Origin of the sequence: Lutibacter agarilyticus, from assembly GCF_900188235.1 — a bacterium.
GTDB lineage: Bacteria > Bacteroidota > Bacteroidia > Flavobacteriales > Flavobacteriaceae > Lutibacter > Lutibacter agarilyticus.
This window is the reverse complement of record NZ_FZNT01000009.1, coordinates 173,015-225,924: the sequence shown is the minus strand read 5'-3', so window position 1 is coordinate 225,924 and position 52,910 is coordinate 173,015. Positions and strand designations below refer to the sequence as shown.

General features: G+C 32.9%; 29 protein-coding genes (1 of these 29 cut by a window edge). All 29 read right to left on the bottom strand.

Annotated features, from left to right (window positions below):
• Positions 1-425, bottom strand: a 425-nt coding sequence (locus CHB67_RS14790; protein ID WP_141119729.1) for a (Fe-S)-binding protein, incomplete at its 3' end; no start/stop codon positions are given.
• A gap of 718 nt (positions 426-1,143) precedes the next feature.
• Positions 1,144-2,559 (bottom strand): sulfatase, encoded by a 1,416-nt coding sequence (locus CHB67_RS14785; RefSeq protein ID WP_089382569.1) that lies wholly within the window; start codon positions 2,557-2,559, stop codon positions 1,144-1,146.
• Positions 2,560-2,582: 23 nt separating this feature from the next.
• Complete coding sequence (locus CHB67_RS14780; protein WP_089382568.1) at positions 2,583-4,031, bottom strand: sulfatase family protein; 1,449 nt, start codon at positions 4,029-4,031, stop codon at positions 2,583-2,585.
• Between the two features lie 15 nt (positions 4,032-4,046).
• A complete protein-coding gene (locus CHB67_RS14775) occupies positions 4,047-5,648 on the bottom strand; it encodes a sulfatase (RefSeq protein ID WP_262494289.1) in 1,602 nt (533 codons plus the stop codon).
• Positions 5,649-5,783: 135 nt separating this feature from the next.
• Entirely contained in the window at positions 5,784-7,175 is a 1,392-nt protein-coding gene (locus CHB67_RS14770) for a sulfatase (protein WP_245813565.1), read from the bottom strand.
• A gap of 34 nt (positions 7,176-7,209) precedes the next feature.
• Positions 7,210-8,652, bottom strand: a complete 1,443-nt coding sequence (locus CHB67_RS14765; protein ID WP_089382565.1) for a serpin family protein — start codon at positions 8,650-8,652, stop codon at positions 7,210-7,212.
• 19 nt (positions 8,653-8,671) lie between these two features.
• Entirely contained in the window at positions 8,672-11,137 is a 2,466-nt protein-coding gene (locus tag CHB67_RS14760) for a hypothetical protein (RefSeq protein WP_089382564.1), read from the bottom strand.
• A gap of 21 nt (positions 11,138-11,158) precedes the next feature.
• Entirely contained in the window at positions 11,159-12,682 is a 1,524-nt protein-coding gene (locus CHB67_RS14755; RefSeq protein WP_089382563.1) for a sulfatase, read from the bottom strand.
• A gap of 29 nt (positions 12,683-12,711) precedes the next feature.
• The gene (locus CHB67_RS14750; protein ID WP_089382562.1) at positions 12,712-16,194 is read right to left on the bottom strand and encodes a glycosyl hydrolase; all 3,483 of its coding nucleotides are present in this window, start codon (positions 16,192-16,194) and stop codon (positions 12,712-12,714) included.
• A 10-nt stretch (positions 16,195-16,204) separates the two neighbouring features.
• Positions 16,205-19,249 (bottom strand): sugar-binding domain-containing protein, encoded by a 3,045-nt coding sequence (locus tag CHB67_RS14745; protein ID WP_245813563.1) that lies wholly within the window; start codon positions 19,247-19,249, stop codon positions 16,205-16,207.
• A gap of 201 nt (positions 19,250-19,450) precedes the next feature.
• The gene (locus CHB67_RS14740; protein ID WP_089382561.1) at positions 19,451-22,936 is read right to left on the bottom strand and encodes a T9SS type A sorting domain-containing protein; all 3,486 of its coding nucleotides are present in this window, start codon (positions 22,934-22,936) and stop codon (positions 19,451-19,453) included.
• Between the two features lie 81 nt (positions 22,937-23,017).
• The gene (locus CHB67_RS14735) at positions 23,018-25,711 is read right to left on the bottom strand and encodes a glycoside hydrolase family 2 TIM barrel-domain containing protein (protein ID WP_089382560.1); all 2,694 of its coding nucleotides are present in this window, start codon (positions 25,709-25,711) and stop codon (positions 23,018-23,020) included.
• A gap of 149 nt (positions 25,712-25,860) precedes the next feature.
• Positions 25,861-27,408, bottom strand: a complete 1,548-nt coding sequence (locus CHB67_RS14730; protein ID WP_245813562.1) for a sulfatase — start codon at positions 27,406-27,408, stop codon at positions 25,861-25,863.
• A gap of 136 nt (positions 27,409-27,544) precedes the next feature.
• Complete coding sequence (locus CHB67_RS14725) at positions 27,545-29,026, bottom strand: sulfatase family protein (protein WP_089382558.1); 1,482 nt, start codon at positions 29,024-29,026, stop codon at positions 27,545-27,547.
• A gap of 16 nt (positions 29,027-29,042) precedes the next feature.
• On the bottom strand, positions 29,043-30,017 hold the full coding sequence (locus CHB67_RS14720; protein WP_089382557.1) for a family 43 glycosylhydrolase: 975 nt from the start codon (positions 30,015-30,017) through the stop codon (positions 29,043-29,045).
• Positions 30,018-30,019: 2 nt separating this feature from the next.
• On the bottom strand, positions 30,020-32,782 hold the full coding sequence (locus tag CHB67_RS14715) for a family 78 glycoside hydrolase catalytic domain (RefSeq protein WP_089382556.1): 2,763 nt from the start codon (positions 32,780-32,782) through the stop codon (positions 30,020-30,022).
• Complete coding sequence (locus CHB67_RS14710) at positions 32,782-35,592, bottom strand: alpha-L-rhamnosidase (protein ID WP_089382555.1); 2,811 nt, start codon at positions 35,590-35,592, stop codon at positions 32,782-32,784. The genes CHB67_RS14715 and CHB67_RS14710 overlap by 1 nt, the downstream gene beginning before the upstream one ends.
• Before the next feature lie 21 nt (positions 35,593-35,613).
• The gene (locus CHB67_RS14705; RefSeq protein ID WP_089382554.1) at positions 35,614-37,524 is read right to left on the bottom strand and encodes a glycoside hydrolase family protein; all 1,911 of its coding nucleotides are present in this window, start codon (positions 37,522-37,524) and stop codon (positions 35,614-35,616) included.
• Between the two features lie 128 nt (positions 37,525-37,652).
• On the bottom strand, positions 37,653-38,606 hold the full coding sequence (locus tag CHB67_RS14700) for an alpha/beta hydrolase (protein ID WP_089382553.1): 954 nt from the start codon (positions 38,604-38,606) through the stop codon (positions 37,653-37,655).
• Positions 38,607-38,731: 125 nt separating this feature from the next.
• On the bottom strand, positions 38,732-39,046 hold the full coding sequence (rhaM, locus tag CHB67_RS14695) for an L-rhamnose mutarotase (protein WP_089382552.1): 315 nt from the start codon (positions 39,044-39,046) through the stop codon (positions 38,732-38,734).
• Between the two features lie 103 nt (positions 39,047-39,149).
• Complete coding sequence (locus CHB67_RS14690; RefSeq protein WP_089382551.1) at positions 39,150-40,370, bottom strand: alginate lyase family protein; 1,221 nt, start codon at positions 40,368-40,370, stop codon at positions 39,150-39,152.
• Positions 40,371-40,572: 202 nt separating this feature from the next.
• Entirely contained in the window at positions 40,573-42,015 is a 1,443-nt protein-coding gene (locus CHB67_RS14685) for a sulfatase (RefSeq protein WP_089382550.1), read from the bottom strand.
• Positions 42,016-42,097: 82 nt separating this feature from the next.
• Positions 42,098-42,946: a hypothetical protein gene (locus CHB67_RS14680; RefSeq protein ID WP_089382549.1), complete on the bottom strand. Its 849-nt coding sequence runs from the start codon at positions 42,944-42,946 to the stop codon at positions 42,098-42,100.
• Between the two features lie 173 nt (positions 42,947-43,119).
• The gene (locus CHB67_RS17250; protein ID WP_217900275.1) at positions 43,120-44,358 is read right to left on the bottom strand and encodes a hypothetical protein; all 1,239 of its coding nucleotides are present in this window, start codon (positions 44,356-44,358) and stop codon (positions 43,120-43,122) included.
• 89 nt (positions 44,359-44,447) lie between these two features.
• Positions 44,448-46,199, bottom strand: a complete 1,752-nt coding sequence (locus CHB67_RS14670; RefSeq protein WP_089382548.1) for a sulfatase family protein — start codon at positions 46,197-46,199, stop codon at positions 44,448-44,450.
• 34 nt (positions 46,200-46,233) lie between these two features.
• Complete coding sequence (locus CHB67_RS14665) at positions 46,234-47,634, bottom strand: cellulase family glycosylhydrolase (RefSeq protein WP_089382547.1); 1,401 nt, start codon at positions 47,632-47,634, stop codon at positions 46,234-46,236.
• A 354-nt stretch (positions 47,635-47,988) separates the two neighbouring features.
• Complete coding sequence (locus CHB67_RS14660; RefSeq protein WP_089382546.1) at positions 47,989-49,038, bottom strand: DUF5627 domain-containing protein; 1,050 nt, start codon at positions 49,036-49,038, stop codon at positions 47,989-47,991.
• A 38-nt stretch (positions 49,039-49,076) separates the two neighbouring features.
• Complete coding sequence (locus tag CHB67_RS14655; protein WP_089382545.1) at positions 49,077-50,786, bottom strand: RagB/SusD family nutrient uptake outer membrane protein; 1,710 nt, start codon at positions 50,784-50,786, stop codon at positions 49,077-49,079.
• A gap of 25 nt (positions 50,787-50,811) precedes the next feature.
• Positions 50,812-52,910, bottom strand: partial view of a SusC/RagA family TonB-linked outer membrane protein gene (locus CHB67_RS14650; protein ID WP_089382544.1) — the 3' portion only. The gene runs 934 nt beyond the window's last position; only the last 2,099 of its 3,033 coding nucleotides appear in the window; its start codon lies beyond the right edge, outside the window; its stop codon occupies positions 50,812-50,814.

The following is a 52,910-nucleotide window of genomic DNA, read 5'->3' as shown; positions in this document are numbered from 1 at the left end:
CCCAATTTTAAGCCACGCAACCCATGACAACTTTTATGTAAACCTACTTTATGCGGAAATGAAGCGCCAATATCAGTTTTACCCAATACTTTCACTATAAATTCACATAACTCATAGGCATTGTTACGTACTTTTATTACTTCCGGTGTTTGTTCTAAAATATCAAAATGATGTTTTACGTGGTAAATACAACTTCCTGAAGGTCCAACTATATAATCGTATTCTTTAAAATTTTCTACAAAAACCTGGCAAGCACCTTTTGAATCTTCCTCGTATCCTGAATTTCCTAGAGGTTGCCCGCAACACGTTTGACCTGTTGGATAATAAACATCAACTCCTAGCTTTTCCAATAGTTCCAACGTTGCAATTGCCACTTGAGGATACAATTGATTGATGTAACACGGTATAAATAATCCTACTTTCATTTGTTGTTAATTAATTTTTATTGTAAAATATTTCCATTTAAAATAGAAATTCTAATTACTACTCTAATATTTTTATTCTTTTACAGGCTTTAAATTTTAATCAGAAACAAATTTAGCCCCTTCATCCCCAAAAACCGTCCTGTACTATCCTTTCATATTGAAAATAAAAGTTTGATTTTACATAAAAAAACACCTAATATTATAACTAAATTTAATATTATTCATATAATTAACATTGTATAAAAACAATCTACATTACTAATAAAAAAAAAAAGGAATCCTTTCAGATTCCTTTTTTTAACCAAATCATTAATAAAATAATTATTATTTTATTAAAAAAACATTTTTAAGAATCTCTCCTTAAAACCTTAACTTTAAAAATTTCTCATTTTTATTATTTCGGATAAATTTTGAAAAACTGAAATAATAACTCAAAAAAACATTCATTACAGATGTTTCTTTAATAATGAACTCAAATAAATTATTTTATAAAATTATTGATAATTCCTGAATTTAAAGTCCTAAATAGGTTATACAATTGTCCATTTTTTACTTTAGAACAGTAAAAATTATTTTCTTCCTTTGAAAATTAAAAAGACGTTACTTCACACTCTAAAAAACATAGAAGTATTTATAAACAGCTTATTTAATCGAAAAGCTATATAAAAAAACTTTGCTTGAAGTATCTTATTTCGTATTAAATTATAACCGCTGTTGTTTATTTATAACTAACTGCTTGTTGTTGTTTTATTTTAAGCGCATTTCTCATTTGTTCAATTACCTTTTTGTAGCTAGCATCAGCAGCAACATTCTTATTTTCTTCAGGATCTAATTTACGGTTGTACAACATCTCCTCTCCGTTTTCATACAACGAATACGTAAAATCTTCAGTAACTATGGCATCTGCCACTTTAAAACGTGCATAAGCGTTTTCTCTAAAAGACTGTTCAGGATCATCTAGAATTGATTTAAAACTCTCACCCATAATATAATCAGGTGTAGGCACATTGGCTAAATCACAAAGTGTAGGGTAAATATCAACGCTTTCAATCAAAGCTTCTGTATGTTTACCTGTTGCTTTCCCTGGTACTTTTACAATTAAAGGAACTTGCAAGGCATTATGCAGGGTATTGTGCTTACCCCAAAACTCATGTTCTCCCAAATGCCAACCATGGTCTCCCCAAATAACAACAATAGTATTCTCTGCTAAGCCAAGGTTTTCAAGTTCAGTAATTACCTCGCCAACTAACTGATCTACATAGCTAACACAAGCATAATATCCATGGCGCATCATTTTATGAAATTCATCGGTATTAGGTGTATATTCTCCAAAACTATAAGATTTAAACTCGCCACTACCGCGTAATGCACTAGGAGCATTTTCAGGAAGATAACGGTTCTCAGCTATTTCAATAGAATCTCTATTATATAAATCCCAGTATTTCTTAGGTGCATAAAAAGGCATGTGAGGACGAAAAAATCCACAAGCCATAAAGAAAGGTTCTCCTGATTCTTTGAAACCACGTAAATCACTTATGGTTTTTTGTGCAATTTTATAATCAGGATAAACACTGTCTGCCACTTCTGGAGCTTCGTATACGCGACCATTACCCGATTTCATAAGTACTTCTTTAGTTGCAGGGTCATAACTTACAGCATGTCCTCCTGTTGGCATCCAAGGTTTTTGACTCCAACTAGCATCCTGAACATCTTTATTATAGTGAAAAATCTTTCCGTTAGAGATAGTGGTATAACCTGCTTCTTTAAAGACACCAGGCAATGTTTTAGCATTTGGAACATCTTCTTCTGCCTTAGCTCTATAATCTATAAAACGTGTTTTTGTAGGCAGAATACTTGTAAGCAAACTAGCTCTCGAAGCTCCACATACAGGAACATTGCAATAGGCGCGGTTAAAAACAAGAGCATTTTGGGCCAATTGATCTATGTTTGGCGACTTTACTTGTGGTGCTCCATAACACCCCAATTCAGTTCTTAAATCATCAATGGCAATAAATAAAACATTGGGTTTCTTTTTTAAAGCCTCTGCTTTTTCTGATTTTTGTTTCGTTGTGCACGAAAAACTAATTAAAATTGTTGTTACAATTAAAATGTATTTATTTTTAAAATTCATCATATGTATTTTTATGAAATAATTTATTACCAATGTTTAATAATTAAATAATTTTCTTCTTTCAAGGTATTCTTTATAGAATCAGGTATTTTTCGTCTAGGAGTGTCTTTATCTAATTTAAAACCTTTATTTCCTTTGGAAGTAATAAGGGGCATATTGCCTATTTGATTGTTTAAAAAATCTCCTTGATCTTTCATCCAAACAAATAGATCTTTTATCAACCGTTCTTTAACCTCTTTATAATCTGGGTTTTTGGCTAAATTTTGTTGTTCAAAAGGATCTTTTTGTAAGTCGTATAATTCTTCAAAAGGTTCATTTTTAAAATGCTCTGCTCCTCTTTTAATAAAGTAATCTACATTTGGTTTTCCTGTTAAATTCTGTTCAACAACTTCTAACGAATTAAAATTTCTAATGTATTTATATTGTTTATCACGAATCATACGTGAAGGAAAAACTTCCGAATTTAAAATATTTTGGTTGGTTCTTACTCCATATACATATTTATTAATTTCAATATCTTCTCCTTTAAGAATTGGTAAAAAGCTTTTACCATCCATATCTGCTGTGGCTTTTCCTCCTGCAATATCTAAAAAGGTTGGAAGCACATCGGTATAATGAATTAATTGATTAGCTATTGAACCAGCTTTAATCACATTTGGCCAACGCACCACAAATGGTACTTTTAAACCAATATCTTTAACTGTAAATTTCCCAGAAACACCGTGATCTGCACTGTAAATAAAAAATGTATTCTCATTTAAATATGTATCTACATATTGCAACACTTTTTCTAATTGTTTACCATCTTCTTCTATACTTTTATAATATCCTGCTTTTTTATTAATAAACTCCTGATCATTCTTTTTATCGTCATTGAATGGAAAAAATTTGATTTCATCAGCATTTGCGTTCTCCACCTTAAAATAAGTACTATGAGGGTATTTTGAAGCAATTAGCATACAAAAAGGCTTTTTTGAGTTTTTAAAATAGTTTTCTATACTATCTAAAGGTATGTAATCTCTTGGTACTCCTTCTTTAGGTACAGGTTCCCACTCTTTATCCCAATCAAACACGGTAGAAGGCTTCACATGGCTTTTTCCTGCAAGTACTACTTCATAACCTAATTTTCGCAGATGCTTTGTTGCACTTATTAAATCTGGTTTAGCTGAGGTATGATTTGCAAAACATCCATTTTTAACTGGGTATTTACCAGACAAAAGTTGAGATCTACTTGGAGCGCAAATAGCCTGTGCAGTAAAAGCATTGTTAAAAAGCATACCTTCTCTTGCTAACTGGTCAACTGCTGCTGTGTTTACTTTCTCATTTCCATAACATCCATAATCATACACATCTTGGTCATCAGCTAAAAAGAATATGAGATTAGGTTGTGTACTTTGCTGGTTTTCTTTAGTATTATCTTTACAAGCTATTGTAAGCAAAGCTATAAAACCTATGAACAGATTTTTAAAATTCATTTTATTTATTATTTATTATTTATATTTTTTAATACCTTTTTTTTGAGGATATGGTACTTTCTCTCCATTTTTAGCCCAAGTTCCTGTAGGAGCATTCCTTTGAATTAGCCACTTTTGAAGTTTACTATTCATTTTCTTCGCTAAATTAAGCGTTCCTCTGCTTGGTTTTCCTTCCAAAAGATTGGTTTTTTCACCTATATCTTTACTCAAATTATATAGCTCATAAGAGTCATCTTCATAGCGATAGAACAATTTATAATGCTGATTGTTGGTATGTCTATAATGAATGACTGATTGCGGCATGTTTCGCACATCCATATATCCTGGAAAATGCCAATACAACTCCTTTTTATCATTAAGAGCTTCTGTTTCCTCTCTTAAAACAGGTGCAACTGACTTTCCATCAATTTCATGCATTTGAGGATCAGGAAGTTTTACCCCTGCAATATCGGCTAGCGTAGGATAAAAATCAATGGTATGAACTTCTTGGGTAGTGTTCACTGTATTGGGTGTAATAACACCTGGATATCTAAAAATCAAAGGTACACGAACACCACCTTCATAATATGTTCCTTTTCTTAAACGCAATGGGGTGTTATCAGTAGGTCCCATAAAACCTCCATTATCTGAATAGAAAACAACTAGTGTATTTTCAGCAATACCATCTTGGGTATTACCATCTCCATTAGGATCTTCTAAGGCATTTAAAATTCGCCCAACTGTTTGATCTAAAAGCTCAACAAATGCAGCGTATTCAGCATCTGTATGACGTGGATCTTGTGATGTTTTTGCTTTATATTTAGCTTCTAAATCAGGACGAGGAAGAATGCTTACATGAACTGCATGAAAAGGAATATATGCAAAAAACGGCTCTTTTTCTTGCGACCTGTCTTTGATATAGTCAACCACAGCATCACCCAAGGCATCAGTAAGGTGCTTAGGTGTACCTTCCAATAACCATGGATCATTTCCATTTTTCATTGGTTCTAAAACATTTTTAATGTAAGTAGCATTGTATGGTTGTGCATAAGGTTTTAATTCTTCAATCTCAAAGGTCCAACCATTGGCATCATCATTTTGTGCGAAAAATTCATTTTTAACGTTTACTCCATTTACGGTAGCTTTAGTTTCTTTATGTAGTGCCAAATTATAATCAACACCTAAATAACTTTTAGCTTGCTCTCCCAATTTAATTGCATGAAACTTTCCAAACCATGCAGTGTGATAACCAACTGTTTTTAGGGTTTCAAACATAGATACACATTCCTCTTTTAAATAATTGTTTTGAGTATGAGGAATGATAGGTGTAGTATCTCCTTTTGAAGCTCTTTTAAGGCTACCTACATTATACACTCCGTTTTGTGGTCCTGTGGCATATTGCCCTGAATGAAGTGCTGCCCGAGTAGGTTGACAGTTTTGCTGTGTATAAGCATAGGTAAAAGACTTCCCTTGCTTTGCCAATTCATCTATATTAGGACTTTCATAATATTTAGACCCATTATCCAAACTGGTATTAGATGAACTTAAATCTGTCCAACCTAAATCATCTGCCATAATAAAGATGATATTGGGTTTCGATTTTTGTTGATTTTGACAATTTCCAGAAACTGAAAACATGAAACTTATTATAAAACAAATAAGTATTGAAACATTTTTTTTCATTTTTAACATTATTATTAAACTATTATTTTTTTATACAAACAATTAATTATCAGCACCTAAAACAAAAACAATATCTAAGTTAGATTCAAATTATTTCAAAAAATCTTCGCCCCATTTTTCACGAAGTTCTTTTGAAAGTGCTTCTACTGTATTTTTGTATGAAGGTTTTTCAGCTAAATTATCTATCTCTAAAGGATCTGTTTTATGATCAAACAACATACGTGCATAAGCAACACCTGCATCATCTGTCCATTCTGTATAAAATAACTGATCTTTAATTAGCGTAACACCATCTTTAAATTTGCTTACCGCCCAATTTTTATCAGATTTTTGTCCGTTAATTATAGGTACAAAACTTTTTCCTTCAACAGAATTAGGCGATTTTAAACCTGCTAATTCTGCCAATGTTGGATAAATATCAATATATTCAGTAATAGCATCGGTTTTTTGACCAGTTGTTTTTCCAGGAACTTTAATTATTAATGGTGTTCTAAGAGCAGTTTCAAAATTAATATGTTTGCACCACAATTTGTGATCTCCTAAATTCCAACCGTGATCGCCCCATAAAATTACAATGGTGTTTTCATCTAAATTTAACCGCTTCAGCTCGTCCAACACCAAACCTATTTGCGCATCAATATAACTAACACAGGCATAATAACCGTGTATCAATTCTTTAGCCAACTCTTCTGGTAAATCACCTTTTTTTGGAATTTTTTCATATTGTCTTAATTCTCCAAAATTATGAAAAGCCTGTTTTGGTGTCGTTTCAGGCTGCACATAACTCTCTGGAAGTTCAATTTCATTTCTATCATACAAATCCCAGTACTTTTTTGGTGCATTAAATGGCAAGTGAGGTTTTGCGACCCCCATAGTTAAAAAGAAAGGCTGATTAGATTGCTTTAACTTTTGTAAATCTGTAATCACTTTTAAAGCTAACTTACCATCCATATATATAGAGTCGTGAACATCGGCTATTTCAACAGGCAACCCCCTCCCTGTTTTTTGGCGTAACTCAAAGTTTTCTTCAAAAGCATAACGCCAACGTCTTGATGATTGCCAAATTTCATCCCAAGCCTTAGCATCATCATTTCCATAATGATATATTTTTCCGTTAGAAATAGTTTGATAACCATTTTGTTTTAATAGTAAAGGAAGTGATATTGCTTCAGGATAATCTTCGTCTTTTTTAACATGTGCATCAATAAATCGGTTTCTAGTTGGTCTTGCCCCCGTCATTAAACTAGCTCTGGATGCACCACAAACAGGCACATTGCAATAGGCACGCTCAAAAATTAGACTCTCGCCAGCCAATTTATCTAAATTAGGAGATTTGATGTGATTTGCTCCGTAAAAATTGAGTTCTGGACGTAAATCATCTACTGCTATGAATAATATGTTTGGATTCTGACTTTTAACATTCTTTTGCGTTGTTGTTTGGCAAATTCCGCTAACGGTAAAAACCAGACTCAAAACAAACATTTTTAAAAATTGCTGCTTCATTTGATTTCGTGTATTATTTAGTGATTTTTTTGTTTTTTTTTAAGGTAATTACAACAACACCATAATAATCCTCGGTTGTGTATTTTTTAACATCCTCTTTTTTATAAACTTCCAAATGATCAATGTCATTAAAATTCACATCTTGGATATCAACTCGATTCAATTTTTTTCCTTCAGCAATCAGAATCAAAATTTTATCATTCCCTCCCCAATCTAATTTTTTGTTATTTCTTTTTAGTAAATTATCTACAAAATTTGCTTTATCAATTATTTTACCATTTTGAGGCATTGTATACCTACCCATAAATACCATCGCCTTGGTTTTGTTATCTACAATAAAAAACACAAATGGATGATCGGCTTTGAACGTTTTATATGAAGGCAAACCTGTAATATAAACATTAGTTGTTGTGGCTGCAGTAGCCTCTGTTTGATCTTCGTTCAAATCAATATAGGTTTTGTGGGCTACTTGCTCTATACTTAATGACTCATTTTTTAATATTCCCGAAAAATCGGCTTCATTATTAAATACCGTATTTAAACCCATATTTGTAAGGGCCGATTTTAGTTTATAACTCGTCTCTATTTTTATTTTTGGTATAGAGAGCCACACTTCTTTAGTAGCTGTTTTTTCTAAAATTTCATTGAAAAAATCGGCATTCAAATTGTTTTCAATGGTTTCAAGTCCATCTAGTTCTTTGGGTAGCATGATACAAAACGATACATCGGAATCTTTGTATGGCTTAGTTATAAATTGAAAGGATTCATTTTCAAAATAATTAAGGTTTTCGGTGATATTCATAAAATCAACTTTGTATTGATTTTCATTATCTGTGAAAAAGGTTGATTCAGTTGTTCTACGTTTTTCAAACTTATTAAGCCATTCACCTTTAAAATAAACAGCATTCGAAATCATTAATTTTGTCTCAGAATTTATATCTGAAGGACTTACCATGTTTGTTATACGCTGATTTGTTTTATCTGCCACCCAATGGTTGATATCTGAAACAGCCTGTTCTGTATTTGTAAACTCGGTTTGCTTAAAATCCGAAGAATATTTACTTGAAACAGCATTTTTAAACGCCGCCTCTACTTGAAACCTTTTATCTACCCAAACGGCATTAGAAATTTTTAAACCAAATAGGCTATCTGAATTACTTTCCAGCTTATACAAATTGTCATAATTAGAGCTTGCTGAATCTTTTAAATACAACACCTTTTCAAACGCTGCTTTTGTTTTATTTTCCGAACCTTCGTATGCCGATAAAAGCGCGTAATAGGTACTCAACGGCGAAAGAAAAACATTTCCTTTTTCAAGTTTTATTTCTTGGTATAAATCAAAGGAAAACTGATTGAATGACATACTAAGCTCACTATTTTGAGCTTTCAATTGCCCCAAATTAGTAATCGCTAACAATACGATAACCAAAATTGTAATAGGTTTATAATTCATCATTTTCAGTTTATTTTTTTAATTAAAATGATTTAAATGCTTTATTTTGAGAATCACTTTCTAAACTATGGTCTTCAAAATTTATTTTTTTTCCTTCACCTATATATAAACTCGTTGTTTTCTTGCCTTTTGATTCTTCAACACGAACAATAGCAAATCGTCCTTCAAAATTTAATTTCAAGGCTTTATTTATATAAACTGCATTCGACTTATCTTGTGAAATAATATAATCTGTAATTGTCAATGCTTCTACTTTAGAAACTACTTTAGCACCTACAATTTTTGCGCCATCCATTAAAGGTTCTATACTCTGAACACTGGATTCGCTTTTTGTTGAAGGCTCAAATACAGTTACAAAAGGTGTATCCCAAGCTTCCCCATTTTGCCTGATAGCAAGTAGCTGGGTTTTCTTTGTAACATATCCATTTTCAGCTTCTCTTGTTGGCGGTGTTAGTGCTTTTGTATATGCTCTTTCAACACCTTTTGGAACAAACATGTGCATATATTTATCATTGTATGCTATTTTAAAAGTAACCTTAACAGCTTCTTTTGTAGGTTTGGTAACCTGTGTGTTTTCAAAATAACGCCAACCTGGAGATTGCACTAAATCTCCTATATCTGTTTTATAACTATTGGTTTCAGTAAGACTTAAAACCTGTCCTTTTTCATTTTTTATGATTGTTTCATCACCAATATTGTGGTAAATATAATCGTGAAACTTATTTTCATCTAAAGATTTTGAACGAAACATATCAAAATAATAGGCTGTTTTATCACTGGTTCTAATAGTGCTTAAGGTACGTTCCTGATCGCAATTATTTACTTCATCTTTTAAAAATTGGGTAGCAAAACTAAAATTCTCACTTATAGGATCTTCCAAATGTTTAGGTTCTGAAGCGATATTTACCGTTGTATTTTGCCATACATACGCGCCTCCTTTCCAAGAACCTTCATCTAAGCCATGCGATGTACCGTTAACAACTACGGTATTATTCCCTGCATACAATCTAAAATAATTTTCGTGAAGCGGAATTTTTCTTTCAGCAACAGTAGCCGGAAGCCCCGCATTTGGACCCATCACATAACCTGCTCCATATAACTCCATAGCAATACCTGTAACATGTGAATGCACATAGTGAGCACCTCCTATAATTCCACAAAGCCCATAAATTTCGTTGTCTTTTTCAACAAAATTACGTTGCAAAGCAACACCTGCATGTTTTATAATAACAGTAGGTTTGTTAAAATTAATACCTCCTTCAATTTTTTCAGGAACAGGTTGTCCCCAAAATAAGTCTAGTGGTTGAAAATTATTAAAAATATTATCATCAAGTTCTGGTTGATAACCACCTTTGGTATCATAAGCCTGTCTTAATGCAATTTGTGATTTTTGCTTCAAATCTGTATAATCCCTTCTTTCAGCAATACTTAAAGTATACCTGTAAAGATCTTCAGTACTGTCGTTATTTCGTTTAGAATCTCCATAACGCACAAACTTTCTATTTGGATATCTCAAATAATCAAATAAAAAATTTCCATTAAAAATATGTTGATAATCTTTAGTTACATTCATTTCTGGATACACACGATCTACAATATTTAAGGTCAATGTTATAATAGACATAAAACTATAACTCAAAGATTCAGGCCAAATTCCTTGTTCACCAAACATAGGAAGTATGGTGTTTTTGAATGAATTTTGATGTGCAGTTCCTTCTTCCCAAAAAACATGAAACAAACGATTACGTTCAAAATCATCATCAACACATAGTATACTAAATAATGCTCCAGATGCTGTTAAAATAGGATGATTAGATATGGTTTTACCATGCTTATCTGGTTTTCCATATTCTTGTAAAACATTACCAACAATATTGGCAATTGCCTTTTGTGCTTTTGCATTGTTGAATGGAATTCTAACACCTTTTTCTTTGTTATATACCGTTGCATTTGGTTGCTTTACATAATTGTAAATAAAATCATAGGTCAATGCAAATGGTCCATAAGTAGTTCTAGGGTCAAAAAATTCATAACCACAAATTGTTGTAGTTTGTGGAGTTTTAGGAGCAATTACATCCACATAATACCCTAAAATATCAGCAGCAAACTGGGCATATTTTTCTTGCTGAGTTAAATAATATAACATTCCTGCTTCTGAAGCAAGTGCTAACACTTTATTGTGCTTTGCTGCTAAAGGGCTTGCTTTTTGTTCAGAATTTTCACGATCGTGCTTGGCAAAATCAGGTATTGTATTTAAAATAGCATTCGGATTTGTTTCATGTATTTTTAGTGCAGGGTCAACACGCTCGTGCAACTGATTCACAACACTTTTTGCCCAATCGTAGTTTTCAATTTTATCTAAAATGGCTTCTCTTTCATCTTCAGTTACCCAAATTACAGGATGTTTTAACGACTGCGCTTGTACAGATTGAAACAATACAATTTGAACTATGATTAAAATTTTTAAAATTATGCTTTTTTTAAACATGCTATTTTAAATGGTTATAATTTAATGATCTGCTCCTATTACTTTAACAGGAACTACTTTTCCGTCACTAGTTCTTGCTTTTTGCTCTACAAAATACGGTTGAAAAGTATAAGATGATTGTGGATCCCAGTTAGCATTTACGATTGGTAACTGCCTTTTCATCTCTTCAATTTTTTCTTTATATGTTGGATTGGCAGCCTCGTTAGTCCATTCGTTTGGATCTGTACTATGATCGTAAAATTCTTGTGTTCCATCTTCGTATTGAATATAACGATAACCATCCATTTTTACAGTATGGTTATTCATTCCGAAGGTAGAAATAGCAAACGCTCCTTCTTCTTTATTTTTATCGTTCATCATTGGCGCTAAACTTATACCTTCATTTCTATTGTATGCAGGTAAACCGCTCAATTCTAGAAGCGTTGGATAAATTGAAAGCATTTCAACCGGTGCATCAATCTTTTTTCCTTTAGGTACATTTGGCCCAGCAAATAGTAAAGGTACTTTGGTTGCAGTTTCCCATAAGGCGTGTTTTGCAAACGTTCCTTTTTCTCCTAAGCGATATCCGTGATCAGACCATAAAACAATAATGGTATTATCTGCATAATCACTACTTTCTAACGCATCTAAAACTCTACCTAATTCATAATCTACATAACTCATACAAGCCAAATAAGCCTGAATAATTTTCTTCCATTCTCCACTTTCTATAGCCCACTCTGTTGAAGGCATCATAGGTAAATCATTAATTTTCATTCCAACAGGAGGAATATCATTTAAATCATCTGATAAATAGGGCGGTGTTTTTATACTTTCTAACGGATGCATATCAAACCATTTTTGTGGCACATACAACGGAACGTGTACACGTAAAAACCCTAAGCCCATAAAAAATGGCTTGTCATATTTTCTATGCAATCGCTCTACTACCCAATCAACCGATTGATGGTCTGGCATTAATGTATCATTCTCTGGAAATGCACCCCAGTCTGTACTTGTTCTTCCGTGTGTACCTTTTATTCCTTTACCAAAGCCATCCCAAACAAAACGTTTTTTAGGATAAGGTCCAAACCCTTTCACTCGTCCGCCAGATTCATTAAAAAGACTATCTGGTGCATGAATATGAAATAATTTACCAATACCCATGGTATGATAACCATTATTTTCAAAATACTCTGGCAAAAAAGTAATGTCTTTTGTTGCTGAATTTTCTTCTCTTCGGATTTTATTATCAGGTGTCATTCCATAAATACCTGTTGTTGACGGACGTAAACCTGTCATTAATGAAGCTCTTGAAGGCCCACATAATGGTGCTTGACAATGAGCATTTGTAAAAGTAACACCCATTTGTGCTAGCCTATCAAAATTAGGTGTTTTTGCATTGGAATAATTATCAATAGGTGTTATCCAATTGTTTAAATCATCAACCGCAATAAACAATACATTTGGTTTTTCTGGTTGCGAGGTTGCAATCTTAGATTTTTCATTATTTCCACATGCTGATACTATCAAGGCAATTAGAACTACATAACTTAAATTCTTCATTGTATTTTATGGTATATGGTTTAATTCTTCTATTTTAACTTTTTTACAACTTGCACATTAATTTTCACAGGTCCTAAAAGTCCTGACATTAACAACTCATCATTTTTCCCCCAATGTTTCCAAGATGGAAAAGTTGTTCTTTTTGAAGGACGTTTTGTGTTATTTAGCAACCAATTTGGTAAACTTTTCATTTTATTTCCTTTACGTTCAAAATCTAACAAAAAGTTCTCATCACCAATCAATCGGTTTACCCACAAATTGGTAATCTTAATTTTTATATTATTTACCCCTTTTTTTACATAATCAGTAATATCAACTCTAAAAGGTGCTTTCCAAAGTGTGGCTACTTTTTGGTTATTTATAATCACTTCAGCCATAATACCTACACTTCCTAAATCTAATTCTAACGCATTTTCTTTAGATACCTGTTTTTTAGATAATTTGAAATTTTTCTCATAAATAGCCGTTCCTGAAAAATGTTGAATTTCTTCTTCTGAAGCTTCAGACCAAGAAGTTAATGCTTTGTATGTTTTCTTTTTTGAAGTTCCATTTTGTAAAGGAAAAGTCACTTCCCAGTTTTCAGAAAGCACTATTGGTTTTGGAACTTTTACTTTTACACTTTTTGAGGTGCCTAAATTTGTTTTGTAAGACAAATTACCTGAAAAAGGCGTTTTCCATATTGCATTTCCTTTTTCTATATAAATTTCTGAGGAAGAAATAGATTTGTTAAGATTTAAAAATTCTCCTTCAGAAATAATTGAAGTTCTTGTGTTTCCGTCTGTTTCAAAAGTTATTTTAAGGAAGTTATTGTTGTTTTTTAGTGTTTTTCCTTCAACTAAATCATCTGAAATTTTGATATTATAAATTTCAGAAACCACCTGTTTTTTAATCTTTTCAGTAACATCAAAAGCTTCAAAGTTTTTAGGCACACCTTTGGTTTCAGGTTTAAATTTACCAAATATTGCCGAAATTATCTTGAGTTCTTTATCCCCTGCATCAATCGTAACAAACTCTCTTTCTTCTGCGTGAATGTATTTGATTTCATCACCAATTTGATATGCTAATCGGAATTCTTTTACATAGCCCATTGCTGGGTCACAGTCGCAAAAACCTCTAGACATTTGAAAATTTAACTTTCCATTATGTACTTCTTTAACTACTTTATCTGTTATATCTATTAAACCTTCTTGCAAGAAATTTCCATATTCAGCTTTTATTATTTTTAAATTGGATAAGGCAACTGCTTTGGGTTTTTCTAAGCTCATATTCGCTTTTACAATATGACTTTCACTTGCTGAATTCTCTCTAAAAACCACAAAAACAGAAGCTTTACTATCTAAAGTTAACGGAATGCTAGTTGTGCCGTCGGCATTTGTTTCCCAAACCGCTAATTCTTTAATTTCTCCAGTTTCCGAATTCCACAATTCAGGTTGCTTGTTCAATATTCTAAAACGAGCTGTAAAGGTTGTGCTTTCTTTTTTTGCATTGGCAATAAAATAAATAGCTGCATTTGCTGTTTTTCTATGGATAAAACTGATGTCCGTTGCATTTCCTTCTTCAATAGAAAAATCTGGAGAAATCTTGTTATTATTTAGAAATTCTTCTACGGAAATATTTTGAATCAAATTACTATCCCAAAGCGCTTGGGCTGTGGTTTTAATATAAGCATCGTTTTGTGGGTAATTGGTTAAACTTGGAGATTGTGTTGGTTTTGCACCAATTACTTTTGCTCCTTTATGAACCAAAGACGCTATTATTTTTAAGGTTTTTTCGGTTATCCAATCGCTTTTTGGCAGTAATAACACTTCATAAGCAACCCCAAATTTTGTCACTATTTTTCCATCCTTCACACTTAATTCAGCCAATTTATTAGCACCAATTAAATCGTAATCGTACCCAGATTTTTTAAGTTCTGGTAATAAAAATGCGGTATTTGGAGAAGAATCTCCCGTGAAAAATAACACATCTGCCACATTATTTCCTTGTTGTAATAAGTATTGTGATTTGGCTATATAATCTAAATACGATTTACTTTGTGTCCACCAGGTATTTAAACGATTAAAATCAAAACCGTGGTAACTTAGCGCCATTCCTGGGCCAACATCCCAAGGTTGATGTACATAGGTATGAAAAATAAAACGTGTAATACCTTCAGCCCAAGCTTTATCGCCAATAGATTTTATAGTTGCAGGATGTTTGTCCCAACCACCAATTCCGGTAAAAGACTCTGCACCCACAATGGAACTTCCATTTAAATGCGCAATGGATGACACAAATTTTGAAGAATCGAAAAACGGATAGCCTCCACTCCAAAACTCACACATTACAATATCTCCTTTGTCACCCACTTGCATATTATCAAAAGGTCCCCAATAAGGTTCTACAGAAAATTTTAAATTGTTTTTATGACATAATTCTGAAAAATGACCATAATAATTCTCAGCAATTAAATCGCCAATAGTTCTTCTAAAATCCCATTGAAAACGCTCAGTAATTTCACCACTATCTACATAATACCCTGCTAAGGTTGGCAAATAAGACAGTAAACTATAGCCTCTTAATTTTTCAAATTCATCTTCAAAACCAGTAGTCCAGTTTTGTGAACCAACTTCATAACTATCAATTAAACAATTATTAACCGTAGTTCCTACTAAATCGCCTAATTTATTTAGAATTGGTTGAATTCCAGCATTCCAATATTTATCCAAAGCGGTTTTAGACATTTTATCGACCTCTAAACCTTGACCACCCGCTGGTGCAGGTCTATTTTTTGCGCCGTTTGCAGTATGACCAATTCGTAAAATAATCCATTCACCTTCTGGTACATTCCATTCTAAAACACCTTCACTAGAGAACTTAGAAGTGATATTAATAATGCTTTCTTTTTTTACAATGGCAGCTTCTGAAATTTCTTTGGTATCTGGCAATAAGTGATTTCTAATTCTATTTGATAAAATCTTATAATCTAAACCATCAATTTTTAAAGAATCTTTTGGTTTTGGAAATGCTACAATGGCTATATCTTTATAAAAATCAAATTTTGTTTTAGGTTTTGGTAATTGGCTATGAAATTGGTTTCCACCTTCAACAGTAAGTTCACTAAAAACTACGGTTTGCATGGCATTTTCTGGCGTTACCCAAGGACCTCCAGAAGAAGACCAACCGGCACTGTTATGAAACGTTAATTCTAAGCCTAAACGCTGTGCTTCTTTTGCTGAATAATGAAATAGCTCTAACCATTCTTCAGACATATATTTTACGGGACCTTCGGGAAAACCTAGGTGTACATTAAACAATTGTGCTTCTTGAATGCCCACTTGTTTCATTGCTTCTAAATCTTTTGTAATTCCAGATTTAGAAACGTTTCCACTAATCCAATGCCACCAAGTTCTTGCTTTTGCTTCGTTGGGTGGATTTTGAAAATTATCTTCAAGATTTATTTCACCTAAATTTTGAGCCTGTATGCTAAAACAAAAAAATAGTAATATTAGGCTGTAAATGGTCTGTTTCATACTTCAGTAATTAATCAACAAATAATTCGTCAATAAAAGGACCACTTTCTCCTGTAGTTTCTATCCTAATATTATTTGCTCCTGCTTTAAGTCTTAATATGGCAGGAACAAATTTCCATTCTTTTTCCCAACCACCAGTTGGTTTAAATTCAAGTGTTCTTATGTACTCATCATTTAGATATAATTTCATAGGATGTAACTTCCCTTCGTTGTTGTGCATATATCTAAAACGCATACTGTAATCACCTTCTTCACCGTCGTTTTCTTGATAAAATGTAATGGCACCTTCTTTACCATCAAATCGCACAAATCCACTTCCTTTATAACGATGTGCTGCATCACTTACTATTGCTCCACCTTCAAGAATACCTTCTTCTGCAGAAATATTTATGCCTCTACCAATCCACATATCTTTAGAGTGTTCATCACCCCAAAACAACCCTTCGTTTTTACCAAAGGTTTCTTCCATAGTTAAAACAACTTTTCCGTTTTGTTTTACCACTGCTTTTACAGTAGTACCCTCTAAAACAGTAAATGATTTCTTATAAACGATTCCTGAAGTAGCTGGATTTTCTCCGTTAACGGTATACAAAATTTCTAAATCAGAAAATTTAGATGTTCCAAATAAAGCAATTTGCTGCGCATCAATACTTATTTTGTTTGAAACGTACAACGCTTTATCACCTAAAATAGCAGCTGTAATTATGGAAGCATTTTTAGCTGCTGCTTTTTCTTCCATAAACAAGCGTACTTTCCCGAAAAACAAACTTCTATAATCAGCTTTTGTACGGCTTGTAGGATCGATAGGATTTCCATTTTCAATAGATACTTTTTCAATATCGCCTTGTAAATTGTAATACACTTTATTTTCAGCATAAGGAAATAGGTTTCCATTAACATCAATACCTTCTGAAGTTAAAATATAACTAGCTCTAAAGCTATCTTCAGCTGCTAATTTTGAGATCGTATTATTTAATTTTGAAGGTTGATCACTTGTATTAAAAGTTGTTCTTTTTACTTCTTTTCCTTTGATATAAGCTACTGCTTCTAACTTTCCTTCTTCATAAGGAACCATCCATTCACATTGCATTTCATTCCAAACGGTCCCTGGTTTGTCTTTACCTAAAGACTTTCCATTCAAAAATAATTCAACCTCATCTGCATTAGAATATACCCAAACCGGAATCACAGTTCCTTTTTCCATTCTTGGATGAGTCCAACTAGGTAACATATGCAGCATGGTTTTTGTTGTCCATTGACTTTGATAAAAATAGAACAAGTCCTTTTTAAAACCAGCAACATCCAATGCTCCACCCATAAATAAATTAAAAGGCAAACCACCATGTACTAAACCTGCTTCACCATAGTAATCAAAACCTGTCCAGCGGAAATGTCCACTATGCCAAGGATGATCTCGCATGACTTCCCAATATTTTCTTGCTGAAACTCTTACTGTTGCATTATCATAAGAAGAATTGAAACTTTGCTTTCTGTTTTTCCAGTTTTTAGGGTTGATACCTTCATAAAAGAAAATTTCTTTTTCGGTTAAATTTGGCAACTCATATGTTCCTGGTAACTCATTGTCTCTCCACCATGTTTGTGTTCTATAATACCCACGTGTTTGCCAAGTGTGTGGCGCTTCCGTAGAAATAAATGGTTTATCAAAGGTTCTATTTTCTATAAACGATTTGGTTTCAGAACCTCCATTTACACCCGTAATATCCATATCTTCAGAGTTTCCAGCTCCTGAAGTAAACAGTCTTGTATCATCTAAACTACGTCCTAATTTTACCAATTCAGGTGCAATATCACTATGCGTTTCATTTCCTAAACTCCAAACAAAAATACTTGCATGGTTGCGGTCTCTTGTAATCCACTCAGTTATATCGCGTTTCCACCATGCATCAAAAGCCTGTTTACCATAATCTTGAGGGGCTTTTTTGTGCCAACCGTCAAAAATTTCATCCATAACCAGCAAACCAATTTCATCACAAATGTCATAAAACATTGGTGGTGTTGGATTGTGCGATGGACGAATGGCATTGATACCCATATCTTTTAAAGATTGTAATTTCCAACGTAACATTGGTTTTGTCCAAGCGCCACCTACAGGACCACCTTCCCAGTGTTCACAAACACCTTTTAATTTTACGTTTTCTCCATTCAACCAAAAACCCGTTTTTGTTTCCCATTTTACAGTTTTAAAACCAAACGTAGTTTCAACCTGATCAATTACTTTTTTACCATCAACTAATTGGGTAATTACTTTGTATAAATTTGGTGTTTCTGGACTCCATAATTTAGGATGCTCAACTTCAAGATTTATGGTACTTTCTAAATCTTCAATTTTTTGTATTGTTTTAGTTAAAACCTTTCCTTCAGAAGATAAAATACTAACCTTACACTCTTTCCCTTCGGAAGCATTTACAAAAGTAGTTTTTACAGTTACTGAAGCTTGTGAATGTTCAATTTTAGGTGTCGTTACAAATACACCATTTGGAGCAATGTGCGAATTGTTAACTTCAATTAAACGCACTGCGGCATAAATACCACAAGGATGATACCAACGCGCTGAAGGTTCTAAGCTATTATCTACTCTTATAGCAATGGTATTTTGCCCTTCATTTAAATATTTAGAAATATCGTAGCGAAAACTTATATAACCATAAGGTCTTTTACCTAAATAAATGCCATTAATCCAAACTTCACTATTCATATAAACACCATCAAAATTAATGTAGGTTATTTTTGAAAGACTTTCTTTAGTTATATTGAACGATTTTCGGTACCAACCAATACCACCATCGTGATAGCCACCACCTTGCCCTTGATCTCCTCCTTTTCGAACCCCTTTTTCAAAAGACCAATCGTGCGGAACATCTAAAATATCCCAAGAACTAGCATCAAAATCTTTTGCTGAAAATGCATCTTGATCATCTAAAATAAAATTCCAATTATTATTGAAATTAATTTCTGTACGTTGTGAAAAACATTGCATTGAAAAAAATACAAATGCAAGTGTTAAATAGGTTTTAATTATTTTGCTAATTTTCATACTACTTTTAAGAATTTATTTTTTACTAATCGATATTTTTGTTTTACGAAACCTTAAATCTAAGTTGCTTTGAACTCTTAGATATTCTGCTTGACTTAAAATTTAAAATATGTAGTTCTATAAAATAATTTTATAGAACTACATATTTTTAACCAATAGATTCTATTTTATTTCAAAAGAACTTATTGGTTTATTTAATAATTACTGTACAATTAATTTTTGCGTATAGCTATTTCCTTGCTGATCTGTGATTACCACCAGGTATAATCCGCTTTTCATATTGTACTCTTTTGTGTTTATTATTAGTTTTTCCTGACTTGCATTATTTGTATATACTTTTACACCTAACATATTATAAACACTTACATTTTCCAAATCAATTTCACCTACATTAATTGTAAATGAACTACTTGTTGGGTTTGGATATATTTTTATTTTTTGTTTTAAATTAATAGGATCGTCTATAGACAATGTTTCAAGCTTTAATTCAAAATAATCTAAATCAAACCCATAATCTAACAAACTAAACCTTAGTACATGCTCTCCGGCTTCTAAATCAAAATTACCTATGGTCTCTGTTAAAAAACTTCCAGAACCTGTATTAGTAAGTACAATATCACTTAAAAATGTAAGGTTTTCATCTGGAAAAGAAACTGTAAGTTGTTTAAATACAGGGCTTCGTCTTGTTTGATGCCTTACATCTAGGCTATAATTACCTGCCTGCTCAACATTTACAGTAAACTCTAACCATTCACCTGATTTTATATCGCGCACCTGTGTTCCTGCTGAATTGATATCAACCATTTCATCAGGTCTAAAAGATGAACTATTTTGATTTTTCTTATCCCAATAAGCAATATCAATTCCACCGTTATCATAATGTTCAAATTCTATTCTACCAGGAATTGGATGTGGTAAACTATTAGTAGTATATGCCCATTGATTTGGTGTTAATACAGTAAGTGAACTTTCTTTAGTTACACCTTGCGCATCTTTAGCTACAATTTTAAGTAAATATGACAACTCAGTCATATTTGTTAATTCAGGAATTGAAGTCCATACATATGGCGCTCCTATTTTAGTACCTACATTTACATTATTAACAAACAAGGTAGCCTCTGTAAAATCTGAACCAATAATTGCTTCAACATCTAAATTAGATCCTTTTGCGACTTCTTGATTATTAGAAAGATCTTTAAACCCAACTATTCTACTAATATCTGCTGTAACTTCAACAACAAGTTGTCCTTTTTTACTAGCATCGGCCTGAAGCGCATGTTCACCGTAAGATAAACTTGTTCCTTCACCAATATACAAGGTAACGTAGGCTTTATCTAGAATTTGCTCATAACGCACAACAGCAAAATGACCAGTAAAGTTAATTCCTGCTTCAGGTATACTAACAATTTTAGATGCATCTTCCTGACAAATTACATAATCTGTAATTACTTTATCACCAACCTGACTATTTACCTTTGAACCAACAATAACACCACCTCGGTATAAATGTTCTACAGACTTAACGCTGGTATTTGTAGATTTTGAAGGCTCAAAAATATGCACATAAGGTGAGTTCCAGGCCTCTCCTTGCTGTCTGATGGCAACAATTTGTGTTTTTTTATTGATATAGCCACCTTTTGCTTCACGAGTTGCAGGTCCAAGTGCTTTGGTATATTCACGCGCTACGCCTGCAGGAGCAAACATATTCATATACGTATTGGTTTCATTTAAATCAAAACGTACTTTAATGGCTTCATTGGTTGATGCTGTTACATTTGTATTTTCAAAAAATCGCCAACCTGGTGACTTTTGTAAATCACCTATATCATTTTGATATCTAGTTGTTGGTGAAACTGGTAATGGTGTTCCATCCACTGTTGAGATATTAGTGGCATCACCTAAATTGTGATAAATGTAATCATGAAAATTATTTGTTTCCAATGATTTTGAACGGAACATATCAAAATAGTAGCCCGTAGTTTCACTTGTTCTTATGGTACTTAATGTTCGTTTAGATTGTTCATTATTTACTTTATCATCTAAATACTGAGTAGCAAAACTGAAATTTGGGTTGATAGGATCTTCTAAATGTTTTGGTTCAGCAGCAACATTTACGGTAGTATTCATCCATAAATAAGAATCTGTATTCCAAGAACCAGACTGCCTACCATGGGTTTCTCCATTTACAATCATTGTATTGTTACCCGCATGTCTCCAAAAATAGTTTTCGTGTTCAGGTTCTTTTCTTTCAGCAAGTGTTTTAGGTAATCCTGCATTGGCTGCCATTATATAACCGGCACCATACAGTTCCATAGTAATACCTGTAGCATGTGAATGTACATAGTGTGCACCTCCAATAATTCCACAAAGTCCATAATCCTCGTTATTTTCTTCAACATAATTACGTTGTAATGCAACTCCCGCATGTTTAATAACAACCGTTGGTTTTTGAAAGTCTATTGCTCCACTTATTACTTTTGGAATATCTATACCCCAAAATAATTGATCAAAAGCTCTATAATTTCCAAAAGTGGTTATTGGCACAATAGGGTTATACCCTCCTTCGGCATCATAACCTTGTCTTAAAGCTACCTTTGCTTTGTCAATATAATTAGTATACCCTTTTCTAGTGGCTAAATTTAAGGTATATCTGTATATTTCACCTGTTTTATCAATATCTCTATGAGAATCTCCATAACGTACAAAACGTCTGTTTGGCATTCTTAGATTATCAAATAGAAAATTTCCATCCAGAATATGCGTATTATTATTCATTACATTTAATTCTGGTTTCAATTTGTCTACTAAATTTAGTACCAATGTAACGTTTTGCATAAAACTATAACTAACCGCTTCAGGCCAAATACCCTGTTCGCCAAACATTGGTAAAATGGTTTTTGTGAAAGAGTTTTGTTGACTTGTACCTACATTCCAAAATACATTAAACATTCTTTCTCTTTCGGTATCATCTTCAATGCAAAGAATACTAAATAAAACTCCAGGCGCTCTTAATATTGGGTGGTTACTTACCGTTTTCCCATATTTAGTATCTGTACCTCCATGTTCATGTAAAGCATTCATAGCAATATTATAAACAGCTTTTTGAGCTTTTACATTATCAAAGGCAATCTGAGACCCATTAGATTTACTATACACTTGTGTACCAGGTGTTTTTAAGTAATTCACCATAAAATCATAAGCTATCGCAAATTGAGCATATCCTGATCTAGGGTCATAAAAATGACTTCCACTCATTGCTGTATTACTAGGGCTTCTTGTTGAAAGTTGCTCTATATAATACCATAAAATATCCGCTGCAAATTGTGCATATTTTTCTTCTCCGGTTACATAATATACCATTGCGGCATAGGATGCATAGTTAAGTGCCTTAGCGTGTCCTGCATTAGCTGAACTAGCCGCTGATTCAGATAAATTATCATCTGCTGCTAATGCTGGTATTGTATTAAGAATTGTAAGTGGATTTGTAATATGCGTATTCACTTTAGCCTCAATGGTTCCTTTAGCCTTTGTAACAATGCTACTTGCCCAATCGTAATTTTGAATTTTAGCCAACACATCGGTTTTTTCAGCTGGTGTTGTCCAAATAACTGGATGCTGTAAAGATTGTGAAGACAATAACATTATTTTAAATAAAAATAATATTAATAATGTATTTTTTGTTTGCATTAGGTTTGGTTTTGCTATTTATAATATTACCACCTTAGTACATAAACTAAGATGGTAATAGTTGAATTAACAGTTCTGTTTTTATAATTTTTTATAAATTTCAATTGCATTCAATACAGGTTCACCGACAATTTTTTTGAAATCAACGATTAATGGTTCTCCGTCTTTTACGCTTACTTCAGATTTAATTTTTACAGCTCTATATTCTCCATACTGTCCTAAAATATCCATTTTATCAAGTACTTTATTTCCATTGATAATCACTGAAAATGTACGATTTGTAATTTTTGCTACTTCTAAGGTTTCTTCTGTTAAATCATACGGTAAATGTTTTGCCTTTGTACCTTCTAATTCAGCAAAATGAAGTTTCACTTCGTATACACCTGCAGGTACATCAAAACGATATTGCTCTATGCCTTTTAATTGGGTTTGATAAAGCGGATCATTTTTAGTTCCTTTGATTGTTTTTTTAGCACCATAAGGTTGTTGCGCATTTTTTACAGGTCTAACATAAGGTTCTCCACCTATATGCCCCCAACCTCCTTCAGTATAAGCTCTATCAAACATCCAAGCTTGCTTAATTTGATCATCGTAAAAGAAACGTTGATCTCCAACATTGATTGAGATTCCACTAGCAGGGAAATTCTTTAATGAAATTGGAAGTACATTGATACGAATGGCTGAAAAATCTTCTAGATAAATTCCGTTTGTACTTTTTGCAACTAATTGATTGGTACCATCTACAAAAGGTACTTCAAAAACAGCAATTTTATCTACTACTTTTTTTACACCAAGACTTTTACCATTTAATACTAATTCAATTTCATTTTGGTTAGAGAAAATTTGCACAGGCATTGTTGAAATACCCGATCCATCTTTGTCTTCAACATACGTACGCTGCCCCCAAGTTTTGGTAGCAATGGCTAAAAAAGGTTCTTTTAACAACGAAGCTTGATAAAAGTAAAATACATCTTTTGGAGTACGATCTAAAGTAACCAATCCTTTATTATTGATACTTTGAACCGCATCAATACGTCCTTCAGAATTAAAATCGGCATAATTCCACACATTTGCTCCTGCAATAAAATCGTTTTTAGCGAAGTATTCTAAATAGTATTTATGATACTCAACACCATATTCTTGTGTAAAATCAAAACGTGTTGGGTACAAAGTATGTAATCTTGGGTCAACTCCTGCACCGTACTCTGTAATAATCATTGGTTTTTTTACTTTAGCTCGCATTGCTTCAATTCTCTCTGGAAGCAATGTATATGAACCACCATACCATCCATTGTAAATATTCCAACCAACAATCATTGGAACATCCGTCAAACCAGCTTCACTATATCGCTCTACACTGTTGTGATTCGGAATCATTGTATATCTGTAAGGATCTTCAGCACGTGTTAAATCTTCAATTTTTTGTGCCAATTCAACAATATAATCTGTATAAATTTTATAACGCTCTTTATCGTTTTTAAATTTAGGATGCAAAATAATTTCGTTCATATATGCCCAAATAACTAAACTTGGGTGATTGTAATTTTGACGAATCATTTCTAATTGTGCACTTAAACAGTTTTTTGTAAACCCTTCACTTTCGGTAACTGTATCAATAATTGGCGTTTCAACTGTTGTAATAATACCTAAACGGTCGCACAACTCTAAAATAGCAGGGTCTTGAGGATAATGCGCAATACGTAAAAAATTACTTCCCATCGCTTTCATCAACAAAACATCTTCAACATGAATATGATCTGGAACCGCATTGCTGATGTCTTTATAATCTTGGTGACGGTTGGTGCCAATTAATTTTAAGTATTCTCCATTTAAAAAGAAACCTTTATCTACATCAAACTTAAACCAACGGAAACCTAAAGGATTTGCCGACTCGTCTAATTTTTGATTTGTTTTTGCATCGTAAATTTCACAAACTACTTTGTACAAATTAGGCGAATCTGTTGACCATAATTGAGGATTTGAAACTGGTTTTAATTCTAAATTGAATTCATTAGAAATACCTGCTTTTAATTTCAATGAAGCCGTTTTTTCTTGTACCAATTCTTGGTTTGGACCATAAATTTTTGTTACCAATTTTACTTTTTTAGCTGAAGTTTCATCATTTTGAATCTTCACTTTTAAGTTGATGTCTCCGCTTTCAGCAGATACTTTTGGTGTAGTTATAAAAACACCATTTGCTGCATCCTCTTCAATATTAAAATGAACTTTTTCTCTAACTACCAAATTTACATCACGATACATTCCACCAAAAAAAGTAAAATCGGCGTGCAATGCTGGCCAATCTTCATTGTCTGAATTGTCTGCTTTAACTGTAACATTAAACGTTGTAAACTCCGTTGCTTTGTCAAATTTTATATAGTCTGAAACAGGTACTACAAAACGTGTAAAACCTCCAATATGTGTGCTGGCTAATTTGTTATTTACATAAACTTCAGCAGCAGTTGCCACGCCTTCAAAGAAAAGAAATACTTCTTTTTCACTAAAAGAAGTTGGAATTCTCACCTCTTTGGTATACCATCCTGCACCACGATAAAAACCTTCTTCTTCATCAGTCACATCTTCAACATTCCAAGTATGTGGAATATCAACCAATTCTGCTTTGTCTTTTTGCGAATTAAACTGATTGATATCTTGTATAGAATTGTCTTTAACGAAATGCCACGATTCGTTAATTGTATATTTTAATTGAGCATTTACCTGACTGTAAAAGGTAATTATTAAAAATGTTGTAATAAATAATAAGCGGTTTTGCATGTTACTGGTTTTAAGTTTTTTTAAACAGGTCTAAAAATAACTTAATCAACAAAGAATTGTATCCTGTACTATGCGGTTAAAGCTTAAAACTTGGAGTTTAAGAACATATTAAGATTTATTACTCCTATTTTAACATATTTTATAAAACACTAGTCTACAGTTTGAATACTTCCCCACCAGGTTTTATTAGGTTGCCAATCATTCTGCAACATATCTTTACGAAGCGTTTCATGATAATTAAACATATTCTTTTTCTTTTTTGCGATGGCTTCTTTTTCTTTTATTGCATCGTAAAGTGGATCAGGTTCTGGGTATTTAGCTCCAACTTCTTCTAACCAGTTTAAGAGTGCTTTGGACATCTGAGTTGTTTTTTCTGGTTGAAGTTTGGCTAAATCGTTATCTTCATGAATATCTTTAACTAAATTATATAATTCATTGTGCCCATCTTCCCAAAAATGAATGAGTTTCCAATCTCCTTTTCTCACTATAGAAACAGGCCTTCCACCTTGGTTTCCATAATGCGGATAATGCCAATATAACGGGCGCTCTTCCAATGTATTTCCTTTTAAAACGGGAACAATACTTTTACCGTCTACCTGTGCATTTGATGGCAAAGGCAAACCTGCAAGGTCTAGTATTGTTGGAAAAAAGTCGCTTCCTGCAACAGGAATATTACTTTGTTCAGCTTGTTGATGCATCCAAGGAACGCTTACAACATACGGAATCCTTATACCGCCTTCCCACTGATAACCTTTACCGCCTTTTAACGGAAGATTATTGGTTGAATAGTTATCTCCAGACGTTACCCCACCATTGTCTGAAGTAAAAATAACGATGGTATTTTTATCTAAACCTGTTTCTTTGAGTGCGTTTAAAACCATTCCAACAGCATCATCCATTGTTTCAACTAAACCTCCATAAACAGGATTGTCTTGATATTTTCGCATAGGCAATAAATCACCTTCTTCAAAACCTTTTTCAGCAACTCCATTTTCAATAGCTTTGTCTCGGTATTTTTCCCATTTTTCTTTTGAAGTTTGGATAGGTCCATGTACCGCATAAAAAGACAAATACGCTAAAAATGGTTTGTCTTTTGAAGCTTTTATGAAATTTACCGTTTCTTTAGCCAACCGCATAGAAAGATTTTCGCCTGGCTCTTTATTGTCTAATTTTGGATTGTTGAAAGGCGCAAAATAACCACCTGCAGGACCTCCTCTATGGTACCCTCCTTTGTTCATATCAAATCCATAATTTTCAGGATAAAAACCTTCGTCTCCCAAATGCCATTTACCAGCAAAAAAAGTTGCATATCCTGCATTTTTCAAAGCCATTGGCAATGTTACCATGTTGGTATCTATATGATGTTTGTATGCTGCAGGAAGCACTTTAGTGTAGCGGTTTTTTGTACGCCAAGCTTCACCTTCGGGAGCGCCAATCCAATCTGTAACTCCGTGCCTTGCTGTAAACTGACCTGTTAACAATGTTGCTCGTGACGGGCTACATACTTGGCAACCTGCATACCCATTGGTAAATACCATTCCGTTAGCAGCGATTTCATCAATATTAGGTGTTTCATAATATTCACTCCCCATAAAACCTAGATCTGAATAACCCAAATCATCAGCTACAATGAAAAGAATATTTGGCTTTTCAACTTTTACCTTTTGTTCTTTGGTTTTGCAAGATATAGTTAGCAAAATCAAAAAAATAAATCCTAAATTCCTCATTAAATTGTATATAAATATTAAAAATAGGTTGCGCTTTTAAAGCCAACCTATTTTTTAAAACAGCAATAGTATTTAAATGTTTTTCTTCAAAAATTTCAAAACTATTTTATTTCATTATTGGAGATTGTAAAACTCCTTTACCTTCATTCCAAGCCCTCCAATCAATAGCATTTCTTTTTTTATCAAATGTATAGTTCCATTTTTTCATATAGAAATCACGGGGTTTAAATTCGTCTCCTATATCATTTAATGCTGCATTTAATTGTTGATCCAAATTTTGTTGAATCTCTTTAACTTCAGGCTTATTTAATAAGTTATTCATTTGATAAGGATCGCTTAAATTATCAAAAAGTGCACTTGCTCCTTCAGGAGTTTTTGCATAAGTGTATTGCTTAGTTCTAATAGCTCTGTATTCTGAATCTTTTATGTTTGAACCAAAAGGACTCACATTCATTACCAAAGCTGCACGATCAGCATTTGGATCTGGATTTTTAATTAATGTAGCAATATTTTCTCCTTCAACAGTTGCTGGAATTTTAATATTAGCCAAACCTAATAATGAAGGAAGTATGTCTGGTGTATTGATTGGTGCATTTACAACTGTTCCTTTATTTTTTCCTATTGAAGGGTAACTAATTAAAAAAGGAACTCTAAGCGCCTCATCCCAAGCCAATTGTTTTACAAAAGGTTTTACACCATGCGCTCCCATCATTTCACCATGGTCTGATGAAAATACAACAATGGTATTCTCTAATAAATTTAATTCTTTTATTTTATCTAAAACCGTTCCAATAGCTTCATCTGTAGCTGTACAATGAGCATAGTAACCTTGCAATTCTTTACGTGTTCTCTCTTCCCACTCTTTTGAAACATTTGGAGCTAACTTTAAGCTTTCTTGAGGATACATATCCTTAAATTTTTTAGGAGCGCTATTATGAGGATAATGTGGTGTTGCTATTGATATAAACAATAAAAAAGGGTCATCACTTTTAGCGTGATCGCTTAAATATTTATTGGCATCTTTAGTTAAAGCATTTGGTGAATAACCTTCCCAATATTTCATTTCAGGATCGTCATTTTCATAATAAGGCATCTTCGTATAATTGTGCGAACACTCTAAACCTTTCCAATAATCAAACCCCTGACGTCTTTCAGGAATTACGTTATTTAATCGGCCATGACCATCTAAATGCCATTTTCCTAAATAAGCAGTATTGTATCCTTCAGCCTTAAAAATTTCAGCCATACATAGCTCTTCTGAAGGCAAATAAATATCGTTTAAAAACATTCCCGTTGAAGTAGGAAACCTACCTGTTAGTAACGCTGCACGGTGAGGTGTACAAACAGGAGTAACTGAAACCGCATTTGTAAAATTTACAGCCTCTTTTGCAAAATTATCAAGATTAGGTGTTTTTACATTTGGATCACCTGCATAACCTAAAGCTGAACCTCTCCACTGATCGGTTAAAATGTAAACAACGTTTGGTTTTGATTGCTTTTTTACTTCAGCTGTTTTTTTTGATTTCTCGCAACTTACTAGTGCTATAACACTTAGCAAAGCTATACTTAGTAATTTATTAATTTTCATTTAGTTTAATTTAATTTTATTTGATTTTTTTAACTCCTGTTTTGGTTGCATAAATTTCTTTAATTGTTCCATCTTCATTATAATACAAATACTCTATACAAGTGTTTCTTCTATATTTTGTACCGCCATTCCAATCTTGTACATGATAAAAGAAATAGTTTTGCCCTTTATATTCAACTATAGAATGATGGTCTTGTCTTTGTTTTGGGTTGATACCTCCTTTATATTCAAAGGGTCCATACGGACTGTCTCCCATAGCATAAAAACCTCCTAAACCAGCGTTGAATGAAAAATAATAGTTCCCATTTTGCTTGTGCATATAACTAGCTTCAAAAAAATTATTACTTCCATATTCAATGGTTCTTGGGGTTTCTGCCAATTCTAAAAGGTTGTCTTTTAATAGAGCTACTTTTGGCTCTCTAACACCCCAATATAAATAGGTTTTCCCATCATCATCGGTAAAAACACATGGATCTAACCATTGCCCTTCAACACCTTCTATCCAACCCAAATATTTAAAAGGTCCTTCTGGTACATCACTAACAGCAACACCACAACGCATATCATCTTTTACTCCTTTTACAGAATGAGGATATAGTAAATAGTATTTGTTATTTTTATAAATAGCTGTTGGTGCCCACATCCATCCGCCAACACCCCAAGGGATATCTCTAGAATGAAGCACCTCTCCATGGTCTTTCCAATTTACCATATCTGCTGAAGAAAATGCGTGGTAACCATCCATTGAGTCGTAGAATGTAGCATCTTCCATATCGTGTGATGTATACATCCATACTTTACCATCTTTCCAAACATGCGCTGAAGGATCTGCAGTACGTATATGACGAATTACAGGATTATTAATATCCTTTTTATTAGCTATTTCTTGCTGGTTGACATTAACTTCAATCGTCTTTTTTTTATGAATACAACCTACTGTCGACAGTAAAATCAACAAAAATACAGATGCTATGTAAATTTGCTTTAACATAATTAGAATTTAGACACCAACATATAGGTACCTGGTTGCGCCAAAAATTCAAATGAATTTGCAGTTGTTTTTGTTAATTTTATATGCTCGTTATCTTTAAAAGTTTCACCATTTAAAAGCAATGCTTCTGAAGTATTTGCTGGAATACTAATTACAGCAGTTGTATTTGGCGGAATTGTAGTTTCTAGTTGAAATGTATTATTTTCTATTTTCCAAGAAGAAGTTACCTTTCCATAAGGCGTTTCATATGATGCAGAAGCAGCATTAAGTGGTGCATTTGGCTGCGGTGCAATACTTATTTTTTTGTATCCTGGCTCAAGTGGAGCAATACCAGCAATACGCTCGTACATCCACTCGCCAATTGCTCCGTATGCATAATGATTTAAACTATTCATATTCATAGGATTGAAACCTTCTTCTTTACTGTAACTGTTCCAACGCTCCCAAATAGTAGTAGCTCCTTGATTGATTGAATAAAACCATGAAGGATACGTTTCATTAAACAATAATTTATACATTAAATCGATTTCTCCTGTTTCATCTAAAACTTCAGACAATAAAGGTGTTCCTAAAAAACCAGTACGTAAATGATTGTCTGCCTCATTTATTTTTTCTAATAAATACTGTTTTGCATTGGCTTGTTTTGCTTCAGGCAATAAATCAAAAGCAAGAGCTAACAAATAAGATGTTTGTGTTTCTGCAACATCTTTAATCTTTCCTTTTTCATCAAAAAACTTTTCAGCAAAAGCATTTGCTACGTTTTTATACAACTGATTGTACGTATTATAATCTTCAGTTTTGCCTAATGCCTGTGCTGTTTGTGCAGTTAACTTAGCTGAATGCGCAAAGAAAGCAGTTCCAATTAAAGAGTGTGATGTATCTCCTTTGTTGTCTCCATTAGCCGGAAGCGGTTGTAACCAATCTGCAAAACCTCCCATAGATGATATAAACTTTTTAGATTTAGCTTGGTGATAGGCTACCCAACCTTTCATTGTTTCGTAGTTTTCTTCAAGAATTCTCTTATCTCCCGTTCTATAATAAATTTTCCAAGGAATAATAGTACATACATCTCCCCAACCTGCACTTACTTTGTTATTGTATAAAACATCTGGCACAACCCAAGGAATTCCTCCGTTATCGTATTGCGACTCACGTACACTTTGTAACCAACTTGCCCAAAACTTGTAAACATTTGCATTAAACATAGCTGTAGGTCCAAATACTTGTGCATCACCTGTCCACCCCATACGTTCATCTCTTTGCGGACAATCGGTTGGAATATCAAAGAAATTTCCACGCAATCCCCAAACAATATTACTTTGTAACTGATTTAATTTTTCGTGTGAAGATGTAAAAGTTCCATTTTCTTCAAAATCTGAATATTGAACCAAACCAGTTACCCAATCTTTTGAAGGTGTTTTAGAAGCATCAAATCCGCTTAACTCTACATAACGAAATCCGTGAAAAGTAAACTTTGGCATCCATTCAACAACGCCATCTTCTGATGCAGTGTAATAATCTGTAGACTGAGCACTTCTATAATTATCGGTATAAAAAGTACCATCTGGTGATAACATTTCAGCAAATCTAATTTTAAGCGTTTCCCCTTTTTTCATTGGCACTTTTAACAATGGCACACCTACCATATTTTGCTGTAAATCAAAAATTGCAGCACCATCTTTTTCAACAACTTCTTTGGTTTCTAATGTAATTTTAGATTTAACTGTTGTATGGCGTTTAGGTTCTAATTTAATATCATTTGAAATATCAAAAGCATTTACTGGTTTCCAGTTTTTGTCATCAAAAGTATTGGTAGTCCATGCTGGCATTTCTAAATTGGCATCGTAGGTTTCTCCATCATAAATTTCAGAAAGACGTATAGGTCCATTTGTTGTTCCTTTCCATAATGCATCAGAAACAATGATTTCTTTTGAACCATCTTCCATAGTTAATTCTAACTGACAAATAATTTTTGGAGATTCGGTATCACTCCAGTAAGATTTCATCCATCCCAATCTTCCAGAATGCCAACCTGCAGCAACCTCAACACCTATGGTATTTTTTCCTGAATTGATTAAATTACTTACATTATACGTAATGGTTTCAATACGTTTTTTATAAGATGTATAACCCGGAGGCATTACATCATCGCTCACATCTTGTCCGTTTATTGCCACATCAAAAACACCTTTAGCTGTGATATACAATCTTGCTGAAGCCACATTTTTAGTCAACTCAAAACCTTTTCTAAGGTATTGTGGTCTGTGAATAATATTCTCTTGACTTCCAATTACACCTTCTTCTTTTGTAGGTAAGCCTATCCATTCAGCCTGCCAATCACTATTGTTTAACAAGCCCAATTCAAATGAATTTATTGCACTCCATTCAGATGCCACATTATCTTGGTTCCAATACTTTACTTGCCAATATACTTTTTGACGAGAATTTAATGCTTTACCTGCATATTGAATAAATGTTGATTGAATGCTTTCTTGTTTGTTAGAATCCCATAAATCGGCATTGTTTGGTAAAAGCGCTTCACTACTTGCCACTACTATTTGATAAGCTTTTTGACTTTTAATGGTAGTAGCTACGGGCAACTGCCATGAAAACGTAGGTGTAGCATCATAAAAGCCTAATGGATTTTTAAACCCTTCAGAAATAATTAACCCTTCTGGTTTTGAAACATGCTCTTGTTTGCAAGATACAAACAAGCACAAAATAGTTAAAAATGTAACTGTGTAAAAAGATGATTTTAAGTTCATTATTGAAATTTAGATTGAAATTTAGATTGAAATTTAGATTGAAATTTATAAGTTCCTGGTTGCGCCACTAATTCAAATGAATTTGTTGCTTTGTTTATTAATTTTATAGCTGTATTATCTTTAAAAGTTTTACCATTTAAAAGTAATTCTTTTGAAGTATTTGCTGGAATACTAATTTTTGATGAAGTATTTGGAGGTATCACAACATCAAGAATAAAGTCCTCATTTTCAATTTTCCAAGACGAAGACACTTTACCATAAGGTGTATTTAAACTTGCAAAAGCCGATGTTAAAAACTCGGTATTTGGTTGTGGTGCAATTCTAATTGATTTGTAACCTGGCTCTAAAGATGCAATACCTGCTATACGCTCGTACATCCATTGTCCCACAGCACCATATGCATAGTGGTTAAGGCTATTCATACTTTCAGTATTATAACCTTCCTTTTTACTAAAACTATTCCAACGTTCCCACATGGTAGTTGCGCCTTGATTGATAGAATAAAACCATGATGGGTAGGTTTCTTTAAATAGAATTTTATACATTAAATCTACCTCTCCCATAGCATCTAAAACTTTTGGTAAAATAGGTGTTCCTAAAAAGCCTGTACCTAAATGATTGTCTGCGTTTTTAATTTCTTCCAATAAATGCTTTTGAGCTTTTACTTTGGTTGCTGGTTTTAACAAATCAAAATATATGGCCAATAAATAGCTTGTTTGTGTTTGCTTTTCTTGCTTAAACTTTCCGTTTTCATCAAAAAATTCATTTTCAAAAGCATTGGCAACAGCTTTATATAAATCTTGATATTTTTTTTGGTCTTCAGTTTTCCCCAGAACTCCTGCTATTTTAGAAATTAAATGAGCGGAATGCGCAAAATAAGCTGTGTTTATGAACTCTTTTGGTGTATCGCCTCTATTTCCCATTTTACCTGTTTTAGTTGGATAAGGTTGTAACCAATCTGCAAAAGAGTGCGTTTTTGGAATATATGCTTTCTCCTTTACTTTAGACTGATAATAACCAACCCATTTTTTTGCAGATTCATAACTATCTTTAAGCACTGTAACATCTCCTGTTAAATTATAAATATCCCAAGGAATAATTACACAAGCATCTCCCCAACCAGAACTACCATTTCTATTTTGAAGTACATCTGGTACAATAAAAGGTACTAAACCATTTTTATGTTCTGATTGATTTTCCCTTAAACTTTGTAACCAAGCGGTCCAAAAAGCATGCGTATTGTAATTAAACATTGCTGTTGGTGAAATAACCTGCGCATCTCCAGTCCATCCTAAACGTTCATCGCGTTGCGGACAATCGGTAGGAATATCGAAAAAATTATCGCGCAAGCCCCACGTAATGTTACTTTGTAATTGGTTTAATTTTTTATGAGAAGAAGTAAACGTTCCGTTCGCTTCAAAATCTGAATGCTGCACCACACCTTGTACCCAACTTGAATCAGGTTTTGCTTGTTGATCATAACCAATTAATTCTACAAACTGAAATCCATGAAATGTAAATTTTGGTTTATAATTTATTACACCATCTTCAGCAGCGATGTAATAATCAGTTGATTTAGCTGAACGATAATTTGTGGTATAAAACGAACCATCAGCTAATAGCATTTCAGAAAAGCGAATTTTTAATGTATCTCCTTTTTTCATTGGCACTTTAAACATTGGTACTCCAACCATATTTTGTTTTAAGTTAAATATTGCGGTATGCTCATTTACTGCAACCAACTCAACATCATCTATAATTACTTTTTCTTTAACTGTACTATGACGCTTAGGCTGCAATTTGACAGTATCTGTAATAGCTTCGGTTACTACATTTTCCCAAGAAGTATCATCAAAATTTGAAGTTAACCAATTTGGTATTTCAAGATTGGCATCATAAGTTTCACCATCGTAAATACCAGCCAATCTTATTGGACCGTTGGTAGTACCTTTCCAAGTTTCATCTGAATAAATAACTACTTTAGAACCATCTTTCAACTCAATTTCAAGTTGGCATAAAATTTTAGGAGAGGCAAAGTTTTCGTAAAGTGCTTTTCCTCTACTTATTCTTCCTGAATGCCATCCTGAAGCTAATTCAACAGCTAAGGTATTTTGTCCAGCTGCTAAAAGCTGTGAAACATCATAAGTAATGGTTTCAATACGGTGGTTATAAGGTGTCCAACCTGGAGGCATTACATCATCACTTACGTTTTTACCATTTAAATGCACATCAAAAACACCTTTTGCTGTAATGTATAATCTTGCAGCAATCACTACTGAAGATAATTCAAAACCTTTTCTTAAATATTGCGGACGATGCATTAAAAATTTTCGCACCCCTTTTATACTGTCTTTGGCGGTATTTAACCCAACCCATTTGGCTTTCCAATCGCTATTATTTAACAAGCCTAATTCAAATGAATTGATTTCACTGTATTCTGAAACTTTATTATCTTGATTCCAATAACGTACTTGCCAATAAACTTTTTGACGAGAATTTAATGCTTTCCCTTCGTACTTTACAAATGTTGATTGATCGCTTTGTCGCTTTTTAGAATCCCATAAATCGGGATTATTTGGCAAAAGCGCTTCACTAGTAGCTACTACTATTTGATACGCCGATTGACTTTTCACCTCTTTAGAAACTGGTAACTTCCAAGAAAAAGTAGGTTGTGAATTGTAAAACCCAATAGGATTTTTAAACCCTTCAGAAACTGTCAATTCTTCAGATTTTAACAATTGCTGTGCTTTAACGGGAAAAGCAACAAACAATACGAATGCACTAAAAATTAAAAGGTTTTTTACTTTCATTTTTATAATATATTATGTTCCTTAAACAATTTCAATAGTACAAATAACCTCTTTTGTTCCTTTTGGAAAAGCAACCATTATTGGCAACACTTCCATTCCAGGAACTTGATTAAAAATACGCTCTTTTTCTGAAGGTTTAATTGCCAATGCCACATTTGCTTCAATAACAACTACCCCTTCTTTTTTATGAATTTCTATTTTATTTTCTGAAATTTTAACCACTTTTTCACCAGTTGGAGAAATAATTGGCAATACCAACCTATCTCCATTTGCTTCATCTGTAGTTCTTAACGCTTTAATGGTTGTTTTTTCTTCATCAAACAAATAATTTAATTTAAAATCTCCTGATGCATCTAATGTTTCTTTTTCTCTATTTGTTAATGCTGCAAGCACTTCAAAATTGATAATTCCATTTTCATCAGTATTAGCAACTTTTGCTTTTAAATCGTGAATATTGGTATACCAAACATCATCAACAAAACGTTCAACACGCGGTGTTAAACAAAAGTCTTCACCAGGTTGAGGTTGTTGATTGTATGGTTCTACCAACAAATACTCCGCCATACTGGCTGTAAATAAAGGTCCTACTTTTTGATGCCACAATACAGCTAACGAACCTCCTGTTGCAGCCACTGAATATTTTTTCTTCCAAATTTGATCGTAAGATGAAATGGTACTTTTCCAAGGACCTCTTGCCCCTAGCCAAACATCTAACTCTGAAAAATGTTTTACACCATCACTTACAGTTCTTGGCACTGGTGTATTTTTAGTTACATTTTTCACATGTTCAGAATTATCTAAAACAAACGCTAAATTTTTAGCATGTGCAAAAGTATGATGCATACAAGGCTTAACTCCGTGTGTTTCATAATGCAACCCTCCGGCTAAAAGTCCGTTTACAGTACAACGTTGTAACAACTCGGTACTTAAAATTGCTGCGGTTCCAAAAGCAGGATTTCTATTTGCCATTAAAGCGAAAGCTGGCTGACAACCATCTGTTGTTCTACTTCCCCAATACGTCCATTTATTTTGTCGAGTACCAAAACTATTATCCCAAGCACCATCTGGCAACATAAATTCTAGGTGGCCATTTAAAGATGCTGTAAGTAAATTTAATAATTCTTCATCTTTTTCAACAAGGGCATATTGCACTACTCCATTTAAAGTTTCTTCAACATTATACCCTAAATCTATTGGATATAAACCTTTTGCACTTTTATCATTATCGGGCTTGTCTTCTCCAAAAATAAGCTTATTAGGTTCAGTTAAATATTGTGGAACTAGCGCCGCAAACTCTTTACTTCTTAAAATGTATCTTTCTTCATTAAAATATTTTCCTAAAAAACTTAACGCATAAATAGCCGTAAACCTATAATTTATATGACTAAAGTGCATGTCAAATTTGTTATACACAATTTCAATAGCTTGCTTTAAACGGTTTTCCCATTTTTCTTTAAGTTCTCTAGGTAAAATATGACCGTGATGATGTAAGGCTTCTCCTAACGCAATGGTTCCAAAAACAGTGGTTCCCCACCAAGATTTTGGATCAATCATATTGGTCCAACTACCATTAGGTAAATCAACATTTACCGACCAATCCATTACTTTTATTGCAGCGTCTAAGTATTTTTGTTCACCTGTTTTATCGGCCATATACAAAAATGGATAAACCGATTCTTGACATCTACCGTGAATTACACCACAAGCTTCGCAATACAAAGCGCCATTAGATACAGCATCAGCTGGATCATTTATTTGTTCACGAATCATGGCATCACACCAAGTAGTTAATAAGCTAAGAGATGAAGCTTCAAAATCAGTCATGCCAACTGATTTTTGATTTTTATGATTTGCTTCTGCACAAGCATACACAGGTAATATTAAACCTAAACTACCTATTGCTGACAGGTGTACAAAAGAGCGTCTTTCCATTTTTTTTAAAACATCTGTTAATTGCGATAAATATCGTCAAATCAACAAAAATTCCTATCCTGTACTGTTATGTTCTAAAGTTGTTTTATAACCGTTTTATAGCAAAGCCGGTTAATGCTATTGTTTCGTTAATTTTTAAATAAATTAGTTTCCTTATGCAACCATTTCTCTAATTCAATAGTCCAATCTACACCTGTTCTATTAAAACTAAAACCAAAGCCATGACCTCCTTTGTCTAATTGCACATATTTATAGTTTACATCATGCTTTTTTAAGCTTTCACAATAGATTAAACTATTTTGGTAAACTACACCTACATCATCTTTAGCGTGTATAATATAAGTTTGAGGTGTATTTTCACTCACTTGATTTTCCATGGAATAATAATAATCTAACAACATCTGACTCTCAGCTTTATCGGCTAAAAGTCTCTTGTATGAACCTTTATGACGATACGGCAAATTGAATGAAATGACAGGATACATTAAAATAGATACCGCTTGTTTTAACTCTTCTTGTTTTACATTAGGCGCTATAATTTCGTCTTTTAAATTTGCTAAAGAAGCTGCTAAATGCCCTCCTGCTGAAGAACCTATAACAGCTACTTTATTTTTATCTATTGTCCAATTGGTTGCATTTTGATGAATAATTGACAGTGCTTTTTGAGCATCACACAAAGGCACCTTTTCTTGTGAATTTACTATTTGAGTATCTGGTAATCTGTATTTTAAAACAGCAACTACATTAAACCCCATTTCAAGAAAACGTTTTGCTTTACCCTCTCCGTTGTTTCCCCCAATGGTTACTTTAGCGTAGCCACCACCTGGACAAACTAAAAGTGCTGCTCCATTTTTTTTAACAGTTTTATTTTTATACACATAAAGTGCAGGCTCTGAAATTTGAGTATATCGAACACCTGCTTCATCTAAAGTTTCTTTTAAAGTAATATGTTCTTTATTGAAGGGGATTTCTCCATCTTTCCAAAGTTTGATGGTTTCTATTGTATAATCTTGTGAAAAAGTATGTGTACATATAAAAATAAATACAAAAATTAATCGTGCATTTTTAATAAACAAGTCCATTTTTTTTGATTTTAATTGCGCTGTAGAAGATACAATATAATTTTTACTTATAACACACGTAAATAACTCACAAACAATTTTTTACCATTATCAAAAGTAAAACACAAACTTTACACCCACTTCAATTAAGGCATATAAAAAACTTCTTCTAGAGGAATTGAAACAGGTGAATTGTCTGGATTTACTTCCATAATATCAGCCATAAAATCCCACCATTTTTTTACAATTTCATTAGATGCTAAATCTTGAGAACCACCTTCACCTGAAACTTTTTGAAAAGCAAAAAGCGTACTGGTTTCTTCATCTAAAAAAATAGAATACTCACTTACACCATTATCTTTCAAAAGTTTTTTAAGTTCTGGCCATAATTCGTTATGACGTTTTGTATAAGCTTCTTTTTGTCCTTTATTCAACTTCATTTTAAAGGCTAATCTTTGCATAATTCTATATTATTTTACGTTAACTTTAATTTCAAATAAAAATAAATATTTTTAATTATTTACATTTTAACAGGTATAAACTCTTCATATTTAAAAGCAATACTTAATTACAATAATATAGTAATGATGATGCTTTGTTATCTTCTTTTGAACCAATTTTACAATAGGCTTCAATATTAAACTGACTACCAGCTTTTACAAATAATTCTTTTAATTTATGTTGAGCTTTTGATACACTCGCTATTTGTTTAAAGTTCCATTCTTTTTTCCCTTCGGCATAGGGTTTTAAAAATTCATACGCTTTTATAATGCTAGCTCCATTTTCAGCTTCATAATTCCATAAATCAACATGTACCTTTGTTCCTAAAAAAGCAAGTTTTGTAAATCCTTCTAAATTCATAGTACTGTATGACAATGCTTTTGTACGTGCTAACTCATGCAGCTGTTCTCCGTTTGGTTGAATTTGAGTTACAATACGCAATGTTTTAGCAGCTTCTAAAACTTCTTTAGCTTCATTTTCTTTATTTAAAAATAATAAAATGCTTACAATTTGAATGTCGTAATGTGTTGCATGGTTGTTTTTAGTATTCTTTTCAAAAACACCATTTTCACTTGTTTGAAGCCAATTTAAATACTCTGAAAACCACAAACGAAGCTCTTTACTTGTTTTAACATCCATTTTATTATTCAATTCTAAAATTTCAATAGCAGTTATCATATTTGATATTCCTGCAAATTCTATAATCCCAATTCCTCTCCCTGTATTTTTACCTGGAATTCCCTGAGCAAAGTCAAGGTTCGGATTCATTTTAGTGTCTTCGTTTAAGAACCAAACCTTTAACAATTCTATGGCTTTTGTGGCGTATTGTTTGTTATCTGAAAAAAAATATGCCATTGCCAAAGTTTGGGTGTTATGAAACATTTTATTTTTTATTTCATAATCTGTACTACCTTCTCTTGTTAACGGATTTATTTCTCCATCGCGTCTAATCCAAGGTAAACCATCAGGTTTCGTTGGATCTGGCCACCAATAAGGACCTATAGAAATATAATCGTGCTTACTGCCACTTGGAGGTGTTTGTGTTTTTTCCATTACAGAAAAAGGACCTTCTTGTAATGCCTTATCAGCATCGGATATTAAGTTTTGGTATGCTGCAGAAAATTGCATTGAATTTTTATGCTCTTTTGCGTAAAGTAGTTTGTTATAATCTAAAACTGAAAGTGTTTTATCTATATTTTTATTAATTTGAGCTGTTGTTTTAATAGTAGTTGTTATGCAAACAAACAAATAAACAACACCTATTTTAATAGTATTTGAAATCATAATTATTAGTTTTTTCTATTTAAAAAAGCACTCAACTCAATTCAAATATTTAAGATATTATATATTTCAATGTTACACCTAAAACATACAAAAACTGTCCTGCACCTTACTGTAACCCTATGAAAAAAAGCCAAAAGAATTTAATACTACACAAATTCTTTTGGCTTTTTTAAAATATAAGACTTAAAGTACTAATGTTAATCTACTTATCATATTGCGGATACGATGATCTTTGATTTTTAGGAAACTGCATTTCTAGTAGTTGCTGCATTTTTATCACATCTTGTTTGTGTTTTACTTCATTTACAAGATTAACTGTAATTTCCATATAATTTTGTTCACACAAATAAAGTTCTTTACTTAAAATTGTTTGCGCTTCATTGTCCCACCACTCAGTATATCTATATGTACCATCGGTACAAGTGAATCCCATAATTTTTTTCCCTCTTGGATACAAACTATAAGAACCTTTTTTCCACTCCATATCAGGTTTATCAACTAATGACAACAGACTTTCCCCCTCTAATGCATGTGTTTTTAATCCGCTTGCTTCAGCTATTGTTGGAAATAAATCTACATTTTCAACCAATGCATCTGACGTTACATTGCTTAATCTTTTTTTGTAACCCGTTTCTCTACTCACAATTAAAGGCACATTTACATCTATTTCAAAATTGGTGTGTTTACACCATGCTCCAAATTCGCCTAACTTATAACCGTGATCGCTCATAAGGATTACCATGGTATTTTTGCGTAAATCTAAGTCTTCCAACGTTTTCATGACCTTGCCTATTTGCGCATCAATATAACTGATAGACGCATAATACCCATGCTTTAAATTTCTTGAAGTTTCATCATCTAAAACTCCTTCCTTCGGAATACCATAATAACGTCTTAATTCGCCCCATTTTGTAAGAGATAATCTGTAACTATCTTTAGGCGCTTCTTTTAAAGGAACTATAAAATCTTTTTTATTGTATAAATCCCAGTACTTTTTAGGCGCATTAAATGGAAGATGCGGCTTACTTAAACCTACAAACATTAAAAACTTTTCATCTTTTATTTTCTGAAGTGTTTCAATAGCATTTTTTGCAACACGTCCATCTTTATAGGCTTCATCCTCCACATCAGCATTTTCAAAAGCTGGTCCGTTACCTTTATAACCTGTTTGCTCAAGACTATCTATGAGTGCTAAGTTTTCTGGTTTTACCCAAGAATTTGCTTCTTTAGGAAAGTGTATACTCCAACTCTCTTTGTCGTCATTTCCATGATGATATACTTTACCTAAACTAACCGTTGTATAGCCATTTTCTTTGAAAAATTGTGGAATAGTAACCATTTCTTTATGCTTTGAACGCAATGGCGTAAACAAAGAATAAATACCAATGCTTTCAGGACGTAATCCTGTTAAAATACTCATACGTGAAGGTGCACAAATAGCCTGTTGTGCATAAGCATTTTGAAATAACACCCCTTCATTTGCCAAAGCATCAATATTAGGACTTTTAACTTGTTGGTTACCATAGCAACCTAATTCTGTACGTAAATCATCTACCAAAAAAACAACAATATTTGGTTGTTCTTGAGCAAAAATAGATAAGCCTAAATTTAGGCTTAATACTAATATTAAAATACATTTCTTCATTTTTTTAATTTAATATTTTTATAATTTTCAATTCAAATTAATTAACCATAATTAGCTACTTATTTCAAAAAACAGTAATTAACTATTTTGGATTCTTAGCCATATAATCTTCCAAAATTGTTTTTACATGTTCAACAGAACCTTGCACTAAACCACCATTTGTAGCTCCTGTAAGCCAATACAAAACCATTCCTGCATCAGAACAATCCCATTTTCCTTTTTGAAATTTAACCACATTGTCCACTTCAGCCATTTTACCCATTAACCAAACAAATTGCATACGATCATCAGGATGATTCATTGCCCAATCCCACTCAGCTTCTTTAACTTTAAGATTTATATTTTGATCTGGAATACGAACTTCTTCAACACCAAAATCTAAAATTTCTTGCCATTTAAAAAAATCTCCTGCATTATCATTTGCAGGGTGATGTGTAATTACTTTTATATATTTATGATTTTCTTTTTTAGATGCCTGTAATGCAAAACCAATAATATCTGGCTCTCCAGCCTCTACAATCCAAAGAGGATCTTCTTCAGTAGATACATTTATCGCTTTCACTAAATCTTTAATGGTTTGTTCCATTTGCCATTTTGCATCCCAAAAAGTAATGTGATCAAAACCTCCCCAACGGCGTGCGGTTCCATCACAAGTGGTTTGCATCATGGCGTGTCTTTCATGTTCAGCCTCTGCCGAAATTCTATGCAACACTACCAAATCGCAACAGTGTGAATAATGCACCAAACGATCTTCCAAGCCGGCAGCACGAAGCAATGCCAAGGAAACTGCTGTTCCTCCTAAATCATCAGGGTCAGGTGAATTTCCATCTGCAACCACTGCTATACGTCCTGCAGGAGGGTTGATTTTTTGAGCTGTTACACAACTTGTTGTAATTAATGCTGCTATAATTAATATTGCTAGTTTATTCATTTTTTTATTTTTTGAAGTAATTTTTATTTTTAATTATCCGTAAAGCATCTTAAATTTATCAATATAAACTTGTGTGAAAATCTCTTAAAAATTTGAATTCACACAATTCATGAGACCCTGAAACAAGTTCAGGGTGACGTGTAATAAATATGATATATACTTTTCATCTAATATTATTTTATAAATAAATATGTTGTCGGTGCTTCTTGTATTTGCTTACCTTTTCCAACAGGTGTAAAAATAATACCGGCCCATCTTCCGCGAGTAAACTCTTTTCCATCTGTCCCTATTTTAGCTGTTACAGTAATTGTATCACCTTTTTTTAGCTTGATATTTTCCCACAACGCATTAAATTCTTTCCCTTCTTCCCAAATTGTTTTGGCTAATGGAGGCGCATAAGTTCCAAGCAATTTATTGTTAATTGAAACGCTGAAAGTTGAACTACCGTCATTTTCACCTACACCAACAAAAACCACATCATAGCTTCCGCTTTCAAAATTAAAAGTCGTACTTGTTTGTGCTTCTTTATGTTCTTTTGGGTTGATGGCTAACCAATTTTTTCCGTTTTTATAAAAATTGGTTCCTTCAATAGGAAATTTTGTAGATGCAATTACTTTATTCTCAGGAAGTGCTTTTGAAATATTGTTGAAATACGATTGTTCTTGAACAACTTTAGATACAGGTAATTTACCTTGTGCTAAGTTTATTGCTGGTCCTTTTTCTGAAGGTACATAATTTTTATCGGTGGTTAAAATAAATTTGTCCATTTCAAAACCATCTTCGCGCATACTAAACTGAATATCGTGCACACCTGCTTCTTCAATATCTAAATAAATCTCGTGAGCTACCCCACAGTGTACTTCCTTTGTTCTTTGCTTACTTTCCCAAGTCCACTTATTTTTACCATCACACCATTGCATACGTTTACCGTGTACTGGCCATTGGTTATTTAAACCAACATGCAAACCATTGTCTTCGCTACCCGTACTCATAGCTCTTACCCAAACAAAATAACGCCCAGGTGTATTGATTTTTACTTTGTAATGTACAATCGCCATTTTTCCGGCTTCATCTGTAAAATTTTCACCACGAATAAGTTGGTCTGAATGGGTTACCCTTGTATCTGGTAAAATTTCAATATACGCATTGTTACTAGCATCTATAAAATGTGGCGCATCTTCATCTCTGCCAACATTAGCCATTTCAGTTTTTGATGTTCTATACCACGCTCTAACTTCAGCATTACTTTGTTTGTAAAAATATTCTGCTTCAACAGCTACGAGACCGTTTTTTTCTTCAAAAACAACGTCATCACCAATTATGGGATTGTTAAACTTTTTTGACTGTGCTTTTAACACAGCGCTAAACATTGTTACAACTATGAATAGTGCTAGAATTGATTTTGTATTCACGTAATTTTTAATTTTAAAATTAGTTTTTAAAAATACAAGTTCACATTTCAAATACTATCCTGTAGTATCCGTAAACAAAAACTAAATTACTATTTTAAGTCTGAAATATTTACTTCAATAATTTCGCTCGACTTAAAACCAATACGGTGTGCTTTCACTAATAATTCAGCGTCTTTAGAAAGTTCAAATGGTTTTTTATATATACTCCAAATTTTAGGAAATGCTCCGTTTTTAGATTTAATTTTATAACCTATTGAAGCTCCTTCGGTAGCACAGCTAATAGTTCCTTTTTTGTTTGCGTATGCTATTTCTGGTAAAGCTGTTACTGGCTGGCTATCATTCCCACTCCAAAGATTTTTGATTAATTGTGCTTCAGGCAATGTTGGATCATCATTAATTTCTGTTAACCATCTGTCCATTTCTGCTCTTAGCTCCTGTAATTTATCAGCATAAGCAGGATCATCAGCAATATTATTTAATTCAAAAGGATCTGCTTTACAATCAAATAACTCTTCTTTTGGTTTATGATCTCTAAACCATTGCATTTGAATTTCATTTAATTCCCCCTCATCACGTAACCTTAATAATTCTTGCATTGTTGGAATTCTTTCTCTGTAACCTAGTGGCAAATAATACCCTTGTTCAGGTCTATAATTACGAAGATATTTGAACTGACCATCTCTTACTGCTCTTATCACATCGGTTACTTCATCAAAGCGATCGGCTGCACCGTGAATGTAATTTCTTTTATTTTTAGCTTTATATGCTCCTAAAAAAGCTTGACCTTGTAGGTGTTTTGGAGGTTCAACACCAATTAAAGACAATAGTGTTGGTGCAAAATCTACAAAACTAATTAATTGCTCATCTTTTTGACCACTATTCACTTTTTTAGGAAATCTAATAATCATAGGTGTATTTAAGCCCGAATCGTATATTAAACGCTTTTCTCTAGGCAATGGTCCGCCGTGATCACCATAAAAAAATATAATGGTATTTTCAAGCAACCCGTCTTCTTCTAATTGTTTTAAAACTGCACCTACTTGCTTATCCATTTCGGCAATATTGTTGTACACCTTCCACATATCATTACGCACAACAGCATTATCTGGCAAATATGGTGGAATGTTAAATTTGGTGTTTTTAAGCAAATGCACAGGTGTTTCGGCTTCTGTCATTCTATTTTTTGCATCGGCTAACTTGTTATTTTTCCACACATAACTTGTATCACCCTCATGATAATGTCTGGTTTCAACCTCTCTAAACCCATAAGGTTCAAACAAACCAGATTCGTGGGTTTCAGTAAAATTAAAAACAGCATAAAATGGTTGACCTTCAGCTTTATTGCGCCAATGTGCATATTTACTGCTTTCATTCCAAGCAGTTACCGGTGCTTTAAATTGGTAATCTTCTTTATAATTATTGGTACAATAGTAGCCATTTTCACGAAGTAGTTCACTTATCATTTTTACTTCTGAAGGGGAAATAGCTTCGTACTTTTTTAAACCTGTTTGTTTTGTATTTGAATTAACTCTCATATGATTTGCTCCAAAACCTGAAGGATACATACCAGTAGCAATTGCAGCCCTACTTGGTGCACATACACCCGAAGTTGAATATAAATTTGGATAAATTACACCTTCATTTGCCAAACGGGTTAAATTTGGTGTTTCAACCGTTAAATCTCCAAAAGGCGGTATATAAGCCCCCATATCTTCGGTTACCAACCATAAAATATTTGGGCGCTGTGGCAATTGCACTTCAGAAGAAATCTCAGTTTCTTTTTTTGAATTACAAGCTAAAATTGATAAAACAAAAAATCCAAGAATTATTACTTTTTTCATAATTATATTTATATTAAGTACTGTAATTTACTATTTACAACTTTTCAAAATTCATTAAACCAGGTACAATTTTTATATTGAAGTCTGTGTTATTTGTTGGCCATTGTAATACTATTAATTTTTGACTTTGAGTATCCCAAATAAAATTTGATGGATTTACGTCTTGTGGACATTTATAAACCTCAAGTCCAACGTTTTTTAACGGATTATAATACAGCACCAAATCTTCATTAATTACAACTGAAAAACCATCAGGATAATGCCTGTTGGCACCTATAAATATTTTAGAAGCTCCTTTGCTATTATCGGCTTTTATTTTTAAATCAAGCGTTCTTGTTGCATGATTGAATAGAAAAGATTGAATATCACCTGCAATAGATTGAGGAAATGGTCGTGCTATAATATCTGTTATGTACTTACGCTCAACCGTACCAGCCGCTTTTTCGTCACTAAAAATAGCCCACGTTGATGGACCACCAGGAAGAAAATTTTGCATACTTCTGTTTCCTAAAAACCACGCTTTTATAGAACCTACACCCATACGGTCAAAAATTTCGGCTGTTCTAATATAAAGCTCTTTGTATTTTAGCTGACCCAATTTACCATCAATTAACGTATCTGTAGCTGCAAATGTTGGAAACCCCCATTCTCCAATAAGAATTGGAGCATTTAACATTTGAGATTCCTTATCAAAACGATCCATTACTGGCTTAATTAAATCTATTTTATTTTGATAAATATGAGGTGCAAAAATGATGTTTTTTCTATTTATAGGGAATTTAATTTCAGCATACTGATTATTGTCAATCGCCTCACCTTTATTCATAAATATTGACTGAAAAAGAATCATTTTATCTGCATTTATCTTTTGACTTTCATCAATAATTTTTTGATACAGTGGTATTAGGTATTTTTTTGTTAGGTCTGTATAAGAAATATCCATTGTTAACTTTCTTGGTTCATTTACAACATCATACCCTAAAACTGATGAATCGTTAGAAAATCTATTCCAAATAACTTTCCAAACATTAATATATGTTTGGTATTCGTTGTTTTTATTCAACCAAAATTCTTCCCAAATAAATTTATCTACACCATAAACAGTCATTTTAAAAACAGTTTTCATTCCTGAATTTCGACCCAACGCCACCAAAGTATCTAATTTTAAAAGATAATTTTGATCTAATTTACCCCCCGGAAAACTACTTAGCTTTCCTAATTCCAATCGAATTACTTGTGTATTAGCCCCCATTCGAACCATTCTCACATAATCATCACTATCAAAAATAACTTCACCTTTATGATCATTTGTATTGATTACAAAACCTCTTGGAATGACATGACGACCAGACTCATCTCTTAACCCGTGATTGATTTGCGAATAAGTAACAACAGTTGTTAATGTAACTAACCAAAAAATAACTTGAAACTTCATAGACACTTATTTTAATTAAATTAATATGCAAATTAAAGATTTCACTACCAAAACATGTCCTGCTCTGTTCTGCTTAATAATTAAATATTCACTTCACAACAACATTAAAATTTTTAACAAAAAAATGTTACTTTATTTTTATAAGTATTAAAAAAGCGTATTTAAAATCTTTGTTTTTTATACATTCTTTTTTTAAAAAAAGTGGATTAATTTATGCAGAACTCACATTAAATAAAGTCTTTAAACTAAAAACATGCATAATAAATATGGCAGAAATATCTTTGCATAAATCAAAAAAATAGCGAAGGATTTACCTTCGCTATTTTTTAAACTTAGTTTGTATAAAACTAAAAACTAAAATTCTGTTAATTCAACTGTGAACTCTTCAAACTTAACATTTCGATCTCTAATTACTAAAGTATCTTTAACCGCATGTGTTTCGTTATTAGCAGCATCAGTGTATGAATAATCTAAATATATTACATCTTGCTGTTTACCACCCCATTCGTCTCCATCTTGAACAAACTTTCCTGATCCTGAAACATTGTACACATCATCTTCAAAACTAGTGATTACACAATCTCCACCATCATTAAAAGCTAACTCTATGTTAACACTTCCTGGGCTAGTAAGACCAGCTCTACGTACAATGTTTGACAACTCAACGTTATTTCTACCACTTGTAGTCACAGGAACCAACTCATCTCTAACAACATACTCATCACGATAAACAGTAGTTACTGTCTCTCCTGAAGCATTCGTCATTTCATCAGCACCACGTCTTAAATATATACCTTGATATTTATTCATAAACTTGATACCGAAAAGTGTATAATCCTTTGGTAACGTTTCCCAATCATCAGCTTTTACCCTCATAGGGTTATCAACAAGAGGTACACCCGTTAAAAGTGAATCTAATTGTTCATAATCTGTGATTTTTAGAGGAATTACATAATTAACTTCATTTTCACCTGCGAAAGAAAGAGGATCTTCAAAAAATGCATCTTCCAATTGTACAGGAATACGTCCTTTGGTAGAACCTGTAGGAATAGTTACTGGACTTTCTTGTTCGATGGTATAATATGAAGATGGTAATACCTTCACATTTACATCAGCAACACCTAACAACGCAGGGTCTATTAATTCAGGTGCTAATTCAAAATACACTTTTCTATTTTTATCATTTTCATAAACTCCAGCCATGGTAACACCTATTTCAAATCTACCATTGTTATCGTTATCATTAAAACCTAAATCATATTCTCCTAGAATTAATGTTCTAGCAGGAGTTTGAAATGGGAAATAAACTGAAGTTGAACCAAAATCGTCAAATTCATTTTCCTGATTTTCGCAAGCCATCAAACTAAAGGCAAAAGCGAATATTATTAATAATCTTATTTTCATGTGTAATGTTTTATAATTATTTTTAAAATACAATTATCTTACCAACCTTTATTTTGAGTTAATTCTGTAAATTTCAAAGTTTCAGAATTTGGAATTGGCATATAAGTAGCAAATGATTGATAGTTTCTAGTTTCAACAGAAGGAAGTTCTACATAATTATCTCCATCGTAAAAGTAACCTTCTGCTGTTTCATTTAAAGACAATCCCCATCTTCTAAGATCCCAAAATCTATGTCCTTCAAAACTCAATTCTAAACGACGTTCATTTCTAATAAGATCACGCATTTCTTCTGCAGATGTTATAGATGCTAAGTAAGTATCTGGCTGTGTAATACCGGCTCTTTGGCGGATTGCTCCAATAACATTACGAGCACTCATTCCATTTACCTGATGGTCTGGACCACCAATTTCATTAGTTGCCTCAGCCAAAATTAAGAACAATTCTGTATACCTAAAGTAAACATCAAAGTGTCTTTGTCCAGATGTAGTTCCATCATTATTAATTCTTACGTCTGGACGTAATAATTTCTTAAGGTAATACCCTGTAGTTGTTGAAAATTGAGGGATAGAATCTAATCTATCAATACCACCACCGAAACCAGTATTAATAGTTCCACCTCCATAAGAAGCGCCATTAAGAACAATATATTTTTCTAAACGTGGGTCTCTATTAGCATAAGGATTTTGGTTATCAAAGCCGTTAGTAGCTGTTGCAGGATATCCATTTTTCATAGGAAATGCCATTACTAGATTGTGCGTTGGATTTATCTCTCCTTTACCATTTACTGAAGGCGGGAACATTCTTTCTTCATAACCTGAACTATTACCACCGATTGAACCACGCCATAACATTTCAGAGCTATTTATAGCATCATCAGATGTGTAAAATTCAACTCCATCAGGTGCTAAACCAGAAATTCCTCCAATAGTATTCAAAATGTCACTTGCGTTTTCTGCTGCCATATTATAATAAAATTGATCATTTAAAAATGACGGGCTAGCAGCAAACAATGCCAAACGTGCTTTTAACGCTCTTACTATTCTACCAGTAATACGTAATTCATAAGCATTACCATTTACTACTTGATATTTACCATAATCATAACTAGCATACCAAGGATCTACATCTCCTTCACTAAGAGAATAATCTGTAGGTAATAATGTAAGGGCTTCATCAAAATCTTTTAAAATTTCTTGAACAGAAGCTTCGAATGACAAACGTGGTGTATTAAAATCTCCATCGGATTTAATAAACTCTGTAAAATAGGGAATTCCTAATAAGTTGCCTGAAGCATCTTCTCCTGCATGAGCCTGTAACGCATAAAAATGATGTAACGCTCTAAGTGCTACAGCCTCTCCCTTCATACGCATTTTAAACATTTCATTAATCTCTTCATCTCTACTCCATTGTATTTCACCAAGATTAATAATTTCTAAAAATTGGTTTACGTAAAATACTCTTTCAAAAGTATTCCAACGTGAAGCAGGATTATACTGTGCTGACAATTCGCCAAGAGCCATTCGTTTGTAGCCGTTAGTCAATTGATTATTAACAGCATCATCTGTTGCTCCTTCTGAAAATACAAACTGATCAATTATACCTGAATAACCTTGTAATAATAATCCTTCTGCAGCCCCAGGATCTGAACCTACATAATCAAAATCTAACCTGTTTTCATCTATGGGATCACAGGCAATCATGCCGGTAAAAACCAACATAATTAATATATATTTTATTGAATTTTTCATTTTATTTATCTAAATTTTATTTGTATTAAAATGACATTCTTAAACCAAGCATAAATGCTCTAAATTGAGGAGTACCACCAATTGTTAATTGACGAATATCTCTGTTTTTAGCTATTTCAAAAAGATTGGTTCCTGAAATATTCATACTAAATTCTTTCATCCCAACACTCCTACAAACATCTTTATCAAATTCATAAGTTAACTGAGCTCTGTTAATTTTAAAGAAACTAGTATCGTACATCCAAAACGTAGATGTTTTAAAGTTATTTGCATTTTCTCCAGATGATAATCTAGGGAAAGTTGCTGTACTTTCAGTTTCTGGTGTCCAACGTCCTAAAACAACCTCTGAGTATTTATCATTACCATTTACTTGATAATAGCTATTAGACGTAATGGCATCAGCTCCAAATTGACCTGTACCTAATATAAATAAATTAAACGATTTATACTTAAGGTTCAAGTTTACACCATAAGTCCAAGGGCTACTAGACTGTCCAATAGCTACATTGTCATCGTTATCAATAACATTGTCACCGTTTTGATCTAAATATTTAATATCTCCTGGTTGAACTGCTCCAAAGTTAGGAACTGCTAAACCATCTTTTAACATATAGTTACCGTCTGTATCAATATCAAAATCAGTTTCAGAATAAAAACCTTGGTCAACTAAACCAAAAATGGTAGATGTTTCTTTTCCAACTCTATTTTGGTAGTCAAACTCATAACTTTCAGATCGTTTTATTACTTCAGTTTCGCTATATAAAATATTAGCTCCAAAACTTACACTAAAATCGTTAATGGTTTTATTATAATTTAATCCTATTTCAAAACCTGTATATTTATTATTATTGAAATTATCATACGGTCTAAATGTGTTATAATAAGACGGGTATTTATTACTCAAAAACGCTAATTGCTTATCAAGTTCCGTTCTAAAATAATTAAACTCTACCCAAAGTGAACTCATCAAATAACTTTCAAAACCAATATTTAGGTCTATACGTTCTTCAAATCCCATATTAAGGTTTTCACCTTGATCAAGGCTTTGTCTTCTGTTAGAACTTTGCCCATCTGCCCAATTAAACGTTCCTCCATTACTATACGTTTCACTATACAAATAATACTCATCAATTCCTTGATCAGACTTTATAATACCTCCTGATGCTTTTAACTTTAGATAGTCAATAACATTACTGTTTTTCAAGAACGACTCCTCACTAAGTATATATCCTAAACCAAGTGTTGGTGAAAAGCCACCTCTGTTACCTTCTGGTAATTTAATTGAACTAGTGTAAGTTCCACTAAAATCAACAAACACTTTTTTCTTATAATCATAAACCAATTGAAACCCTAAGTGAGAATCAATATCTTTTTGAAGTACATTGTTACTATTAGTTGAATTGTAATAACCTAAAAAAGTAGCATTTAATGAGTGGTTTTCAGCAATGGTTTTTTCATAATTTACTAGTGCATAAAAACCTATTCGAGACACAAAGCCATTGGTTCTAACATTTTCTGTTAAATCTTTTAAATCTACATCTCCAAAAGCTTCCAAAGCTGTTATTTTATCATCCTCCCAAGTTGCTTGGTAAACGCTATATTTGTTTTCAACTGATAATTTATATGAATCATAAAAATCAAAACTTAAATAAGTTTTTGCTGATAAACCTTCCGTTATCTTGTCTAAATCAAAATTAATTGAGTTGTTGAACTGCGTAGTACGAGTTACATCATTTTGATAACCTCCAGCAATAGCATTCGCAACAGGCGTATTATCTTGAAACTGTTGTGCTCCTCCTAACAACATGCCGTCATAAATTCTAGCAGCCTTAACTTGACCTGCAAGCGCTGGATTCCCTATTGTATCTACCATATTTACAGGTAGTAAAGGCACATAAGAATTAGGTTTAAAAGTGGTACCTGCAGATAACAAATTCGATAAAGAACTCTTATTTGAACCTATAATTGCAATACCATCAAGACTACTTGTAATCCAATCGTTTACTACAAAATCTATATTACCTCTAACATTAATACGGTTACTACCTGCATTGGCATCAGGATTAATACTAACCCATGATTCATTATGGTTCCAACCTGCATTTACATAATACTTTGATTTAT

Coding starts and splice junctions, on each gene's coding strand:
- CHB67_RS14665 (WP_089382547.1), bottom strand. CDS start 47,634: ATGAAGTTTCAAGTTATTTTTTGGTTAGTTACATTAACAACTGTTGTT.
- CHB67_RS14770 (WP_245813565.1), bottom strand. CDS start 7,175: ATGTTTGTTTTGAGTCTGGTTTTTACCGTTAGCGGAATTTGCCAAACA.
- CHB67_RS14725 (WP_089382558.1), bottom strand. CDS start 29,026: ATGAAAATTAATAAATTACTAAGTATAGCTTTGCTAAGTGTTATAGCA.
- CHB67_RS14755 (WP_089382563.1), bottom strand. CDS start 12,682: ATGAAGAATTTAAGTTATGTAGTTCTAATTGCCTTGATAGTATCAGCA.
- CHB67_RS14715 (WP_089382556.1), bottom strand. CDS start 32,782: ATGAACTTAAAATCATCTTTTTACACAGTTACATTTTTAACTATTTTG.
- CHB67_RS14655 (WP_089382545.1), bottom strand. CDS start 50,786: ATGAAAAATTCAATAAAATATATATTAATTATGTTGGTTTTTACCGGC.
- CHB67_RS14740 (WP_089382561.1), bottom strand. CDS start 22,936: ATGCAAACAAAAAATACATTATTAATATTATTTTTATTTAAAATAATG.
- CHB67_RS14705 (WP_089382554.1), bottom strand. CDS start 37,524: ATGGAAAGACGCTCTTTTGTACACCTGTCAGCAATAGGTAGTTTAGGT.
- CHB67_RS14680 (WP_089382549.1), bottom strand. CDS start 42,946: ATGAATAAACTAGCAATATTAATTATAGCAGCATTAATTACAACAAGT.
- CHB67_RS14685 (WP_089382550.1), bottom strand. CDS start 42,015: ATGAAGAAATGTATTTTAATATTAGTATTAAGCCTAAATTTAGGCTTA.
- CHB67_RS14735 (WP_089382560.1), bottom strand. CDS start 25,711: ATGCAAAACCGCTTATTATTTATTACAACATTTTTAATAATTACCTTT.
- CHB67_RS14760 (WP_089382564.1), bottom strand. CDS start 11,137: ATGTTTAAAAAAAGCATAATTTTAAAAATTTTAATCATAGTTCAAATT.
- CHB67_RS14785 (WP_089382569.1), bottom strand. CDS start 2,559: ATGATGAATTTTAAAAATAAATACATTTTAATTGTAACAACAATTTTA.
- rhaM (WP_089382552.1), bottom strand. CDS start 39,046: ATGCAAAGATTAGCCTTTAAAATGAAGTTGAATAAAGGACAAAAAGAA.
- CHB67_RS14775 (WP_262494289.1), bottom strand. CDS start 5,648: ATGTTTTCAGTTTCTGGAAATTGTCAAAATCAACAAAAATCGAAACCC.
- CHB67_RS14720 (WP_089382557.1), bottom strand. CDS start 30,017: ATGTTAAAGCAAATTTACATAGCATCTGTATTTTTGTTGATTTTACTG.
- CHB67_RS14745 (WP_245813563.1), bottom strand. CDS start 19,249: ATGAAAATTAGCAAAATAATTAAAACCTATTTAACACTTGCATTTGTA.
- CHB67_RS14780 (WP_089382568.1), bottom strand. CDS start 4,031: ATGAATTTTAAAAATCTGTTCATAGGTTTTATAGCTTTGCTTACAATA.
- CHB67_RS14750 (WP_089382562.1), bottom strand. CDS start 16,194: ATGAAACAGACCATTTACAGCCTAATATTACTATTTTTTTGTTTTAGC.
- CHB67_RS14700 (WP_089382553.1), bottom strand. CDS start 38,606: ATGGACTTGTTTATTAAAAATGCACGATTAATTTTTGTATTTATTTTT.
- CHB67_RS14670 (WP_089382548.1), bottom strand. CDS start 46,199: ATGAAAAAAGTAATAATTCTTGGATTTTTTGTTTTATCAATTTTAGCT.
- CHB67_RS14690 (WP_089382551.1), bottom strand. CDS start 40,370: ATGATTTCAAATACTATTAAAATAGGTGTTGTTTATTTGTTTGTTTGC.
- CHB67_RS14710 (WP_089382555.1), bottom strand. CDS start 35,592: ATGAAAGTAAAAAACCTTTTAATTTTTAGTGCATTCGTATTGTTTGTT.
- CHB67_RS14765 (WP_089382565.1), bottom strand. CDS start 8,652: ATGATGAATTATAAACCTATTACAATTTTGGTTATCGTATTGTTAGCG.
- CHB67_RS14660 (WP_089382546.1), bottom strand. CDS start 49,038: ATGAAAATAAGATTATTAATAATATTCGCTTTTGCCTTTAGTTTGATG.